The organism is Staphylococcus sp. FSL K6-0223, assembly GCF_038008285.1.
This window is the reverse complement of the sequence record NZ_JBBOYX010000001.1, coordinates 1,499,461-1,557,131: the sequence shown is the minus strand read 5'-3', so window position 1 is coordinate 1,557,131 and position 57,671 is coordinate 1,499,461. Positions and strand designations below refer to the sequence as shown.

General features: G+C 32.1%; 54 protein-coding genes (2 of these 54 only partly in view). 51 read left to right on the top strand and 3 right to left on the bottom strand.

The features are described from left to right. The 25 genes from MHI13_RS07625 to MHI13_RS07505 all read left to right on the top strand — a co-directional run. Positions 1-721, top strand: partial view of a cell division protein FtsQ/DivIB gene (locus MHI13_RS07625; RefSeq protein WP_054105449.1) — the 3' portion only. 425 nt of this gene lie to the left of the window's left edge; 721 of the gene's 1,146 nt are visible here — the last part of the coding sequence; the start codon falls outside the window, past its left edge; its stop codon occupies positions 719-721. A 103-nt stretch (positions 722-824) separates the two neighbouring features. After that, complete coding sequence (gene ftsA / locus MHI13_RS07620) at positions 825-2,258, top strand: cell division protein FtsA (protein WP_017174543.1); 1,434 nt, start codon at positions 825-827, stop codon at positions 2,256-2,258. Between the two features lie 29 nt (positions 2,259-2,287). Further along, a complete protein-coding gene (gene ftsZ, locus MHI13_RS07615; RefSeq protein ID WP_017174544.1) occupies positions 2,288-3,466 on the top strand; it encodes a cell division protein FtsZ in 1,179 nt (392 codons plus the stop codon). A 190-nt stretch (positions 3,467-3,656) separates the two neighbouring features. Then, complete coding sequence (gene pgeF, locus MHI13_RS07610; protein WP_083300243.1) at positions 3,657-4,451, top strand: peptidoglycan editing factor PgeF; 795 nt, start codon at positions 3,657-3,659, stop codon at positions 4,449-4,451. Between the two features lie 62 nt (positions 4,452-4,513). Beyond that, positions 4,514-5,188, top strand: a complete 675-nt coding sequence (locus MHI13_RS07605) for a YggS family pyridoxal phosphate-dependent enzyme (protein ID WP_054105451.1) — start codon at positions 4,514-4,516, stop codon at positions 5,186-5,188. Between the two features lie 5 nt (positions 5,189-5,193). After that, positions 5,194-5,784: a cell division protein SepF gene (locus MHI13_RS07600; RefSeq protein ID WP_017174547.1), complete on the top strand. Its 591-nt coding sequence runs from the start codon at positions 5,194-5,196 to the stop codon at positions 5,782-5,784. Positions 5,785-5,806: 22 nt separating this feature from the next. Next, positions 5,807-6,103, top strand: a complete 297-nt coding sequence (locus MHI13_RS07595) for a YggT family protein (RefSeq protein ID WP_002455457.1) — start codon at positions 5,807-5,809, stop codon at positions 6,101-6,103. A gap of 75 nt (positions 6,104-6,178) precedes the next feature. Further along, on the top strand, positions 6,179-6,952 hold the full coding sequence (locus MHI13_RS07590) for a YlmH family RNA-binding protein (protein ID WP_054105452.1): 774 nt from the start codon (positions 6,179-6,181) through the stop codon (positions 6,950-6,952). A 63-nt stretch (positions 6,953-7,015) separates the two neighbouring features. Next, the gene (locus tag MHI13_RS07585) at positions 7,016-7,696 is read left to right on the top strand and encodes a DivIVA domain-containing protein (RefSeq protein ID WP_049382509.1); all 681 of its coding nucleotides are present in this window, start codon (positions 7,016-7,018) and stop codon (positions 7,694-7,696) included. A gap of 219 nt (positions 7,697-7,915) precedes the next feature. Continuing rightward, entirely contained in the window at positions 7,916-10,666 is a 2,751-nt protein-coding gene (gene ileS / locus MHI13_RS07580) for an isoleucine--tRNA ligase (protein WP_019835563.1), read from the top strand. A 196-nt stretch (positions 10,667-10,862) separates the two neighbouring features. Beyond that, entirely contained in the window at positions 10,863-12,272 is a 1,410-nt protein-coding gene (locus MHI13_RS07575) for an NAD(P)H-binding protein (protein WP_054105492.1), read from the top strand. A gap of 192 nt (positions 12,273-12,464) precedes the next feature. Continuing rightward, complete coding sequence (locus MHI13_RS07570) at positions 12,465-13,259, top strand: VOC family protein (RefSeq protein WP_017174552.1); 795 nt, start codon at positions 12,465-12,467, stop codon at positions 13,257-13,259. A 4-nt stretch (positions 13,260-13,263) separates the two neighbouring features. Beyond that, the gene (locus MHI13_RS07565) at positions 13,264-13,740 is read left to right on the top strand and encodes a CHAP domain-containing protein (protein WP_025987213.1); all 477 of its coding nucleotides are present in this window, start codon (positions 13,264-13,266) and stop codon (positions 13,738-13,740) included. A gap of 84 nt (positions 13,741-13,824) precedes the next feature. Next, the gene (lspA, locus tag MHI13_RS07560) at positions 13,825-14,301 is read left to right on the top strand and encodes a signal peptidase II (RefSeq protein WP_002448847.1); all 477 of its coding nucleotides are present in this window, start codon (positions 13,825-13,827) and stop codon (positions 14,299-14,301) included. Between the two features lie 11 nt (positions 14,302-14,312). Next, on the top strand, positions 14,313-15,230 hold the full coding sequence (locus MHI13_RS07555; protein WP_017174554.1) for an RluA family pseudouridine synthase: 918 nt from the start codon (positions 14,313-14,315) through the stop codon (positions 15,228-15,230). A gap of 267 nt (positions 15,231-15,497) precedes the next feature. Further along, positions 15,498-16,025 (top strand): bifunctional pyr operon transcriptional regulator/uracil phosphoribosyltransferase PyrR, encoded by a 528-nt coding sequence (pyrR, locus tag MHI13_RS07550; protein WP_017174555.1) that lies wholly within the window; start codon positions 15,498-15,500, stop codon positions 16,023-16,025. Positions 16,026-16,249: 224 nt separating this feature from the next. Continuing rightward, positions 16,250-17,563: a uracil-xanthine permease family protein gene (locus MHI13_RS07545; RefSeq protein WP_048680024.1), complete on the top strand. Its 1,314-nt coding sequence runs from the start codon at positions 16,250-16,252 to the stop codon at positions 17,561-17,563. A 25-nt stretch (positions 17,564-17,588) separates the two neighbouring features. Continuing rightward, the gene (locus MHI13_RS07540; RefSeq protein WP_017174557.1) at positions 17,589-18,482 is read left to right on the top strand and encodes an aspartate carbamoyltransferase catalytic subunit; all 894 of its coding nucleotides are present in this window, start codon (positions 17,589-17,591) and stop codon (positions 18,480-18,482) included. Positions 18,483-18,484: 2 nt separating this feature from the next. Further along, positions 18,485-19,759, top strand: a complete 1,275-nt coding sequence (locus MHI13_RS07535; RefSeq protein WP_070548262.1) for a dihydroorotase — start codon at positions 18,485-18,487, stop codon at positions 19,757-19,759. Position 19,760: 1 nt separating this feature from the next. Then, positions 19,761-20,867 (top strand): carbamoyl phosphate synthase small subunit, encoded by a 1,107-nt coding sequence (locus MHI13_RS07530; RefSeq protein ID WP_017174559.1) that lies wholly within the window; start codon positions 19,761-19,763, stop codon positions 20,865-20,867. Then, positions 20,860-24,033 carry a carbamoyl-phosphate synthase large subunit gene (gene carB, locus MHI13_RS07525; RefSeq protein WP_017174560.1) on the top strand — a complete coding sequence of 1,058 codons (3,174 nt, stop codon included), beginning with the start codon at positions 20,860-20,862 and terminating at the stop codon, positions 24,031-24,033. The genes MHI13_RS07530 and carB overlap by 8 nt, the downstream gene beginning before the upstream one ends. 100 nt (positions 24,034-24,133) lie before the next feature. After that, entirely contained in the window at positions 24,134-24,826 is a 693-nt protein-coding gene (pyrF, locus tag MHI13_RS07520; protein WP_017174561.1) for an orotidine-5'-phosphate decarboxylase, read from the top strand. 1 nt (position 24,827) lies between these two features. Beyond that, positions 24,828-25,436 carry an orotate phosphoribosyltransferase gene (gene pyrE, locus MHI13_RS07515; RefSeq protein ID WP_017174562.1) on the top strand — a complete coding sequence of 203 codons (609 nt, stop codon included), beginning with the start codon at positions 24,828-24,830 and terminating at the stop codon, positions 25,434-25,436. 14 nt (positions 25,437-25,450) lie between these two features. Next, entirely contained in the window at positions 25,451-25,675 is a 225-nt protein-coding gene (locus tag MHI13_RS07510) for a hypothetical protein (RefSeq protein WP_231103763.1), read from the top strand. A 319-nt stretch (positions 25,676-25,994) separates the two neighbouring features. After that, positions 25,995-26,399 carry a VOC family protein gene (locus MHI13_RS07505; protein ID WP_017174564.1) on the top strand — a complete coding sequence of 135 codons (405 nt, stop codon included), beginning with the start codon at positions 25,995-25,997 and terminating at the stop codon, positions 26,397-26,399. A gap of 61 nt (positions 26,400-26,460) precedes the next feature. On the opposite strand, the gene MHI13_RS07500 is transcribed toward MHI13_RS07505, so the two are convergent. Then, a complete protein-coding gene (locus tag MHI13_RS07500; protein ID WP_049420307.1) occupies positions 26,461-28,164 on the bottom strand; it encodes an Rqc2 family fibronectin-binding protein in 1,704 nt (567 codons plus the stop codon). 158 nt (positions 28,165-28,322) lie between these two features. Between MHI13_RS07500 and gmk the strand changes: the two genes are divergently transcribed. The 4 genes from gmk to priA all read left to right on the top strand — a co-directional run bounded on the left by gmk (position 28,323) and on the right by priA (position 33,032). After that, positions 28,323-28,946, top strand: a complete 624-nt coding sequence (gene gmk / locus MHI13_RS07495) for a guanylate kinase (RefSeq protein ID WP_002448723.1) — start codon at positions 28,323-28,325, stop codon at positions 28,944-28,946. Further along, positions 28,946-29,158: a DNA-directed RNA polymerase subunit omega gene (gene rpoZ / locus MHI13_RS07490; RefSeq protein WP_002448867.1), complete on the top strand. Its 213-nt coding sequence runs from the start codon at positions 28,946-28,948 to the stop codon at positions 29,156-29,158. The genes gmk and rpoZ overlap by 1 nt, the downstream gene beginning before the upstream one ends. A 257-nt stretch (positions 29,159-29,415) precedes the next feature. Further along, the gene (coaBC, locus tag MHI13_RS07485) at positions 29,416-30,624 is read left to right on the top strand and encodes a bifunctional phosphopantothenoylcysteine decarboxylase/phosphopantothenate--cysteine ligase CoaBC (RefSeq protein WP_017174566.1); all 1,209 of its coding nucleotides are present in this window, start codon (positions 29,416-29,418) and stop codon (positions 30,622-30,624) included. After that, entirely contained in the window at positions 30,624-33,032 is a 2,409-nt protein-coding gene (priA, locus tag MHI13_RS07480) for a primosomal protein N' (protein WP_017174567.1), read from the top strand. The genes coaBC and priA overlap by 1 nt, the downstream gene beginning before the upstream one ends. A 59-nt stretch (positions 33,033-33,091) precedes the next feature. Here the strand turns inward: priA and MHI13_RS07475 are convergent, their stop codons facing one another. Further along, positions 33,092-33,295 (bottom strand): TM2 domain-containing protein, encoded by a 204-nt coding sequence (locus MHI13_RS07475; protein WP_002448731.1) that lies wholly within the window; start codon positions 33,293-33,295, stop codon positions 33,092-33,094. Positions 33,296-33,471: 176 nt separating this feature from the next. Here MHI13_RS07475 and MHI13_RS07470 point away from each other — a divergent pair, with 176 nt between their 5' ends. The 9 genes from MHI13_RS07470 to MHI13_RS07430 all read left to right on the top strand — a co-directional run bounded on the left by MHI13_RS07470 (position 33,472) and on the right by MHI13_RS07430 (position 42,519). Then, the gene (locus MHI13_RS07470; protein ID WP_017174568.1) at positions 33,472-33,960 is read left to right on the top strand and encodes a peptide deformylase; all 489 of its coding nucleotides are present in this window, start codon (positions 33,472-33,474) and stop codon (positions 33,958-33,960) included. After that, positions 33,953-34,885, top strand: a complete 933-nt coding sequence (fmt, locus tag MHI13_RS07465) for a methionyl-tRNA formyltransferase (RefSeq protein ID WP_025987215.1) — start codon at positions 33,953-33,955, stop codon at positions 34,883-34,885. The genes MHI13_RS07470 and fmt overlap by 8 nt, the downstream gene beginning before the upstream one ends. Beyond that, positions 34,882-36,189 (top strand): 16S rRNA (cytosine(967)-C(5))-methyltransferase RsmB, encoded by a 1,308-nt coding sequence (rsmB, locus tag MHI13_RS07460; RefSeq protein ID WP_017174570.1) that lies wholly within the window; start codon positions 34,882-34,884, stop codon positions 36,187-36,189. Before fmt ends, rsmB begins: the two co-directional genes overlap by 4 nt. A 1-nt stretch (position 36,190) precedes the next feature. Continuing rightward, on the top strand, positions 36,191-37,285 hold the full coding sequence (gene rlmN, locus MHI13_RS07455) for a 23S rRNA (adenine(2503)-C(2))-methyltransferase RlmN (RefSeq protein WP_017174571.1): 1,095 nt from the start codon (positions 36,191-36,193) through the stop codon (positions 37,283-37,285). A 5-nt stretch (positions 37,286-37,290) separates the two neighbouring features. Continuing rightward, entirely contained in the window at positions 37,291-38,034 is a 744-nt protein-coding gene (locus MHI13_RS07450; RefSeq protein WP_017174572.1) for a Stp1/IreP family PP2C-type Ser/Thr phosphatase, read from the top strand. Then, positions 38,031-40,055, top strand: coding sequence for a Stk1 family PASTA domain-containing Ser/Thr kinase (gene pknB / locus MHI13_RS07445; RefSeq protein ID WP_070654016.1), 2,025 nt, complete (start codon positions 38,031-38,033; stop codon positions 40,053-40,055). Before MHI13_RS07450 ends, pknB begins: the two co-directional genes overlap by 4 nt. A 298-nt stretch (positions 40,056-40,353) precedes the next feature. Continuing rightward, a complete protein-coding gene (gene rsgA / locus MHI13_RS07440; protein WP_017174574.1) occupies positions 40,354-41,229 on the top strand; it encodes a ribosome small subunit-dependent GTPase A in 876 nt (291 codons plus the stop codon). Continuing rightward, a complete protein-coding gene (gene rpe, locus MHI13_RS07435) occupies positions 41,229-41,873 on the top strand; it encodes a ribulose-phosphate 3-epimerase (protein ID WP_017174575.1) in 645 nt (214 codons plus the stop codon). Before rsgA ends, rpe begins: the two co-directional genes overlap by 1 nt. Positions 41,874-41,877: 4 nt before the next feature. Continuing rightward, positions 41,878-42,519, top strand: a complete 642-nt coding sequence (locus tag MHI13_RS07430; protein WP_017174576.1) for a thiamine diphosphokinase — start codon at positions 41,878-41,880, stop codon at positions 42,517-42,519. A gap of 51 nt (positions 42,520-42,570) precedes the next feature. Here MHI13_RS07430 and rpmB read toward each other — a convergent pair whose 3' ends face one another. Next, entirely contained in the window at positions 42,571-42,759 is a 189-nt protein-coding gene (gene rpmB, locus MHI13_RS07425) for a 50S ribosomal protein L28 (RefSeq protein ID WP_002448748.1), read from the bottom strand. A gap of 269 nt (positions 42,760-43,028) precedes the next feature. Between rpmB and MHI13_RS07420 the strand changes: the two genes are divergently transcribed. From MHI13_RS07420 to ffh, 13 genes are all read left to right on the top strand, one after another. After that, entirely contained in the window at positions 43,029-43,403 is a 375-nt protein-coding gene (locus MHI13_RS07420; RefSeq protein WP_002448841.1) for an Asp23/Gls24 family envelope stress response protein, read from the top strand. A 14-nt stretch (positions 43,404-43,417) separates the two neighbouring features. Then, positions 43,418-45,076: a fatty acid kinase catalytic subunit FakA gene (fakA, locus tag MHI13_RS07415; protein ID WP_017174577.1), complete on the top strand. Its 1,659-nt coding sequence runs from the start codon at positions 43,418-43,420 to the stop codon at positions 45,074-45,076. A gap of 583 nt (positions 45,077-45,659) precedes the next feature. Beyond that, complete coding sequence (gene recG, locus MHI13_RS07410) at positions 45,660-47,711, top strand: ATP-dependent DNA helicase RecG (protein WP_019835645.1); 2,052 nt, start codon at positions 45,660-45,662, stop codon at positions 47,709-47,711. A 138-nt stretch (positions 47,712-47,849) separates the two neighbouring features. Next, positions 47,850-48,419, top strand: coding sequence for a transcription factor FapR (gene fapR, locus MHI13_RS07405; protein ID WP_017174579.1), 570 nt, complete (start codon positions 47,850-47,852; stop codon positions 48,417-48,419). Next, positions 48,412-49,398 carry a phosphate acyltransferase PlsX gene (gene plsX / locus MHI13_RS07400; protein ID WP_017174580.1) on the top strand — a complete coding sequence of 329 codons (987 nt, stop codon included), beginning with the start codon at positions 48,412-48,414 and terminating at the stop codon, positions 49,396-49,398. The genes fapR and plsX overlap by 8 nt, the downstream gene beginning before the upstream one ends. Further along, on the top strand, positions 49,391-50,317 hold the full coding sequence (gene fabD / locus MHI13_RS07395) for an ACP S-malonyltransferase (RefSeq protein ID WP_017174581.1): 927 nt from the start codon (positions 49,391-49,393) through the stop codon (positions 50,315-50,317). The genes plsX and fabD overlap by 8 nt, the downstream gene beginning before the upstream one ends. Further along, a complete protein-coding gene (fabG, locus tag MHI13_RS07390; RefSeq protein ID WP_017174582.1) occupies positions 50,310-51,044 on the top strand; it encodes a 3-oxoacyl-[acyl-carrier-protein] reductase in 735 nt (244 codons plus the stop codon). Before fabD ends, fabG begins: the two co-directional genes overlap by 8 nt. Before the next feature lie 126 nt (positions 51,045-51,170). Next, complete coding sequence (locus tag MHI13_RS07385) at positions 51,171-51,404, top strand: acyl carrier protein (RefSeq protein WP_001830184.1); 234 nt, start codon at positions 51,171-51,173, stop codon at positions 51,402-51,404. 81 nt (positions 51,405-51,485) lie between these two features. Continuing rightward, the gene (gene rnc, locus MHI13_RS07380; RefSeq protein WP_002448736.1) at positions 51,486-52,217 is read left to right on the top strand and encodes a ribonuclease III; all 732 of its coding nucleotides are present in this window, start codon (positions 51,486-51,488) and stop codon (positions 52,215-52,217) included. Positions 52,218-52,286: 69 nt separating this feature from the next. Then, positions 52,287-55,856: a chromosome segregation protein SMC gene (smc, locus tag MHI13_RS07375; protein ID WP_048762379.1), complete on the top strand. Its 3,570-nt coding sequence runs from the start codon at positions 52,287-52,289 to the stop codon at positions 55,854-55,856. Next, positions 55,853-57,082: a signal recognition particle-docking protein FtsY gene (gene ftsY / locus MHI13_RS07370; RefSeq protein ID WP_017174584.1), complete on the top strand. Its 1,230-nt coding sequence runs from the start codon at positions 55,853-55,855 to the stop codon at positions 57,080-57,082. The genes smc and ftsY overlap by 4 nt, the downstream gene beginning before the upstream one ends. Continuing rightward, the gene (locus tag MHI13_RS07365; protein ID WP_017174585.1) at positions 57,069-57,401 is read left to right on the top strand and encodes a putative DNA-binding protein; all 333 of its coding nucleotides are present in this window, start codon (positions 57,069-57,071) and stop codon (positions 57,399-57,401) included. The genes ftsY and MHI13_RS07365 overlap by 14 nt, the downstream gene beginning before the upstream one ends. 20 nt (positions 57,402-57,421) lie before the next feature. Next, positions 57,422-57,671, top strand: the start of a protein-coding gene (ffh, locus tag MHI13_RS07360; protein ID WP_019835642.1) for a signal recognition particle protein. The gene runs 1,121 nt beyond the window's last position; 250 of the gene's 1,371 nt are visible here — the first part of the coding sequence; it begins with the start codon at positions 57,422-57,424; its stop codon lies beyond the right edge, outside the window.

Here is a 57,671-nt window from a genome sequence, read left to right as displayed (position 1 = left end):
TAATATTAGTGGTAATCATAATGTAAGTGATAGCCAAGTTGAAAAAGAATTAAATATCAAAAAAGGATCACGCATTTATACTTTTAGTAAAAGCAAAGCTATCAATAATTTAAAGAAAAATTCATTAATCAAAGATGTTCAGATTAATAAACAGTTGCCTAATACTTTAAATGTTAAAATTATTGAAAATAATTTAGTAGGTATTGTAAAAGATAAAAATAAATATGTGCCAATAATTGAAGGAAATAAAAAATTAGACAATTATAATGGTGATATTGCGAATAGTGCACCTGTATTAGAAGATTTTAAAGGTGACAATTTAAATCGTATCACGAAAGCATTATCTAAAATGTCTAATGAAACGAGAGATATGATTTCAGAAATAAAATATGCACCTTTGCAGAATCAACAAAATCGAGTCCTTTTATATATGAAAGATGGCATGCAAGTAGTAGGAGACATCAATACTCTAGCTAACAAAATCGAGTATTATCCTCAAATGTCTCAATCTCTTGCAAAAGATAGTTCAGGTCAATTAAAAACACAAGGATATATTGATTTATCTGTAGGAGCATCATTTATTCCATATAATGAAAATAGCAGTATTAATTCTAAGTCCGATCAAAATGTTCGTCAAAAAACACAGCAAGAAACAGAAGCAAAAAATGAATTACAAAGTGCATTAAATAAAATAAGCGAACAATCGGATACAAATAATTAAAAAATTTCGATAATAATATGTGTTTATAGTTCACAAGCTAAACGACGTATTGTAAACTAAATATAGTGTATTTTAATAGTATTTTGTCAGGAGGTGCCTATCTATGGAGGAACATTACTATGTAAGCATAGATATTGGTTCATCAAGTGTTAAAACAATAGTAGGCGAAAAATTTCACAATGGTATTAATGTGATAGGTACAGGGCAAACCTACACTAGCGGTATTAAGAATGGATTGATTGATGATTTTGATATTGCGAAACAAGCAATTAAAGATACAATTAAAAAAGCTTCTATCGCATCAGGTGTGGATATAAAAGAAGTTTTCTTAAAATTACCTATCATTGGTACTGAAGTGTACGATGAAGAAAACGAAATTGATTTTTACGAAGATACAGAAATTAGTGGATCACATATTGAAACAGTATTGGAAGGTATACGTCAAAAAAATGATGTACCTGATACAGAAGTTATTGATGTGTTTCCGATTAGATTCATTGTAGATGGAGATAACGAGGTTTCGGATCCTAAAGAACTCATTGCAAGACACTCGTTAAAAGTAGAAGCAGGTGTTATTGCAATTCACAAGTCAATTCTAATTAATATGATTAAATGTGTAGAATCTTGTGGAGTAGATGTATTAGACGTCTATTCAGATGCTTATAACTATGGCTCTATTTTATCTGCAACTGAAAAAGAATTAGGTGCATGTGTAATTGATATTGGTGAAGATCTCACTCAAATCGCCTTTTATGAACGCGGTGAACTTGTAGATGCCGATTCAATTGAATTAGCTGGACGTGATATTACAGATGATATCGCAGAAGAATTAAACACTACATATGAAACAGCTGAAAAAATTAAACATCAATATGGACATGCTTATACACAATCAGCGTCTGATCAAGACGTTTTCAGTGTTGATCAGGTAGATAGTGACGAATTAGTAGAGTATACTCAAAAAGATTTAAGTGCAGTTATTGAAAGAACAGTGCAAGATATCTTTGATGAGGTATTTGATGTGTTGGTAGATTTAGGATTAACTAAAGTAAATGGTGGATTCATTGTTACAGGTGGTTCTTCAAACTTATTGGGCGTTAAAGAATTACTAAGTACAATGGTTAATGAAAAAATAAGAATCCATACACCGTCTCAAATGGGAATTAGAAAACCTGAATTTACTTCAGCGATTTCTACAATATCTAGTAGTATCACATTTGATGAATTATTAGATTATGTTACAATAAATTATCAAGATAATGATGAATTTGAAGAAGAAGTCATTGAAAATGACGAACACAATCATACTTCAAAGTCAGGTGGCTTTGACTGGTTTAAACGTAAATCTAATAAAAACGAAGACACTGACGAAAATCATCAACCGGAAGTACGTGAAAAAGCGGAGAAACATGATGATTATGAAACGTATGACGAAAACAACCATCAAGATGGAACACATCATTATGATGATGAACATGAAAAATCTGATAAAGAAGAAAGCAAATTTAAAAAGCTTATGAAATCTCTATTTGAATAATTGGCCATTAAGACTAGGAGGAAAAATAAATGTTAGAATTTGAACAAGGATTTAATCATTTGGCGACATTAAAAGTCATCGGTGTAGGTGGCGGCGGTAACAACGCTGTTAACCGCATGATTGATCATGGAATGAACAATGTTGAATTTATTGCTATTAACACTGATGGGCAAGCTTTAAACTTATCTAAAGCAGAATCTAAAATACAAATCGGCGAAAAATTAACACGTGGTTTAGGTGCAGGTGCAAATCCAGAAATTGGAAAAAAAGCTGCTGAAGAATCACGCGAACAAATTGAAGATGCTATTCAAGGCGCTGATATGGTATTTGTTACTGCTGGTATGGGTGGCGGTACTGGTACAGGTGCTGCACCAGTAGTTGCTAAAATTGCTAAAGAAATGGGAGCATTAACAGTGGGTGTTGTAACTCGTCCATTTGGCTTCGAAGGACGTAAACGTTCTACACAAGCAGCAGCAGGTGTTGAAGCAATGAAAGCGGCAGTTGATACATTAATCGTTATCCCTAACGATCGTTTATTAGATATTGTTGATAAATCAACTCCTATGATGGAAGCATTTAAAGAAGCAGATAATGTTTTACGTCAAGGTGTTCAAGGTATCTCTGATTTAATCGCTGTATCAGGTGAAGTGAACTTAGACTTTGCTGACGTTAAGACAATTATGTCTAACCAAGGTTCTGCATTAATGGGTATTGGTGTATCTTCAGGCGAAAATAGAGCAGTGGAAGCTGCTAAAAAAGCTATTTCATCTCCATTACTTGAAACATCAATTGTTGGTGCTCAAGGTGTGTTAATGAACATTACAGGTGGAGAATCTTTATCTTTATTCGAAGCCCAAGAAGCAGCTGATATTGTACAAGATGCAGCAGATGAAGATGTAAATATGATTTTTGGTACTGTAATTAATCCAGAATTGCAAGATGAAATTGTTGTAACAGTAATCGCAACTGGATTTGAAGATAAACCAACATCTCAAGGACGTAAAGCGTCAAGTACTGGTTTTGGTTCAAGTGCAACTTCTAGTACATCAACTCAAAGTGCACCAAAAGAAGACTCATTCACACATAGTACATCTAATTCACGTCCTTCTGATGGTCTAAGCGAAAGAAGTCATACTACTAAAGATGATGATATTCCTAGCTTTATTCGTAATAGAGAAGAAAGACGTTCTAGAAGAACTAGACGCTAATATTAAAGTATAAATATAAAGAAAGGAGCAGTGATTTCTGAGGAGAATGCTGCTCTTTTTATTTTGTTTAATTTAAAAAGAAATATGTTATATAATACATTTATCTACATCTTTTAATCGAAATGCTGATAAAATATAAAACAATAGTCTAGGTATGATTATTCTTAAAAGTGAAGGTGGTTTTCACAACGTGGAAAAATTTATAAAACAGCCACATTATTTGAATTATACATCACAATATGATCAGTTAACACTTGGTTTTACTACACGTGAAGGTGGAAAGAGTCCATATCCAAGAGATGCGTTTAATATGGCACGTTATATTGATGATGAACCTAGTCATGTGACGCATCATCAAGAGATATTAGCTAATGCTATCAACTTTCCTACACAACAATGGGTTTTTCCTATTCAAACACACGAAAATAATATCGCTCACATTACTAAAGCACATTGTGGCGCTAATATTAAGGCATTAGGTAATGAATTATATGGAATTGATGGTATGTATACTTATGATTCAGATATATTATTAACGATGTGTTATGCTGATTGTGTACCTGTATATTTTTATAGTGAGAAACATCATTTTATCGCTCTAGCTCATGCGGGGTGGAGAGGAACATATGGTCAAATAGTAGTAGAAATGCTTAAATATGTAGAATTTGACTATCAAGATTTAAATGTAGTCATAGGTCCGGCAACTTCTTCAACCTATGAAATAAATGATGATATTAAAAAGAAATTTGAAACATTACCTATTAATTCTGATAAATATATTGAAACACGTGATACTGATCGACATGGTATTGATTTAAAATTAGCCAACGCTTTATTATTAAAAAATAGTGGTGTACCAGCTGAAAATATTAATATTACAAAATACACTACGTCAGAAGACTTATCGCTTTTTTTCTCTTATCGTGTTGAAAAAGGTAAAACTGGTAGGATGTTAGCATTTATAGGTCAAAAGGGAGAAGTGTAGTGTAATACAGTTATATCACTATAATCCTTTATGTCATTACAAAGTTAAGAGGTTGATATATAATGAAAGTAACAGAAAATTTAGAAAAAATACAAACGGAAATTAATCATCATCTTGAAAAAAGTGTGATTAAGACCGCTCCAAACGTGATTGCAGTAACAAAATATGTTACAATAGACCGAGCAAAAGAAGCGTATGATGCCGGTTTAAGACACTTTGGAGAAAATAGATTAGAAGGTTTTTTAGAAAAAAAACAAGCCTTACCTAAAGATGTTACAATGCATTTTATCGGTTCACTACAGTCTAGAAAAGTAAAAGATGTGATTAATGACATCGATTATTTACATGCACTAGATCGTTTGAGTTTAGCAAAAGAAATTAATAAAAGAGCAACTCACACTATTTCATGCTTTATCCAAGTGAATGTTTCTGGTGAAGAAACTAAACATGGTATTGCGCTTAGTGAAGTTAATGATTTTATTGAACAAATTAAAGCATTCGACAATATTAAAATTGTTGGATTAATGACAATGGCGCCTTATACCGATGATAAGGACTACATACATCAGTTATTTAAACAATTGAGATTAAAACGAGATGAAATTAAAAACCTTAAATTGAATTATGCACCATGTGAATATTTATCTATGGGAATGAGTAATGATTATACTATTGCTGTAGAAGAAGGTGCTACATTTATAAGAATAGGGACTAAACTTGTTGGAGAAGAGGAGTGAGCCCCGTGGCTATCAAGGATTTATTTAATAATTTTTTCCTAATGGAAGATGAAGAAGAAGTCGAAAGCCCTGCTGAAAGACAACAGCGTGTAACACAAAATGAAGAAAATCAAAATCGTAATATGCAACAGCAACCTATTGAAAGAACACAGAATAATCAAAATCACTTAAAAACTGTACCTCAAAAGAAAGTATCAAAAAATTACAATACTGAAGAAAGGAATTATCGTATGGGACATACATCAAATAAGTCTAATTCAAAAAATGTTGTTACTATGAATCAATCAGCTGGTACAGGTTATAGTAATTACGAAAATTCAAAAATGTGCTTATTTGAACCTCGTGTATTTTCAGATACTCAAGACATTGCAGATGAACTTAAAAATCGTCGTGCGACATTAGTTAACTTACAACGTATTGATAAAGTATCAGCGAAACGTATTATTGACTTCTTAAGTGGAACAGTTTATGCCATTGGCGGAGATATACAACGTGTAGGTGCTGATATCTTCCTTTGTACACCTGATAATGTTGAGGTGGCAGGTAGTATTACCGATCACCTTGAACAGATGAATACACAACAACATTACGAATAATTTAAGGAGTAGAATATAATATATGGATGTTGGTATATTAGCTAGTATATTTAACTTTATATTATTACTGGTTCAAATTTATTATTGGGGAATGATTATTTATTTCTTTACTTCATGGGTTCCAACAATTAGAGAATCTAAATTTGGATCATTTTTAAGTAAGATATATGAACCTTTCTTAGAGCCATTTAGAAAGATTATTCCACCCATTGGTATGATTGATATTTCATCAATTGTAGCATTATTTGTACTTGTATTATTTCAATATGGATTGAAAAGTATTTTTGATATGATATTAAATTATTTAATACTAAAATAATTTTATAATAAGTTAGTAGAGCCTGTGATATGCATAATGTCTCAGGCTTTTTAACACTTAAAAAAGGAGGCGTGAATCATCGATATTTATCAGCATTTTAGAAATGAAGAACAACCACTTATTGATCAATTATTAGATAAATGTGAACAAGTTAATCAACAATATGCACCTGTATTGACTTCATTTTTAGATCCTAGAGGACAATATATATTAGAAGTCATCGTCGGTAGTTTTGAAGATATGAAAGTGAGCTATTTCGGTGGTCAATCGGCAGAAAGAAAGAGAGCAATTATTGCGCCTAGTTATTTTGAACCTACTGAAGATGATTTTGAAGAGGTATTAATCCAAATTAATTATCCCGAGAAATTTGTGTCTATTCAACATCAACATGTACTTGGAACTTTAATGTCTTTAGGTATAGAAAGAGAACAAGTAGGAGATATACTTGTTGGTGATACGATTCAGTTTGTTTTGACAAAGCAATTGGAATCATATATTATGATGGAATTAACAAAGATTAAAGGTGCTACAGTTAAACTTGATTCTATTCCATTTAAAGATATGATACAATCAAAAGAGAATTGGAATATTCATCATAGTACAGTCAGTGCTTTAAGATTAGATGTCGTTTTAAAAGAAATGATTCGAAAATCTAGATCAATCGCTAAACAATTAATTGAAAAAAAACGGGTAAAAGTGAATCATACTTTAATCGATTCTCCCGATTTTCAACTTCAAAACAATGATTTGCTCTCTATTCAAGGATTTGGACGTGCTCGAATTGTTGATATAGGTGGCAAAACTAAAAAAGAAAAAGTTCATATAACGTATCAAACACTATTTAAGTAAATGATATTGATTGATAAATAATAAAAACACCTTTATGATGGTTTGTTTTAAGGAGGATAACAGATGGCTTTTACACCTAATGAAATAAGAAATAAGGAATTTACAAGAGTGAAAAATGGTTTGGAGCCTGCTGAAGTTAGCGACTTTTTAACTCAATTAAGTAATGAGATTGAAAGACTTAAAGAAGAAAAAAAACAACTTGAAAAAGTGCTTGAAGAGAGAGATACTAATATTAAATCTTATCAAGATGTTCATCAATCAGTAAGTGATGCGCTTATTCAAGCTCAACAAGCTGGAGAACAAACAAAAATTGCTGCCACAAAAGAATCAGAAGCAATTATCTCTAAAGCAAAAGCGCAAGCTGATGTGATTGTAAATGATGCTATTGAAAAAGCACGTCATTTATCTTTCCAAACTGAAGATATGAAACGTCAATCTAAAATATTTAGATCAAGATTTCGTATGCTTGTAGAAGCACAGCTGGATTTATTGAAAAATGATGATTGGGATTACTTATTAAATTATGATTTTGATGCAGAACAAGTGACACAAGAAAATATACAGCATTTAAATCCACAAGATGTAAATCCAAATGCGAATAATGAAACTCCAACGAGTGAAACAACTGAGACAGTATCAAATGAGGAAAATCAGTCAATCAATTCTAATGAAACAACTAATACAAGTAAGTCTACATCTGAAAATAAGGATGTTTCAAGTAGCGAATCATCATCAAATAAATAGTTAATAAAATGTCAGACACGTAAAAAATAATAAACTTTTCACAGCGAGTTAGGAGACGGTGCAAGCCTAATATAAGTCTATTTTTTATATCACTGACATATTAAAATTTTATAATATTAAGAAGAGAACTCTAAGTTGAGTTAAGAAGGGTGGTACCGCGGATTTCCCGTCCCTATTAATTGAACTTAGAGTTCTTTTTATATTTAAGGAGTGGAAAATATGAATTACAAAGAAACGTTATTAATGCCAAAAACCGACTTTCCAATGCGAGGAGGTTTACCTAATAAAGAGCCAAAAATTCAAGAGCAATGGGAAGCAAATAATCATTATCAAAAAGCTTTAGAGAAAAATGAAGGAAATCAATCATTTATTTTGCATGATGGCCCACCTTATGCAAATGGTAATCTTCACATGGGACATGCATTAAATAAAATTATTAAAGATATTATTGTACGTTATAAAACGATGCAAGGATTTTACTCACCTTACGTTCCAGGATGGGATACACATGGTTTACCAATTGAACAAGCATTGACTAAAAAAGGCGTTGATCGCAAAAAAATGTCAATTGCTGAGTTTAGAGAAAAATGTAAAGAATTTGCTTTAGAACAAGTTGAACTTCAAAAACAAGATTTTAAACGTTTAGGTGTACGTGGGGACTTTAATAATCCTTATATTACTCTTAAACCTGAATATGAAGCAGCTCAAATTCGTTTGTTCGGTGAAATGGCTGATAAAGGATTAATTTATAAAGGTAAAAAACCTGTTTATTGGTCACCATCAAGTGAATCTTCACTTGCTGAAGCTGAAATTGAATATCACGATAAACGTTCAGCATCTATTTATGTAGCCTTTGATGTTAAAGATTCAAAAGGTACTATCGATGAGGATGCTCAATTTATTATCTGGACAACTACACCTTGGACATTACCTTCTAACGTAGCAATTACAGTTCATCCAGATTTGAAATATGGTCAATATAATGTAAATGGTAAGAAATACGTGATTGCTGAAGCTTTAGCTGAAAGTGTTTCTGAAGCATTAGGCTGGGATAAAGATACTATTCAATTGGAAAAAGAATTTACAGGGAAAGAATTAGAGTATGTTGAAGCACAACATCCTTTCTTAGATCGAGTGTCATTAGTCATTAATGGTGGTCATGTAACAACTGATGCTGGTACTGGTTGTGTACACACTGCCCCTGGTCACGGGGAAGATGACTATATTGTAGGTCAAAAATACGATTTACCTGTCATCAGTCCTTTGGATGATAAAGGTGTCTTCACAGAGGAAGGCGGACAATTTGAAGGTATGTTCTATGATAAAGCAAATAAAGCTGTAACAGACCTTTTAACTGATAAAGACGCCTTATTAAAATTAGACTTTATTACACATAGTTATCCACATGATTGGCGTACTAAAAAACCAGTTATTTTCCGTGCAACACCTCAGTGGTTTGCTTCAATTAATAAAGTAAGACAAGATATCTTAGATGCGATTGAAGAGACTGATTTTAAAGTGGATTGGGGTAAAACACGTATTTATAATATGATTCGTGACCGTGGTGAATGGGTAATTTCTCGTCAACGTGTATGGGGTGTACCATTGCCTGTATTTTACGCTGAAAATGGCGATATTATTATGACAAAAGAAACAGTCAATCATGTAGCTGATTTATTTGAAGAATATGGTTCAAATGTTTGGTTTGAAAGAGAAGCTAAAGATTTATTACCAGAAGGATTCACACATCCTGGAAGCCCTAATGGAGAATTTACTAAAGAAACAGATATTATGGATGTTTGGTTTGACTCTGGTTCATCTCATAGAGGCGTGTTAGAAACTCGTCCAGAATTGCGTTTCCCATCCGATTTATATTTTGAAGGTAGTGACCAATATCGTGGTTGGTTTAACTCTTCAATTACTACAGCAGTTGCGACTAGAGGACAAGCACCTTATAAATTCTTATTGTCACATGGTTTCGTAATGGATGGCGAAGGTAAAAAAATGAGTAAATCTTTAGGTAACGTTATCGTTCCTAATCAAGTAGTAAAACAAAAAGGTGCAGATATTGCACGATTATGGGTAAGTAGTACAGACTACTTAGCAGATGTACGTATTTCAGATGAAATTTTAAAACAAACGTCTGATGTTTATAGAAAAATCAGAAATACTTTAAGATTTATGTTAGGTAATATTAATGACTTTAATCCTGAAACAGACAGTGTAGCTGAACATGAATTATTAGAAGTAGATCGTTACTTATTGAATCGCTTACGTGAATTCACTGCTAGTACTATTAATCACTATGATAACTTTGATTACTTAAATATTTATCAAGAAGTTCAAAACTTTATCAATGTTGAATTAAGTAACTTCTATTTAGATTATGGTAAAGATATTCTTTATATTGAACAAAAAGACGCACATAAACGTCGTAGTATGCAAACAGTGTTGTACCAAATTTTAGTAGATATGACTAAATTACTTGCTCCTATTTTAGTACATACTGCCGAAGAAGTATGGTCTCATACACCACATGTTAAAGAAGAAAGTGTTCACTTAGCAGATATGCCAAAAGTTGTTGACGTTGATCAAGAATTATTAGATAAATGGAATCAATTTATGTCATTACGTGATGATGTAAACCGTGCATTAGAAGCAGCACGTAATGAAAAAGTTATCGGTAAATCTCTTGAAGCTAAAGTAGTGATTGGAAACAATGATCACTTTAAAGCTGCAGAATTTTTACAACAATTTAATGACTTACAACAATTATTTATCGTCTCTCAAGTTGAAGTGACTGAAAAAGTAGACAATGGAAATGAATACCAACATGGTGACATTCGTATTGAACATGCTTCAGGTGAAAAATGTGAAAGATGTTGGAATTATAGTGAAACATTAGGATCTGTTGGTGAACTTGATCATTTATGTCCACGTTGTCAAGAAGTCGTAAAAACTTTAGTTTAATTCAATAGAGATAGAACGCTTGTAACCTAATTAAGGGTTACGAGCGTTTTTTTATAAAGTATATAAATATTAAATAATAATAATTTGAAAATATATCTGAATAGAGTTTCAAGTTTAGATAAAAACGGATGAGGTTATATCAAATAATAAGTGATAGAATGTTTCTCGTAAGTAATATAGGAAGAGAGATAAAATGATGGGTAAGATTTTACTAACAGAGGCTTCTGGATATATTGGTAGTCACTTAAAAGATAAATTAAAAGTTAATCATGAGATTATCGCAATATCAAGAAATGCTCAAAATAAAAAAAATGAAAAAAATGTAACTTGGAAATCAGCAGATTTATTTGATTTAGATGCTATAACTGAAGTAATGAAAGGTATAGATACTGCGATTTATCTTGGTCATTCAATGAAGACAAGTGCTAAACTTACACAGGCTAATTTTGAAGATATGGATGCACTACTAGCTGATAATGTTGGGCGCGTAGCGAAAAAACATGGGGTCAAACACATTATATTTATGAGTGGTATTATCACGAATGATAGTCATTTGTCACTTCACTTAAAAAGTCGGTTAGAATGTGAAAAAATATTAAGATATTATGGTGTCCCTGTAAGCACATTACGTGCTGGGTTAATTATAGATTCAAACGGTAGTTCATATCCTATTTTTAAAAGAATGATAGAGCGTTTGTCAGCAATGATTCTACCGAACTGGGCTTACAATATGATTGCGCCAGTATCTATGGATGATGTTATTGATAAATTAGCTATGTTAGTCGAACGTTCTCCTAAAGAAAATGAAGTATTTAATATTACAAGGCCTAAGGTAATGAATTATCAAGAATTATTTGAACGTATAGCGACTATTCTTGATAAACATTTGTTTATATTGCACTTACCAACCATCCTTATTCGGTTAAGTCGATATTGGATTAAAGAGAAAATGAATGGTAAAGAAAATGTGAAAAAAGCACTTAAAGAAAAACAAGATGAACAACAAATAATAACTACAAAACAATCTAAATCAAATCAAAATAAGAGAGATGAAGTTAAAGATGTTAGAGCAATGACGCGTTTTAGAATTCCGGAAAGTTATTCGATACAGGATGTAACAAGAGAATATGCAGAATTTATTAATAATATCACGCTCCATTTAGTAAATGGTACCATTAATGAGCATGAATTTAATATTCAATTACCATTAATAAGGAAATGTATTTTAAAAATGAAAAGAGATAATCATGATTCTATTAATGAAATGATTGTGTATAAAATTGTTGGTGGAGATTTAGCTATGGTTAAAGACAGTAGTAATGCACGATTTGAATTTAGACGTATATTAGATACCAACGAAGGTATTGCAGCGTTGCAAGGATATGAACCAACATTACCATGGGGAGTTTATAAGTTTACTCAAGCCATTGCACATAAGTTTGTGATGGGTGTATTCAAACAGTATATGAATCATTTAGCTAGTTATGAAAAAGATAAACAAGATTCCGTTAATAAAATTTTTACTAATCTTGCTATGACTACTGGTGTAATGTTTGGTGCATGTGTTGGTACAAGAATCTACAATAAAGTTTTAGCTAAAAAATAATGTACTTTATATATATTTAAAAGTTTTCGATGGAAACGCAATGAAGTTCTCTCTATCGAAAGCTTTTTTAGTCTAAATAGTTGAATATTACGCATTAAGACTGATAAAATTTTAAATATTTTATTATAGAATAATCATTAATCATAGCTTTTTTAAATTGAAAGAGAGATTTTAAAATTTAGGAGGTGTCCTATGTTTCATGATAATGATGCACATTTTATTAATGGTATCACTTTAAATGTAAGAGATTTACGTACTTTACAACCGTTCTATGAAGAATTATTAGGGTTTAAAAAAGTGGAAGAGACATTAACCGCTGTCAAATATCAAGTTGGAGACAGTCACCATTATATTACTTTAAGAGAGATAAAGTCTGGACGAAATCCTTTATCTCAAGAAGCTGGTTTATTTTATATAGGAATTCAATTATCCAATAAACAACATCTGGCAGATCTAATCGAAAAGTTAAATGATTATGAGTTACCAATTAATGGTGGAGAACAAAATGTATGTACATTTATTTTTGTCGAAGATCCAGAAGGTCATATGTTTAAATTTTATGTTGATAAAGCGATTTCTGATTGGAAACAAGAAAGTGAATGGATTAGACTCAATATTAAGCCGCTCGATGTTTCTTCATTATTACCATATGCATCCACCATCGGATGGCAAGGTTTACCTAATGATAGTAAAATTGGGAATATTAGTTTAAAAACCATTCGATTAAATGAAGTAAGAGAGTATTATTTAAACCATTTTGGACTAGTACCTTCTGCATATTTAGATGATGAATCGTTTTATTTAGCTTCTGAACAATATTATTGTCATCTTTCAATGAATCAATGGAATTCAAAAATAAAGCGAATAGATAATGAACATACTTATGGTTTATCTATCGTTGACTTTCATTATCCAGAAACACATCATATCAATATAAAAGGTCCAGATGGTATCCAGTTTAGATTTAATTTTATAGAGGTAGAGTGATGAAATGAAAAAATGGATTTTTTTAATGGTGTTTGTGTGCATGATATTTACGGCCGGTGCAGTTTTTGATGGTCTAGACAATCAAGATATGACTGAACCTACAATTCATTTTTGGGAAAAAAATCCTATGAAATATAACACATACGCTAAAGGTCAATGTACTTACTATGTATTTGATCGAGTAAAAGAAGACCATCATTTAATAAGTAACCAATGGGGTGACGCTAAACATTGGGCAAATAAGGCTAAGAAACAAGGGTATACAGTCAATGAAAATCCAACTAAGGGTTCTATTTTACATTATCCAAAAGGAAAACATGGACATGTTGCTTATGTAGAACAAGTCAATAATGATGGCTCTTTAATAGTCTCTGATATGAATTTCAGAAAACCTTACGAAATTACAACACGTTTTGTAGATGTTGATCAAGTCGATCAATTTAATTATATTCATCCTAAAAGTAACACAAATATGACATAGAAGATTGTAGCTTTTTTTATGCTAAGTAGTAGGCTATAATGTAGAGTGTTGTCAAAGAGTTGAGGGCTGAATGGAGGCACATGAATGAAAAAGAAATATTATATTGGTTTATCTTTAATAGTAGCCATCGTGATTTTAATTATAGACCAATTAACTAAAAAAATAATTACAGCAACCATGAACATTGGTGATTCTTATGAAGTGATTCCTCATTTTTTAAATATTACATCACATAGAAATAATGGTGCAGCATGGGGGATTTTAAGTGGTAAAATGGGATTTTTCTATATTATTACTCTTATTATTTTAGCTGTACTTATTATATTTTATATTAAAGAAACTAAATATAATGCGTTTATGCAAGTTGCAATTAGCTTATTATTTGCTGGTGCATTAGGTAACTTTATCGATCGTTTATTCAATGGTGAAGTTGTTGATTTCATTGATACAAATATTTTTGGATATGATTTTCCAATTTTTAATATCGCAGATTCAAGCTTAACAATTGGTGTTATTTTTGTCATTATTGCATTGGTTAAGGATGCAACTAAAAAAGAATAGGAGGGCACGTAGTGGAAACGTATGAATATAAAATAGAAGATGAAGCACTCGTAGGTCAGCGTATTGATAAATTATTATCTGATTTCAATAGTGAGTGGTCTAGAAGTCAACTTCAAGATTGGATTAAAAATGATTTAGTCACTGTTAATGGTAAAATAATCAAATCAAATTATAAAGTTAAATTAAATGATGAGATTCAAGTGACTGAAAAAGAAGTGGTTGAAGCCGATATTTTACCGGAGAACCTCAATTTAGATATTTATTATGAAGATGAAGATGTAGCCATTGTTTATAAACCTAAAGGCATGGTTGTACACCCTTCACCAGGTCATTATACAGGTACATTAGTTAATGGGTTAATGTATCAAATTAAAGATTTATCAGGTATCAATGGAGAGATACGTCCTGGTATTGTTCATCGTATTGATAAAGATACGTCTGGTTTACTTATGGTAGCTAAAAATGATATAGCACATCGTGGTCTAGTAGAACAACTTATGGATAAAACAGTAAAGCGTAAGTATACAGCTTTAGTACATGGTAATATCCCTCATGATTATGGAACAATTGATGCTCCAATAGGCAGAAACAAAAAAGACCGTCAATCTATGGATGTTGTTGATGATGGAAAAGAAGCAGTGACTCATTTTAATGTAATAGAACATTTCAATGACTATACATTAATTGAATGTCAATTAGAAACAGGTCGTACTCATCAAATTCGTGTTCATATGAAATATATTGGGTTCCCACTTGTTGGAGATCCTAAATATGGTCCTAGAAAAACATTAGATATTGGTGGACAAGCTTTACATGCTGGAGTTATTGGTTTTGAACATCCTGTCACTCATGAATATATTGAACGTCATGCTGAGTTACCTCAAGAGTTTCAATCGCTATTAGAAGATATTCGATTAAGAGAATCATAAAATTAGAGAACAAAGTCGTAAATTAAAAGAAAGCATATTGACTTATGAACTAAAAAGATTTAAGCTAATAACAGTTAAAATTAAACAAAACAGTGTCTTTTAAAAAGAGTCCAGAGAGGCTCAAAAGACAGGGTGACTAATGATATAAATATGATTAACTTTAATTGTTCGATTGTTATCAGACGAATCATATAAAATATTTTTATATACATTAAACCTCATGTCTTTGTAAAAGGCATGAGGTTTTTTCTTTTAAGAGGTGTAATCATGTCAGAACGTATTATTATGGACGAAGCAGCTATACAACGTACTGTTACACGTATAGCACATGAAATTCTAGAATATAATAAAGGAACTGAACAACTTGTTCTTTTAGGTATTAAAACAAGAGGCGAATTTTTAGCACGTCGTATTCAAGAAAAAATTAAACAAATTGAACATCATGTAGTTCCAACAGGTACGATTGACATTACTCATTTTAGAGATGATATTGAAAACTCGAAAAAGCCTATCACTAAAGATGCCATTGAAATTGATCAAGATGTTACAGATAAGATAGTGATCATTATTGATGATGTACTTTATACTGGACGAACAGTTAGAGCATCTTTAGATGCAATTTTATTACATTCTCGACCTATAAAAATTGGCCTCGCTGCCCTTGTGGATCGTGGCCATCGTGAACTGCCAATTAGAGCAGACTTTGTTGGAAAGAATATACCTACTGCAAAAGATGAAGCAGTATCTGTTTATCTTGAAGAAATAGATGATAGAAATGCAGTAGTAATTGAATAACTAACCTTTTAAACCAGTACGAGAGACTGAAAAAGGTAAAGTATTTAATGGTGAGCGTGTAATGTATTTATTAATTGGATAGATGATATGTCTCACTTAAATTAAATACTTTTCCTATGTCATGTTATAAAAAACTTAAAGAAGCTTTTTATAATATTTCATTAATTTATTTTAGTCTCTTTACCATAGTGTAAAGAGACTTTTTTAGAAAGGAAGAACATTTCATGGAAAATGAGCAAATGTTTAAACGTACTGTCAAACCAGTACTAGATGTAAAAGATAAACCAAAACCAGCACAATGGGCGTTTTTAAGCTTACAACATCTATTTGCAATGTTTGGTTCAACTGTCCTTGTTCCATTTTTAACAGGGTTACCTATTTCTGCAGCATTATTAGCATCTGGGATAGGAACATTACTATATATATTAATTACTAAAGCAAAGATACCTGCCTATTTAGGTTCAAGCTTTGCATTTATTACTCCAATTATTACGGGGTTAAGTACACACAGTTTAGGAGATATGCTTGTCGCATTATTCGCTAGTGGCGTAATGTATATCGTTATTGGTATCTTCATAAAATTAAGTGGTACCGGTTGGTTGATGCATCTTTTACCACCAGTTGTTGTTGGTCCAGTTATTATGGTCATTGGTTTAAGTCTCGCACCAACAGCAGTAAACATGGCAATGTATGAGAATTCAGGAGATATGAAGGGTTACAATTTAAGCTATTTATTAGTAGCATTAGTAACTTTACTAGTAACTATTATTGTTCAAGGATTCTTTAAAGGCTTCCTTTCTCTTATTCCTGTGTTAATAGGAATTATTGTAGGTTATATTGTGTCAATTTTTGTAGGCATTGTTAATTTCAAACCAATTGCTAAAGCCAGTTGGCTAGATTTTCCAGATATATATTTACCATTTAAAGATTATGTTCCATCGATACATATCGGACTTATTTTAGTCATGTTGCCTATAGTATTTGTAACAGTCAGTGAACATATTGGCCATCAAATGGTAATTAATAAAATTGTAGGACGTAATTTCTTTGAAAATCCAGGTTTACATCGTTCAATTATAGGTGATGGTGTTTCAACAATGTTCGCTAGTATTATTGGAGGACCGCCTAGTACAACTTATGGCGAAAATATTGGTGTACTCGCAATTACAAAAATATATAGTATCTATGTCATTGGTGGCGCAGCAGTGATTGCAATTATCTTATCATTTATAGGTAAGTTCTCAGCATTAATTTCATCAATTCCTACACCAGTTATGGGTGGTGTATCTATCTTATTATTCGGTATTATTGCAGCAAGTGGACTTAGAATGTTGGTAGAAAGTCGTGTTGATTTTGCTAGTAATCGTAATTTAGTTATTGCATCAGTAGTACTAGTAGTTGGTATTGGAAATTTACTTATCAATTTAAAAAGTCTTGGTGTGAACCTACAAATTGAAGGCATGGCTTTAGCAGCATTATCAGGAATCATATTAAATCTTATTTTGCCAAAAGAAAAAGAAGAATCAGACATTAAATAAAAGAGGATCTTTTAGGAGGCAGGTCATGAAAAATTTATTTTCAATGGAATATTTAACAAACGACGATATTTTTAATCTTATTCAAACAGCGAGTCGTTTTAAATCAGGAAAAGAAATTGTCCCTCAGTATGAAGGAAAATATGTATCTAACTTATTCTTTGAAAATTCAACACGTACAAAATGCAGTTTTGAAGTAGCTGAACTTAATCTTGGATTGAAACAAGTTAACTTTGAAACAAGCACTTCTTCAGTACAAAAAGGAGAATCACTTTATGACACTTGTAAAACGTTAGAGAGTATTGGCGTCAATTTATTAGTCATTAGACATCCTCAAAATGCATATTACGAAGAACTAGAAAATTTAAATATTCCGATTGCAAATGCTGGAGATGGTAGTGGTCAGCATCCTACTCAAAGCTTATTGGATATAATGACGATTTATGAAGAATACGAAACGTTTGAAGGATTAAATATTTTAATATGTGGAGATATTAAAAATTCTCGTGTAGCAAGAAGTAATTATACAAGTTTAACCTCACTTGGCGCTAAAGTAATGTTCTCAAGTCCTAATGAATGGGTAGATGAAACATTAGATGCTCCCTATGTAAATATTGATGATGTGATTGATAAAGTTGATATCATTATGCTTTTAAGAGTTCAACATGAAAGACATGGTATTACTGATGAAGCAAACTTTAAAGCTGATCATTATCATGAACAATATGGGTTAACTAAAGAAAGGTATCGTCGTTTAAAAGATGATGCGATAGTGATGCATCCTGCTCCAGTAAATCGTGGCGTAGAAATCGATAGTGAACTAGTTGAAGCACCTAAGTCAAGAATCTTTAAACAAATGGAAAATGGAATGTATTTAAGAATGGCTGTAATAGATAAACTTTTATCAAGAAAAGGAGAATAATTATGAAACTTATAAAAAATGCTAAAATTTTAGACAATAGTGAACTTAAATCAACGTCAATTTTAATTGATGGACAATATATCAAGGAAATGAATGAAAATATTAATATTGATGAAGGTACTGAAGTCATTGATGCAAATGGTCAGTTTGTAGCACCAGGACTAGTAGATGTGCATGTACATTTAAGAGAACCAGGTGGAGAACATAAAGAAACAATTGAAACTGGAACAAAAGCAGCTGCACGTGGCGGGTTTACAACAGTATGTCCTATGCCTAATACACGTCCTGTACCTGATACAGTAGAACACATGGATCAGTTGCAATCATTAATTAAAGAAAATGCACAAGTCCGTGTCTTACCTTATGCATCAATTACAATTCGTCAAGCTGGTAAAGAGCATGTTGATTTTGAAGCACTTTCAAAAGAGGGTGCATTTGCATTTACAGATGATGGTGTAGGTGTTCAGGAGTCAGCAATGATGTATGAAGCGATGCAACAAGCTGCAAAATTAAATAAAGCAGTTGTTGCTCATTGTGAAGATAATAGCTTAATTTATGGTGGTGCAATGCATCAAGGTAAACGTAGTGAAGAATTAGGTATTCCTGGCATTCCAAACATTTGTGAATCTGTACAAATTGCACGAGACGTTTTATTAGCAGAAGCAGCAAATTGTCACTATCATGTGTGCCACGTTTCAACAAAAGAAAGTGTAAGAGCAATTCGTGATGCTAAAGCAGCAGGCATTCATGTTACTGCTGAAGTGACACCACATCATCTGTTATTAACTGAAGATGATGTTCCAGGTGATAATGCCATTTTTAAAATGAATCCACCATTAAGAAGTAAAGAAGATAGAGATGCATTATTAGAAGGATTACTAGATGGTACCATTGATTGTATTGCTACAGATCACGCGCCTCATGCCAAAGAAGAAAAAGCTCAGCCAATGACAAAAGCACCATTTGGTATTGTAGGAAGTGAAACAGCCTTCCCATTATTATATACTCATTTTGTTAAAAATGGAGACTGGTCATTACAACAACTTGTTGATTACTTAACAATTAAACCAGCACAAATATTTGATTTACCTTATGGAAAATTAGAAGAAGGCAGCTATGCAGACTTAACAATCATCAATTTAGATGAAGAAAGAGAAATTCGTGGTGAAGACTTCTTATCTAAAGCAGATAATACACCATTTATAGGATATAAAGTATATGGTAACCCTGTTTTAACAATGGTTGAGGGTGAAGTTAAATTTAAGGAGGACAAGTAAAATGTTTGAACGTAGATATCTCGTATTTGAAGATGGTTCATATTATGAAGGATATAAATTAGGGTCAGATCAATTATCAATCGGTGAAATTGTATTTAATACAGCGATGACTGGATATCAAGAAACGATTTCTGATCCATCATATACTGGTCAAATTGTTACATTTACTTATCCTTTAATTGGAAATTATGGTATTAATAGAGACGATTTTGAATCACTTACGCCTACATTAAATGGGGTAGTGGTTAAGGAAGCAAGTACGCATCCAAGTAATTTTAGAAAACAAAAAACATTACATGAAGTGCTTGTTCAATATCAAATTCCTGGTATTTCAGGGGTAGATACACGCAGTATTACTAGAAAAATTAGAAAATATGGTGTATTAAAAGCAGGATTTACTGACAATAAAGAGGAAATTGAATCACTTGCAGCTAACTTAAAAACTGCAGAATTACCTCGTGATGAGGTAACTACTGTGTCAACAAAAACACCGTATGTATCAACAGGCTCAGATTTAAGCGTCGTGTTATTAGACTTTGGTAAAAAGCAAAATATTGTTAGAGAGCTTAATTCAAGAGGATGTAATGTTACTGTAGTACCTTATGATACTTCAGCAGAGGAAATATTAGCAATGTCACCAGATGGTGTCATGCTTTCAAATGGACCTGGAGATCCAGAAGAAGTTAATGTTGCCTTAGATATGATTAAAGGTGTTTTAGGAAATATACCATTCTTTGGCATTTGTCTTGGTCATCAGTTATTTGCATTATCTCAAGGTGCCAAAGCATTTAAGATGAAGTTCGGACATCGTGGTGCGAATCATCCTGTAAAAGATTTACGCACAGGTAAAGTAGATATCACAAGTCAAAATCACGGTTATGCTATTGATAAAGACTCATTAGAAAATACAGATTTAGAAGTGACACATATTGCTTTAAATGATGGTACGGTTGAAGGATTAAGACATAAAACATTACCAGCCTTTTCAGTGCAATATCATCCAGAGGCAAGACCAGGCCCAAGTGACTCAAATTACTTATTTGATGAGTTCTTAGACATGATGAGAGATTTTAAAGATAATAAAAAGGAGAGTAAAACGAATGCCTAAACGTGACGATATTAAAACGATTTTAGTAATTGGTTCAGGTCCTATTATTATTGGACAAGCTGCAGAATTTGACTATGCTGGAACACAAGCGTGTCTTGCTTTAAAAGAAGAAGGATACCGTGTTATTTTAGTAAACTCAAATCCTGCAACCATTATGACTGATAAAGAAATTGCAGATAAAGTATATATTGAACCTTTAACTCATGACTTTATTGCACGTATCATTCGTAAAGAACAACCTGATGCATTATTACCTACATTAGGTGGACAAACAGGTTTAAATATGGCAATACAATTACATGATAGCGGTGTATTAAAAGCAAATAATGTAGAGTTATTAGGTACAAAATTAGAATCTATACAACAAGCAGAAGATAGAGAATTATTCCGATCATTGATGAATGAATTAGATGTTCCGGTACCTGAAAGTGATATAGTAAATACTGTAGAACAAGCATTTGCATTCAAAGAACAAGTAGGATATCCATTAATTGTACGTCCTGCCTTTACAATGGGGGGTACTGGTGGTGGTATCTGTCATAATGATGAAGAATTAAAAGAAGTTGTAAGTAATGGATTACATTATAGTCCAGCGACTCAATGTTTAATTGAAAAATCAATAGCAGGATATAAAGAAATTGAATATGAAGTGATGCGTGATAAAAATGACAATGCCATTGTAGTATGTAATATGGAAAATATTGACCCAGTAGGTATCCATACTGGAGATTCAGTTGTTGTAGCTCCTAGTCAGACACTATCAGATGTTGAATACCAAATGTTACGTGATGTATCGCTTAAAGTGATTCGTGCTTTAGGTATTGAAGGTGGTTGTAATGTACAGCTGGCTTTAGATCCATATTCATTAAATTATTACATTATTGAAGTTAATCCACGTGTGTCTCGTTCATCTGCACTAGCATCAAAAGCAACAGGCTATCCAATTGCTAAATTAGCGGCTAAAATTGCGGTTGGTTTAACATTAGATGAGATGCTAAATCCTATAACTGGAACATCTTATGCTGCGTTTGAACCAACACTTGATTATGTCATTTCAAAAATTCCACGTTTCCCATTTGATAAATTCGAAAAAGGTGAACGTGAATTAGGAACACAAATGAAGGCTACTGGTGAAGTGATGGCTATTGGTCGTACATATGAAGAATCATTATTAAAAGCGATTCGTTCATTAGAATATGGTGTCCATCATCTTGGTTTACCAAACGGTGAAAGTTATGACTTAGACTACATTAAAGAACGTATTAGTCATCAAGATGATGAGCGTTTATTCTTTATTGGTGAAGCGATTCGACGTGGCACATCATTACAAGAAATTCATGAAATGACTAAAATTGATTATTTCTTCTTAAATAAATTCCTTAATATTATTCATATTGAACATGAACTTAAAGCGCATCCAGGAGACTTAGAATATCTTAAATATGCAAAAGATTATGGTTTCAGTGATAAAGTGATTGCTCATCGCTTTGATATGACTGAAGAAGAAGTATATCAATTACGTCAAGATAATGATATTAAACCTGTGTATAAAATGGTAGACACGTGTGCAGCAGAATTTGAATCATCTACACCATACTATTACGGAACATATGAAACAGAAAATGAATCTATAGTTACAGATAAAGAGAAAATTTTAGTATTAGGTTCTGGACCAATACGTATCGGACAAGGTGTAGAGTTTGATTATGCGACAGTGCATGCAGTTTGGGCAATTCAAAATGCCGGATATGAAGCAATCATTGTTAATAATAATCCAGAGACAGTATCAACAGACTTTTCAATTTCAGATAAATTATATTTTGAACCGCTAACTGAAGAAGATGTAATGAATATCATTAATTTAGAGCAACCTAAAGGTGTAGTAGTTCAATTTGGTGGTCAAACAGCAATCAATTTAGCTGATAAATTAGCTAAACATGGTGTGAAAATCTTAGGAACATCATTAGAAGATTTAAATCGTGCAGAAGATAGAAAAGAATTTGAAGCACTTTTAAGAAAAATTGATGTGCCACAACCTAAAGGTAAAACAGCCACTTCTCCTAAAGAAGCATTAGAAAATGCACGTGAAATTGGTTATCCAGTAGTTGTACGACCTTCTTATGTATTAGGTGGCCGTGCCATGGAAATTGTAAATAGTGATGCAGAATTAGAAGACTATATGGAACAAGCTGTTAAAGCAAGTCCAGAACATCCAGTATTAGTGGATAGATATTTAACAGGTAAAGAAATAGAAGTCGATGCAATTTCTGATGGTGAAACAGTTATTATTCCGGGTATTATGGAGCACATTGAACGTGCAGGTGTTCATAGCGGTGATTCAATTGCAGTGTATCCACCACAAACATTGAGCGATGAAGAAATAAATACACTCGAAGATTATACAATTAAATTAGCTAAAGGATTAAACATTGTGGGTCTCATCAATATTCAATTCGTTATTGCACATGATGGTGTGTATGTATTAGAAGTTAACCCACGTGCAAGTCGTACAGTGCCTTTCTTAAGTAAAATTACTGATATTCAAATGGCACAACTTGCCATGCAAGCGATAATGGGCACAAAACTTAAAGATTTAGGCTATCAACAAGGTATTCAACCATATTCAGAGGGTGTGTTTGTTAAAGCACCGGTATTTAGTTTTAATAAATTAAAAAATGTTGACGTGACACTTGGACCTGAAATGAAATCTACCGGTGAAGTGATGGGTAAAGATTTAACACTTGAAAAAGCTTTATATAAAGGTTTAACAGGTAGTGGTGTAGAAGTAAAAGATCATGGTACCGTATTAATGACAGTAAGTGATAAAGATAAAGAAGAAATCGTTGATATTGCGCACCGTTTAAATGAAGTAGGTTATAAAATCTTAGCTACACAAGGTACTGCACAAAAATTAGAAGCGCACAATATCCCTGTTGAAGTTGTTGGTAAAATCGGTGGAGAAGATGATTTATTAACACGTATCCAAAATGGGGATGTACAAATTGTTATTAACACAATGACAAAAGGTAAAGAAGTTGAAAGAGATGGCTTCCAAATTCGACGTACTACTGTAGAAAACGGAGTGCCATGTTTAACTTCATTAGATACTGCAAGTGCATTAACAAATGTCATTGAAAGTATGACATTTTCAATGAGAAATATGTAATGCCGTAATTATAAGCGACTTATGTGTTAACTTGCTTTATGTTTAAGCACAAGTCGCTTCTTTTTAAAATAAAAGTGAGTTATTTAAAGGAGTTTAATGAATGAGAGATTTACCAATTATAGCTTTAGATTTTGATTCTGAGGATCATGTTCTTGATTTTTTAGATCAATTTGATGAACCACTTTTTGTAAAAGTAGGAATGGAATTATATTATCAAACTGGACCAGCTTTAATTAAGAAAATAAAAGAACGTGGACATGATATATTTTTAGACCTTAAGTTACACGATATTCCTAATACAGTTCAAAAAGCTATGGAGGGTTTAGGTAAGTTAAATGTTGATTTAGTTAACGTGCATGCTGCTGGTGGAACTGAAATGATGAAACATGCTGTAAAAGGGTTACGTAAATATAATGAAACTACTAAAATAATAGCAGTGACTCAATTAACATCAACGACTGAAGAAATGCTACATCAAGAACAAAATATCCAAACGTCTATTGAAGAAGCAGTGTTGAATTATGCAAAATTAGCGCAGGAGTCAGGATTAGATGGCGTAGTATGTTCACCATTAGAAGCTAAATTACTGACAAAGTCTCTAGGTTCTGACTTTTTAAAGGTGACGCCTGGTATCAGACCTAAAGGTGCAGCGGTGAATGATCAAAAACGTATTACAACTCCAGAAGACGCGAAACAATTAGGTTCAACTCACATTGTAGTGGGTCGTCCAATAACTCAAAGTGAGCATCCACAAGAGAGTTATACAAAAATAAAGGAAAGTTGGTTAAGTTAATATGTCAAAACACATAGCAAAATCATTATTAGATATTGAAGCAGTAAGTTTATCACCCAATGACTTATTCACATGGAGTTCAGGCATAAAATCACCTATCTATTGTGATAATCGTATTACATTAGGTTACCCTAAAGTACGTCAAGACATTCGTGATGGATTAAGTGAACTTATTACAGAACATTTTGATAATGTAGAGGTTATTTCAGGAACAGCAACTGCTGGTATTCCACATGCTGCTTATATTTCTGAAAAACTAAACTTACCAATGAACTATGTACGATCTAAAAGTAAAAGTCATGGTAAACAAAATCAAATTGAAGGCGCACAAAGTAAAAATAAAAAAGTCGTTGTCGTGGAAGATTTAATTTCAACAGGGGGATCGTCAATTACTGCAGTGGAAGCTTTAAGAGAAGCAGGGGCTGAAGTCGTAGGTGTAGTTGCAATCTTTACTTATGGTCTAGCTAAAGCAGACGACATGTTCAAACAAGCGAATCTACCATTCTATACGCTAAGTAATTATAATGAACTGATTGAAGTAGCTAAAGAAGAAGGCAAAATTTCAGAAAATGATATTCAAACATTAGTGGATTGGCGCGATAATCTCTAAGTTTCGCTTAAAGGGTGATAAAGTTGTCTAAAGACAAAGATAATAATGCATTTTATAATCAGTTAAAACATGTGAATCAATTTTTATACAGTGAAAAAGAATTTAAACAAACAGCACATGTGTTAACTATTAAAGAAAGTATTAAACATATGCATCACGCACAAATGGAATCTTTTGAGCATACAAGTGACTTCTTTAAAAAAGCCAAAGCACGTTTACGTCAAAAAGATAAAATCTAAATATAGAAAGAAAGATACATATAAATATGAATCAACATATTTATATGTATCTTTTTATATCAATCTATAATTAACTTAACGTATAAAGATTTTAATTAACACCCATCCGATTAATAAAACGATGACCATTGCTAATAGTGGTAGAATATAATGCATCATATTAAATGCCTCCTATTATACTTTTATTTAATTTTAACTGTTTATGGAAAGTTTTCAAAATTAAAGCTACTTTTAATTCAAAGTTCTTAATAGCTAACTTTTTATTATTTTTAAAAATAGTTTAAAATAGACATTAATTATAAATTATAGGAGGATTACAATGGAAATACCTAAAGTAACACCATTTTTAATGTTTAATAATCAAGCTGAAGAAGCAGTCAATTTATATACAAGCTTATTTAAAAACAGTGAGATTTTAACAATGGTAAAATACGGAGAAGATGGTCCTGGAGAACCTGGGACAGTTCAACATTCTATTTTCACATTAAATGGTCAAGTATTCATGGCGATAGATGCCGATAATGGTGAAGAATTACCAATGAATCCTTCCATCTCTTTATATATCACTGTTGAAGATGCTATGGAAATGGAACGTTTATTTAATGGTCTAAAAAAAGAAGGTGCTATACTGATGCCTAAAACTTCTATGCCACCATTTCGTGAGTTTGCATGGGTGCAAGATAAATTTGGAGTAAGTTTCCAACTTGCATTACCAGAAAAATAGACACTATGATATATAAAATCCGTAGATGACTTAAAAAAAGCATCTACGGATTTTTATTTTTTTAATTTTTATCCTGCTTCATACGCTGGATTTGGTCATAATCAGGTGTTGCATATAACGTTTTTTGATTATCATATGTGACAAATCCTGGTTTAGCGCCAGAAGGTTTATGGACATTTTTGATTTCTGTATAGTCTACCGGTATCTGACCAGAATTTCCAGCTTTAGAGAAATATCCCGCAAGCATTGCTGCCTCTTTTATCGTAGTCTCACTCGGTGCATCATTTAAAATGACAACATGCGAACCTGGAATATCTTTAGTATGGAACCATATATGTGATTTTTGAGCTTTACGATTTGTTAAATAATCATTTTGCTTGTTATTTTTACCTACTAAAATCGTGTCTCCATCTGAAGATATATATGTTTGTAAATGGATTTTATCTTGTTTTTTCTTTTTAGTATTTTTACGTTGTTTCATAAATCCTTGTTCTGCCAATTCATCACGAATGTCATCAATTTCATCAACTGTAATATGTTCTAATTGCTGTTCAATATTGGCAAAATAGTCAATATTTTCACGTGTAAGAGCAATTTGAAGATTGAGTTCTTTTTCTCGTGTCTTCATTCGATTATATTGCTTATAGTAGTATTGAGCATTCACGGATGGTGATTTAGTAGGGTCTAATGGAATCGTTACTTCTTCATTAGTATAATAATTTAGAACGTTTATAGACGTGTCACCTTGTTGAATACGATAAATATTAGCAGTAATGAGTTCACCGTATAATTGTTGTGTGTCTTTATCTTTAGCACTCTCGTATTCGTCTATAAGTTTACTTAACTTGTGTTGATATTTTTGTAATTGTTGTTGTACGAAGCGTACTAGATCATTCGCACGTTGTTTTACACGTTCTCGCTCACCTCTAGCATCATAATAACGATCTAACAAATCATGTAATGAATCATAGATAACAATATCATCCGAGAATTGTTTTAATTTCATAAAATAGAAATCTTCTTTACCTGTTTCATGATTTTTATGAAATACTGGTACGGGTACTTTTAATGTTTGGTCAATCACTTCTTCAAAAGCTTGAGGTAGAGTATCTTGATTCATAAATTGGTAACGATTTGTAATTTCATTTGTAATTAGAGGACTAAAGCCTTCAAACGCATTGAGTAATTGTTTAGCAATTTTTCCGGCATTAAAGTCAACGAATTTGAGCACTTCATCACTTGAAATATCATATGGATTTCGTTTGTTTTGAGTAGGAGGAGCTTCATATTTGAAACCAGGCATCACTGTACGATACTGATTTGTATTTGGCGTCAAGTGTTTAAAGCCTTCTATAATTTTATATTGATCATCTACTAGTATTAAATTACTATGTTTACCCATGATTTCCAATATCACTGTTCGATATATCGTATCGCCAATTTCATCTTTACTTTCAATGTCAATTTCTACTCTACGATCATTACCGATTTGTCGTATTGATTTAACAATACCTCCCTCTAAATGCTTACGAAAGACACGTGCAAACATTGGTGGGTCAAAGGGATTGTCGTACTTTTTATTGGTGAGATGCATTCTTGAAAAATTGGGATGAATAGATAACAATAGATGATGGTTTTTACGATTTTGACGAATAATCATAATGATTGTGTCATTTTCTGGTTGATTAATTTTGTGAATTCTACCTGTTACTAAAAATTGTAGTGATTCTATTATCTTTTTTGTAAATAAGCCATCATAAGCCATAATTTTTTCCACCTTCAGTTTTGTCATTCATTATATTGTAACATGGTAACAATAGAGCGTCATGAGTTAAGTTTATCCTAGTACACTCTATACAACGTAAACAACAATGTGATATCATATTTAAATAATAGAAGAATAGCTTAGAGAGGTCGTAAGGCATGGATAATGAAAAAGGATTACTAATTGTTCTTTCAGGTCCTTCAGGAGTAGGTAAAGGAACTGTTCGTAAAGAGATATTTGACGATCCAACTACATCATATAAATACTCAATCTCGATGACTACGCGTCAAATGCGAGAAGGAGAAGTTAACGGTGTAGATTACTTTTTTAAAACGAAAGAAGAATTTGAAGCATTAATTCAAGAAGATCAATTTATTGAATATGCCGAATATGTAGGAAATTACTATGGGACACCCGTACAATATGTTAAAGATACAATGGCTGAAGGTCATGATGTGTTTTTAGAAATTGAAGTTGAAGGTGCGAAACAAGTAAGAAAAAAATTTCCTGACGCATTATTTATCTTTCTTGCACCGCCAAGCTTAGATCATTTGAAAGAACGTCTTATTGGTCGCGGTACAGAAACAGATGAAAAGATTCAAAGTAGGGTAAATGAAGCACGTAAAGAAGTAGAAATGATGAATCTTTATGATTATGTCGTTGTTAATGATGAAGTTCATTTGGCTAAAGAAAGAATTCAATCAATTGTAGAAGCCGAGCACTTAAAAAGAGAACGCGTTGAAGCGATATATAGAAAAATGTTATTGGAGGCAAAGAAATAATGTTAAACCCACCGTTAAATCAATTACAATCACAAATTAATTCAAAATATTTAATTGCAACAACAGCTGCTAAACGTGCACGTGAATTAGACGAAAAGCCTGAAACTGCATTACTAAATGGTTATCATTCAGCAAAACCTGTAGGTGAAGCACTAGAAGAGATCGCAAGCGGAAAAATTTCACCTGTTGTACCTGAAGAGTTTCAAGCATAAATAAAATTATTTCGTTATCAGTTAAGTTGTTGTTCTGAAATATAAGTTACCATGTATTTCAGACTTTTAAACATTTTTGCAATCTCTGATTCAATTGAAAATGTACTTATATAAGCGTTTTTAGAATCAGTTAATCTTGCGGGAGTAGAACAGTGAATTAAAAATCTGTTCTACTCCCGTGTTTTTAGTTTTTCATCTTAGTTGTGTATAATAAATTTAAAAGTGAAGACTATAAATATAACTAAAGGAGTCGAATCATGAAGAACATTCTATTAGCTGTTACAGGAGGCATTGCTGCTTATAAAGCAATTGATTTAACTAGTAAACTTACGCAAGCGAATTATGATGTAAGAGTAATGCTCACTGATCATGCACAAGAATTTGTTACACCTTTAGCCTTTCAAGCCATTAGTAGAAACCCTGTATATACCAATACATTTATTGAAGAAAATCCTGAAGACATTCAACATATAGCATTAGGTGATTGGGCAGACTGTATCGTTGTTGCACCTGCTACTGCTAATACTATTGCCAAATTAAGTGTAGGTATTGCTGATGATATCGTCACATCAACGCTACTTGCTACAGAAACCCCTAAATTTATTGCTCCAGCTATGAATGTTCATATGTATGAAAATAAACGTACGCAACATAATATTTCTGTATTAAAAGACGATGAATATCATTTTATTGAACCTGGAGATGGTTTTTTAGCATGTGGGTACATTGCAAAGGGACGTATGGAGGAACCTCTTCAAATTGTCAAAATCATAAATGATTATTTTAAAGATAAGAATGAACTATCACACATATCTTATACTTCTTTTGAAGGGAAACATGCTTTAGTTACTGCTGGTCCTACAATTGAAGTAATTGATCCAGTAAGGTTTGTATCTAATCGTTCCTCTGGAAAAATGGGATATGCAATTGCAGAAGCTTTAGCTAAAAGAGGTGCAAAGGTGACGCTTGTGGCAGGACCAACGCAACTTGATAATCCAGAGAATGTAGAAGTCATTCATGTAGAAAGTGCAGAAGAAATGTTTAATGCAGTTACAAGTCGATATGAAGAACAAGATATTGTTGTTAAAGCAGCAGCCGTCTCAGATTATACGCCGGCTGATGTATTGAATCATAAAATGAAAAAACAAGATGGCAATCTTTCTGTCACTTTTAAGCGAACAAAGGACATTTTGAAATATTTAGGTGAACATAAAACACATCAATACTTGGTCGGATTTGCAGCTGAAACCCAAAATATTAATGCTTATGCACAAGATAAATTAAAACGTAAAAATGCGGATGTCATTATTTCGAATAATGTAGGAGATCAGACCATTGGATTTCAATCTGATGATAATGAACTCACTATGCATTTTAAAGATGGACAACGTATTAATATAAAAAAAGGAAAGAAAGTGCAACTTGCACAACAAATTTTAGATGAACTGGAAACTAGGTGGCAATAATGATTGCGAAGGTCATTGTAGATATTCCTTCTAAGAGTGTTGATTTTAAATTCGATTATCTCGTACCTGACCATTTAAAAGATTTTATAAAAGTGGGTGTAAGAGTTGTTGTACCGTTTGGTCCGCGTACCATTCAAGGATATGTTATGGATATACAACAACAACCAAGTGAAGATGTCAATATAGATAAATTGAAACCAATTAAAGAAATTAGAGATATTCGACCAGAATTAACACCTGAACTTATCCAATTAAGTGAATGGTTGAGTCATTATCATATTTCAAAACGCATTTCTGTGTTAGAGGCAATGCTTCCAAGCGCGATTAAAGCAAAATACACTAAAGTATTTAAAATAGTCCGTCACAATGATATTGAAGAAGATATATTAAAATACTTTGATAACAACGGATATTATAAGTATAAAGATGCGCAAAAAAATAATCATTTAAATATATTAAATCGTTTACTTGAACAACATTTAATAGAAGAAGAAACCATATTATCTCAACATACAAAAAGAAAAACACAGCGTGCAGTACGAGTTGTTGAAGGATACAATCCAGATGATATATTAGCTTTACTAGAAAAGAAATTAAAACAATATGATGTGTATGCTTATCTTTTAGAAGAACATCATAGAAATGTATTTTTAAAAGAACTTGAAGAAATGGGATTTTCTAAATCAAGTATAGAGGGTCTCGTCAAAAAAGGTTTCCTTGAAAAATATGATGCTGAAATTGAACGAGATCCTTTTGCAAATCGTATCTTTGAAAAAGAAGAAAAACGAATGTTAACCCCTGATCAAAATAACGCATTTCAACAAATTAAAGAAAAAATAGATCACAACGCACAACGTACATTTTTATTACACGGCGTCACAGGTTCAGGTAAAACTGAAGTCTACTTGCAAGCCATTGAAGAAGTATTAAAAAAAGATAAACAAGCTATGATGCTTGTTCCAGAAATTGCGCTGACACCACAAATGGTTTTACGCTTTAAGCGACGTTTTGGTGATGATGTAGCTGTCTTACATTCAGGTTTGTCAAATGGTGAACGATATGATGAATGGCAAAAAATTAGAGATGGAAGAGCACGTGTAAGCGTAGGTGCGAGATCAAGTATCTTTGCACCATTTAAAAACTTAGGCATTATTATTATTGATGAAGAACATGAATCAACATATAAGCAAGAAGATTATCCACGTTATCATGCTAGAGACATAGCAGAATGGAGAAGTCAATTTCATCAATGTCCATTAGTATTAGGAAGTGCGACACCAAGTCTTGAATCTTATGCACGGGCAGAAAAAAATGTATATCAATTACTTACTTTACCTGAAAGAGTTAATCAACAAGCTTTACCTTCAATAGATATCATTGATATGAGAGCAGAACTAAGTTCAGGTAATCGTTCCATGTTCTCAGAAGAATTAAGACAAGCGATTCAAGATAGACTGAATAAAAATGAACAAATCGTTTTATTTTTAAATCGACGGGGTTATGCTTCGTTTATGTTATGTCGAGATTGTGGATATGTTCCACAATGTCCACATTGCGATATTTCGTTAACTTATCATAAGACGACAGACCAACTAAAATGCCACTATTGCGGCTATCAAGACTTGCCTCCTAACTTGTGTCCTAATTGTGAAAGCCCACATATCAGACAGGTTGGTACAGGTACACAAAGGGTAGAAGAAATTTTACAACAAGAATTTGAAGAGGCACGTATTATTCGTATGGATGTAGATACGACGTCAAGAAAAGGTGCACATGAAAAGCTATTGACTGATTTTGAAAAGGGAAAAGGCGATATTTTATTAGGCACACAAATGATTGCAAAAGGTTTAGATTATCCAAATATAACATTAGTTGGTGTGCTTAATGCTGACACAATGTTGAATTTGCCCGACTTTAGGGCGAGTGAAAGAACGTATCAGTTACTTACACAAGTTTCAGGTCGTGCTGGTCGTCATGAAAAACCTGGTAAAGTTATTATTCAAACATATAATCCAACTCATTATGCAATAGAAGATGTTCAAAAAAATGATTATTTAACGTTTTATCATAAAGAAATGCAATTTAGAAAATTAGGTAAATATCCACCTTATTATTATTTAATTAATTTTACTATTGCGCATAAAAATATGAAAAAAGTAATGGAAGCTGCTAAACATGTACATCAAATTTTACTGCAACATCTTTCTGAAAGAGCACTCGTACTTGGACCTTCTCCAGCGGCAATTGCTAGAATTAATAACGAACATCGTTTTCAAATATTGGTTAAATACAAGAGTGAGCCAGAATTAATTCATGCATTACAGTACTTAGATGATTATTATCATGAAGCATATATTAAAGATAAATTATCGTTAAGGATTGATATCAATCCTCAAATATTAATGTAAAAAAAGAGTTGCACCGTTTGCGTTTAACTGCGTGGTGTAACTCTTTTTGTATTTACATGTTACATTGTTACGTTTCCATTTTCATCTGCTGGTCTTAGTAATGTCAGAATCGCACTGATGATTGCAATAATATGAGGAATTCCTGTCCAACAGAATAATAAATGAAGAAGACCAGACATCATTTTACCAGCATAAAATTTGTGTACGCCAAAGCCACCTAAAAAGACAGCTAGGATAATGTAAATCACTTTATTGACTTCCATTCTTTATACCTCCTTAGTCTATTTAATATATTAATTGTCTTCATAATTATTTTAGATATGAAAAAAATTAAAAGCAATTAAAGTTATCTGAGAAGAGTGAAGATAAGACTAAGGTCGCATTTTAAATTGAATTACGTTATAATAATATGATGAATTTTTTTCGGGAGGCGTTCTAAGTGGCAATAAAGAAATTAGTTCCATCGACTCATCCTGTTTTATCTAAAAAAGCAAAAAAGATAACAACTTTTGATGAAAATTTAAAACGTTTATTATTAGATATTGAAGACACTTTATATTCTGAAGAAGCATCAGCTTTATCAGCGCCACAAATTGGTGTAAGTCAACGTGTTGCTATAATTGACATGGAAGCGGAAGGACTCTTGCAATTAATCAATCCTAAAATCAAAACAGAATCTAATGAGAAAATCATTGATTTAGAAGGTTCGGTTAATCTTCCTAATGTATTTGGGGAGGTAGAACGTAGTAAAATGATAACTGTAGAAGCAAATGATTTAGAAGGTCACGAGATTGAATTAACTGCTTATGATGATGTGGCTAGAATGATACTGCACATCATTGATCAATTAGATGGTATTCCATTTACCGAACGTGCTACAAAAATATTGACTGAAAAAGAAGTGGAGGCATATTTTGACAATGAGTAAGATAATTTTTATGGGAACACCAGATTTTTCAACAAAAGTACTAGAGATGTTAATCGCTGAACATGAAGTCATCGCAGTAGTTACTCAGCCAGATAGACCAGTAGGACGTAAGCGTGTATTAACCCCTCCTCCTGTAAAGAAAGTGGCAGAAACATACCATATTCCAGTATATCAACCTGAAAAGTTAAAAGATTCTAATGAGTTAAATGAACTTATGGATTTAAATCCTGATTTAATTGTAACGGCAGCATTTGGACAATTATTACCTGACAGTCTATTAAATCTTCCTAAGTTAGGTGCTGTAAATGTACATGCCTCATTATTGCCAAAATATCGCGGTGGAGCACCTATTCACCAAGCCATTATAGATGGTGAAGCACAAACGGGTATTACAATCATGTATATGGTGAAAAAGTTAGATGCAGGTAATATTATTTCTCAAAAGGCCATCGACATTGAAGATGATGATAATGTAGGATCAATGCACGATAAATTAAGCTTTTTAGGTGCAGATTTATTAAAAGAAACATTACCTTCTATTATAGATGGTTCAAATGAAAGTATTCCACAAGATGATTCAAAAGCAACGTTTGCGTCTAATATTAGCAGAGAAGACGAACGTATCGATTGGACTAAAAGCGCTAAAGAGATACACAATCATATTCGCGGATTATCACCATGGCCAGTGGCTTATACAACTATGAATGATAAAAATTTAAAACTATATCAAGCTCATATTGAAAAAGGAAAAAACGGAGAACCAGGTGAAATTATAGAAATCACTAAGACTGCAATTATTGTAGGAACTGGCTCTTTGGATGCTATTGCATTAACAGATATTCAATTATCTGGGAAAAAACGAATGCTTGCTGCTCAATATTTAAGCGGTGTACAAGATTCATTAGTGGGGACTAAATTAGTATGACACAATCAGTAAGAGACCTTGCATTTCATACCATTCAAGATATTTTAAACGATAATGCTTATAGCAATTTAAAAATTAACGAAGTCATTAACCAATATAATATTGCAACTGTCGATAAAGCATTGTTTACAGAATTAGTTTATGGAACAATAAAGCGTAAAATGACTTTAGATTTTTATTTAAAACCCTTTGTTAAGACTAGAATTAAAGGTTGGGTACGTCAATTATTATGGATGAGTTTATATCAATATGTCTTCCTAGATAAAATACCTAATCACGCAATTATAAATGAAGCAGTTAATATTGCTAAACGTCGAGGTGGCCAGCACAATGGGAACATTGTTAATGCTATACTTCGTCACATATTTAAAAGTGACTTACCGACATTGGAAACAATTAAGAATGAAAAGCAACGTATGACGATTGAGTATAGTATACCAAGATGGATTATTGAGCATTGGATTACACATTACGGAATAGAAACGACACATAAGATTGCAAAATCATTTCTAGTACAATCTGCAAGTACAGTAAGAGTGAATACAAGTCGTACGGATGTTGAAACAATAAGTAAGGAGCTTTTACAAGAAGGTTATCATGTGGATATTGATCAACTCATTCCATATTGTTTACACCTTACAGGTAAACCAGTGATTGAATCTCGAGCTTTTAAAGATGGACTTATTTCCATCCAAGATAAAAGTTCAATGTTAGTAGGGTATTTAATGGATGTTCAAAAAGGCGATACCATATTAGATGCATGCAGTGCTCCTGGCGGTAAGGCTTGTCATATGGCAGAATTACTAGCATCCACAGGCCATGTAGATGCTACAGATATTCATAAGCATAAAATTGGTTTAATTAAAGAAAATATCAAAAAGTTAAAATTAAAGAATGTGTCCACTTTCGACCATGATGCAACACAACCATATTCAGAACTATATGACAAAATTTTAGTAGATGCACCTTGTAGTGGATTAGGTGTATTAAGACATAAGCCTGAAATTAAATATGTACAATCTAAGGATAGTATTAATGATCTTGTAGAAATTCAATTAAGTATATTAGATAATGTTAAACATAACTTGAAACCAGGCGGTTCACTTATTTATTCAACTTGCACAATTGAACAAATGGAAAATGAAAATGTAATTTATACATTTTTAAAAGAAAATAAAGATTTTGAATTTGAATTGATGACGCATCCTGTTACTGGTGAAAAAGTAAAAACACTACAAATTTTGCCACAAGACTTTAATTCAGATGGCTTTTTCATTACTAAAATAAAAAGAAAGGAAAGTTAAGATGATAACTGCTGAAAAAAAGAAAAAAAATAAATTCTTACCAAATTTTGAAAAACAATCAATATATTCGTTAAGATATGATGAAATGCAAAATTGGTTAATTGAGCACGGACAACAAAAATTTAGAGCTAAACAAATTTTTGAATGGTTATATCAAAAGCGTGTAGACACTATTGATGAGATGACTAATTTATCTAAAGACTTAAGACAATTGTTAAAAGATAACTTTGTTATGACAACGTTAACTACCGTAGTTAAACAAGAAAGTAAAGATGGAACAATTAAGTTTTTATTTGAATTACAAGATGGTTATACCATTGAAACGGTATTAATGAGACACGATTACGGTAATTCTGTATGTGTAACGACTCAAGTAGGCTGTCGAATTGGTTGTACATTTTGTGCTTCAACTTTAGGTGGTTTAAAGCGTAACTTAGAGGCTGGCGAGATTGTATCTCAAGTACTCACAGTTCAAAAAGCACTTGATGCTACTAATGAACGTGTATCACAAATTGTTATTATGGGAATTGGTGAACCCTTCGAAAATTATGATGAAATGATGGACTTTTTAAAAATAGTCAATGATGATAATAGTTTAAACATTGGGGCGCGACATATTACAGTATCAACGTCAGGAATTATCCCACGTATTTATGACTTTGCTGATGAACAAATTCAAATTAATTTTGCAGTAAGTTTACATGCTGCTAAAGATGAAATTCGTTCAAAATTAATGCCAATTAATAGAGCGTATAATGTTGAAAAATTAATGGAAGCAATCAAATATTATCAAGAAAAAACGAATCGTCGAATTACATTTGAATATGGATTATTTGGAGGCGTAAATGATCAACTTGAACATGCAAGAGATTTAGCACATTTAATTAAAGATTTAAACTGTCATGTAAATCTTATACCAGTCAATCATGTTCCTGAACGTAATTATGTTAAAACACCAAAAGATGATATTTTTAAATTTGAAAAAGAATTGAAACGTTTAGGCATCAATGCAACAATTAGAAGAGAACAAGGCTCAGATATAGATGCAGCATGTGGACAATTAAGAGCTAAGGAACGACAAGTAGAAACGAGGTAATCATCATGCTTAACGCACAGTTTTTCACAGATACTGGACAACATCGAGAAAAGAACGAAGACGCGGGAGGTATATTTTATAACCAAACACATCAACAATTGTTAGTGTTGTGTGATGGAATGGGTGGTCATAAAGCAGGTGAAGTTGCAAGTCAATTTGTTACTAATCAATTACGAGACTATTTTGAAACAGAAAACTTTATTGAATTAGACCAAGCTGAATCATGGTTAAGTAAAACATTAAAAGATATTAATCTCGAATTATTTGAATATGCTACAACGAATGAAGAATATCGTGGTATGGGCACAACGTGTGTATGTGCCCTCATATTTGATAATAAAATTGTAGTAGCAAATATTGGTGATTCTAGAGCATACGTGATTAATTCAAGAGAAATTGAACAGATTACATATGATCATTCATTTGTTAATCATTTGCTTATGACCGGACAAATTACTGAAGAAGAAGCGTTTAATCATCCTCAACGTAATATAATCACTAAAGTAATGGGTACTGATCGCCGAGTAAGTCCTGATATTTTTACAAAGCGCATCAGTTACTATAATTATTTATTACTTAATTCTGATGGACTGTCAGATTATGTAAGAAATCATGAAATAGAAACGTTAATGAATCAGTCTACATCATTAAATGAACTTGGAGAAGCACTAATACAAGCTGCCTTAGATCATCAATCTAAAGATAATGTGAGTGTACTATTAGCTGAAATTGAGGGTAATAATGTATGAATGGCAAGCTAATTAATGATCGCTATCAACTCTTAGATAAACTTGGTGGCGGAGGAATGAGTATTGTTTATCTTGCTGAAGACACTATACTTGAACGTAAAGTGGCTATTAAAGCAATTTCTATTTCACAAAACGAAAAAGATGAAACTATGAAACGTTTCTACAGAGAGGTAAATAGTGCTACACAAATTGTTCATGAAAATATTGTGGAAGTATATGATGTTGAAGAAGATGATGATAATTTCTATCTTATTATGGAATATATTGATGGACCGACACTATCTGAGTATATACATAGCCATGGTCCATTGAATATAGAAACAGCTATTGATTTTATTAAGCAAATTTTAAATGGGGTAAAACAAGCACATGAGCAACGTATTATACATAGAGATATTAAACCTCAAAATGTACTAATTAATAAAGATAAAATTTTAAAAATTTTTGATTTCGGCATCGCAAAAGCGTTAAGTGAGACATCAATGACTCAAACAAATCATGTGCTTGGAACGGTTCAATATTTATCTCCTGAACAAGCTAAAGGAGATAAAACGAATGAAACAACCGATATCTATTCAATTGGTATAGTATTGTATGAAATGTTAGTTGGTGAACCTCCTTTTAGGGGAGAGACAGCTGTAAGTATTGCTATTAAACATATTCAAGAAACAGTTCCTAATATTACTGAAAAACATCCAAATATTCCACAATCTTTAAGTAATGTGGTACTTAAGGCGACTGAAAAAAACCCTAAAGATCGTTATCAAACGATAGAAGAAATGTATAATGATTTGAGTAGTGTGCTTGTTACAAGCAGATTAAATGAAGAAAAGCATACGCGTATAAGTGATACCACCCAAACAGTACCCATTGATAAAAAAGAAATAAAAAACAAACTTGATGAAGAAAATCATAAAAAAGATATAGCGCAAACGATGCAAATTCCTATTATCAATCATCATAAATTTCAAGCAAGTGAAAATAATGTGTACACACCTAAACGTAAAAAACGTTCTAAAAAGAAAAAGGTCGCTATTATTTTTATTCTAGCGCTTTTATTATTAAGCTTGATTGGGTTTATCGCTTGGGGCATGCTTGGTGATAAATATGCAGAAATGCCTGATTTAACGGGTAAAACTGAAAAAGAAGCAGAAAAAGTATTAAAAGCTTCGCATTTAGAAATAGGACATATATCTAGAGAATATAATGATGACTATCCCGAAAATAAAATTATTAACTCCAATCCTAAAGCAGGAGAACGTGTTAACCAACAAGAAAAAGTAGATGTTGTATTATCAAAAGGTTCAGAAAAGATAAATATGCCTAATGTGATAGGGATTAAAAAAGAAGATGCTATAAAAAAACTTAAAGATCATAAATTAAATCATGTGACAATTAATCAAGAATATAATAGTCAAATGCCAAAAGGATATATTTTCAAGCAAAATATTAACCCTAATGAATCGGTGAAAATTAACGATCATCATATTGTACTGACTGAATCGTTAGGTGTAAAAAAAGTTTACGTCAAAGACTATGAAAATAAAAACTATCAAAATGCTAAAAAAGAATTAGAGTCGAGGGGTCTAAAAGTACAAGTTAAGACGACTAATAGTGATACTAAAGATAAGGATATCATTATTTCACAATCTCCAAAACAGATTGAAGTAAATGAAGGAAGTACAGTAGAACTTATGGTTTCTAAGGGGAAAGATAAAAAAAAAGATTCAAAAGAGGACTCGGATTCTTCTGATGATAAGAAAGATAATCATACGACAAGCGTAAAAAATTATACGGAAACTTATCATATTCCGTATACTGGAAATGATGGAGAAAGCCAAAAGGTAAAGATTTATATTAGAGATAAAAATAATAGTGGTACACAGGTAAGTCAAACATACAATATTCACAAGGATAAAATCATTACTATTCCATTAAAAATTGAACAAGGTGATTCTGCTGGATATACGATTGAAGTAGATGACAATGTTATTGCAGATAAAGATATTGACTACGAATAAATTTCAAATATCAGAATAAGAGTAAGATAGTAATGATAAGTTATTCATCGTTTACTGTTTATACATTAACGTGTATTTTATCATATAAATGATGTTAATTTTAAAAGACAATTTCTATTGAAATAATATAGAAATTGTCTTTTTAACAACTATAATTTTATTATGTAAAGTTAATTTTTTAAGTGATTTCAATGTCTTTCTATCCTTATCTTTATGATGAGGGTATAGAATATATATATTATTAATTCTATGTTTGCTATAATAACGTAAACATAAATACTTAATTTGAGGTGTTAATTTGGAAACAGGACGTATTGTTAAACTAATTAGTGGAGTATATCAAGTAGATGTAGGTGGAAAAAAATATAATACTAAACCTCGTGGTCTTTTTAGAAAGAAAAAATTTTCTCCTGTAGTAGGAGATATCGTTGACTTTGACATTCAAAATGAAGATGAAGGTTATATTCACCACGTGCATGAACGCCACAATGCATTAAAGCGTCCTCCAGTAAGTAATATTGATGGTCTGATTATTGTAATGAGTGCGGTTGAACCTAAATTTTCAACACAATTGTTAGACAGATTTTTAGTGATTGCACATTCTTACAACTTATCTCCTAGTATATTAGTCACTAAAAAAGATATTGCTAGTGAAACGCAAATCAATCATATCGAAACAATACTAAATACATATAAGGAAATAGGATATTCTGTTCAATTTGTAGGTAAAAAAACTGATAAAGTTGATATTGTGAATACTTGGCCCAATGGTCTAATTGTGCTAAGTGGACAATCTGGTGTTGGAAAATCAACATTTATAAATACGTTTAAACCAGAACTAAATCTTGAAACCAATGATATCTCTAAATCACTTAATCGAGGCAAACATACGACAAGACATGTAGAGCTATTTGAAAGAGAAAATGGTTTTATAGCAGATACACCTGGTTTTAGTGCACTTGATTTTGATCATATTGAAAAAGATGATGTAAAGTATTACTTTAAAGAAATTAATACTTTTGGAAATGATTGTAAATTTAGAAATTGTAATCATATTAAAGAACCTAAATGCAATGTTAAACATCAATTAGAAAACAATAATTTAGCACAATTTCGTTATGAACACTATTTACAATTAGTTAATGAAATTTCGAATAGAAAGGTTAGATATTAATGAGACACATTTTTCCTTCTTTATTATCAGTCGATTTTTTGAATTTAAAACATGAAATACAATTATTAGAAGAAGCGGGCGTTGACGGTCTACATTTTGATGTTATGGATGGTCAATTTGTACCTAATATATCAATTGGATTACCCATATTAGATGCAGTAAGATCAACTACACAATTACCAATTGATGTACACCTCATGATTGAGAATCCTGAAAACTATATTGAGACATTTGCAAAACATGGTGCAGACATGATTTCAGTCCATATTGAATCAACCCCTCATATTCATCGTGCTATTCAACTTATCAAAAGTCTAGATAAAAAAGCAGGTGTAGTAATTAATCCTGGCACCCCTGTAGATAGGGTCGTACCTGTTCTTTCCATGGTGGATTATGTTTTAGTAATGACGGTTAATCCTGGTTTCGGTGGACAAACATTTATCGACATGTGTGCTTCAAAAATTAAGTTATTAAATGATTTGAAGTCATCTTTTAATTTAAATTTTAATATTGAAGTCGATGGCGGTATAAATGATAAAACGATAGATATTTGTGCAAAACATGGGGCTAACCTTTTTGTTACAGGTTCATACTTTTTTAACCATGATGATTATAAAACAGTGACTAAAATATTGAGAGGTTGAGATAATGAAAATTAATTTACTATGTGGAGATCGTCATTTACCACCTCATATTTTTTCAAAATTATCAACTGAACCTTGGGGTGGAATAGATCGTGGGACTTTAATTCTTTCTGAACACAGTATTGTACCTGTTTTTTCAGTGGGCGATTTTGACTCCGTCAATGATGAAGAAAGAGAAATTTTAAAAAAAACATTAAATATTCATCCAGTTAAAGCTGAAAAAGATGACACTGATTTAGCATTAGGCGTAGAACAAGCTATTCAAAAGGGATATACAGAAATAGATATCTACGGAGCAACGGGTGGAAGATTAGATCATTTTATGGGAACATTACAAATTCTTTTCAAGTCAGACTATATAAAAAAAGAAATTATAATTAAAGTAATAGATAAGCAAAATGAAATCATGCTACTTAATACCGGAACACATCAACTTCATAAATCTGATAAATATCAATATGTTTCATTTATTCCAGTAAATGGAGAAGTGATATTATCTTTATCTGGGTTTAAATATAATTTAAATCATCAGCACTTAGAAATAGGCTCTACACTGACAATTTCTAATGAAGTCAATCGATCAATGGCAATTATCGAAGTTGAAAAAGGTCAAGTACTGCAAATGAGAAGTAGAGATTTAGAGTAATAAAAAAATGCCTTCACCACATATGAAGGCATTTTTAGTGCATTATATTTATTAAACTCTAGTAACTTTACCAGATTTTAAAGCACGAGCAGAAACCCAAACTTTTTTAGGTTTACCGTCAACTAAAATTCTAACTTTTTGAAGGTTAGCGTTAAATCTGCGTTTGTTCGCATTTAAAGCGTGTGAACGATTATTACCAGTCGTAGCTTTACGACCTGTTACGTAACATTGTTTACCCATCAAAGTACCTCCTTTAATAAATATAAATACACTTAACTACTTATATACTTAAATAAGATACCATATATCAATATTTAAAGCAATAAAATCATATGTAATTTATGTTAATTGTTTTGAAAATGTAAATCTATGGTATAATTAACTATTGTGGAGTTATTATAATATATTTTTATGTAGATTGGCTTATTTATAAAATAGTTATCTTTATCATATATGTATACATCATTTATTAAATATGATTTTAACCATAATTCAGGAGGATAATGAAGATGACATTAGAAATCTTAAATGACTATGGCAAAATTGATATCTCAAATGAGGTCATTGCTTCTGTTGTAGGAAGTAAAGCTGTAGAAAGTTATGGCATTGTTGGCATGGCATCTAGACAACAAGTAAGAGACGGTATTGCTGAAATATTAGGACATGAGAATTATGCTAAAGGCATTGTTGTTAAAGAAGATAATGGTGTGATTGATATAGATATGTACATCATTGTAAGTTATGGTGTCAAAATTTCTGAAGTAGCTAACAATGTACAATCATCAGTAAAATATACACTCGAAAGTTCACTTAATATTAAAGTGAATTCTATTAATATTTTTGTACAAGGTGTAAGACTTAATAACAAGGGCAAGAAGGTATAGGAGGACAAAGCACGATGATTAGCAAAATTAATGGTAAATTATTTGCCGATATGATTATACAAGGGGCACACAATTTATCTAATAATGCAGATTTAGTTGATTCCCTTAATGTATACCCGGTACCTGATGGTGATACAGGAACAAATATGAATTTAACAATTACCTCAGGTCGCGAAGAAGTTGAAAATAATTTATCTCAAAGTATTGGTGAATTAGGTAAAACTTTTTCTAAAGGACTTTTAATGGGAGCACGTGGTAACTCTGGTGTTATTTTATCTCAATTATTTAGAGGATTTTGCAAAAATATTGAAGATGAAAAGGAGATTAATGCTCAACAATTTGCTAGTAGTTTTCAAGCAGGTGTAGATACAGCTTATAAAGCAGTCATGAAACCAGTTGAGGGAACTATTTTGACTGTTGCCAAAGATGCAGCAAGTGCAGCTATGACTAAAGCAGAAGAAACAGATGACTGCATCGAAGTAATGGAATATACAATCGAAAAAGCTGAGCAATCTTTAAATAATACGCCAAATTTATTAGCAGTTTTAAAAGAAGTAGGCGTAGTGGATAGTGGCGGTAAAGGTTTATTATGTGTCTACGAAGGCTTTTTAAAAGGACTAAAAGGCGAAAAAGTTGAAGCTAACAAACAAAAATTAGACACAGAAGATTTGGTTCATGAAGAACATGATTTTCATGGGGTTATTAATACAGAAGATATTAAGTACGGTTATTGTACTGAAATGATGGTACGCTTTGGAAAAGATAAAAAAGAATTTAATGAACAAACATTCAGAAATGATATGAGCGAATTTGGTGATTCATTATTAGTTATTAATGATGATGAAATAGTTAAAGTCCATGTACATACAGAAACACCAGGTGAAGTGTTCAATTATGGACAACAATATGGTGAACTTATTAAATTAAAAGTAGAAAATATGCGTGAACAACATCGTGAAGTAATTAGAAAAGAACAAAGTCATCAACAAGCAACAGCTTCGCAACAACCTAAAACAGTTGAAACAGCAGTAATTGCCATTTCAATGGGTGAAGGTATCTCTGAGTTGTTCACTTCAATGGGTGCGACACACATTATTAGTGGTGGGCAAACAATGAATCCTTCTACAGAGGATATTGTTAAGGTGATTGAACAGTCTGAATGCCAGCGTGCAATTATCTTACCAAATAACAAAAATATTAGAATGTCTAGTGATCAAGCAGCACAACTTGTTAAAGCTGACACAGTAGTCATTCCAACTACATCTATTCCTCAAGGTATTGCAGCACTTTTCCAATATGATGTTGCATCTACGTTAGAAGAAAATGCGTCTCATATGAATACAGCGTTAGAAACAGTTAAATCTGGATCAATTACATTTGCTGTCAGAGATACTAAGATTGATGGTGTAGATATTAAAAAAGATGAATTTATGGGATTAGCTGAAAGTAAAATTGTGACTAGTAATGCAGATGAATTTAAAACTATTACTGGCTTATTAAGTACATTGTTAAATGAAGAAAGTGAAATATTAACAGTGATAACTGGTGAAGATGCACAATCTGATATGACAACTCAATTAGAAGAATGGATAGAAAATGAATATCCAGATGTTGAAATAGAAATCCATAAAGGTGATCAACCAATTTATCCATATTTATTTGCTGTAGAATAAAGTGAGATTTAATAGTGGGAGTGATAACGATGAAATAATTGTCGTTGTCACTCCCCATTTTATATTTAAGAAAAGTATTGAAAAATATGACAATGGAGAGCTTAATTTAATAGATTTTTCAAGACATAATGACCAATCAATATATAGTAAAATAGAAAGATATGCTATCAGTAATGAACTGTAAAATAGAGGAAGATATAACAATTAAGAAGATATCTAATACTCAAAGAGTGATTAAAAATATCATATAATTCAGCAGTAATAATAACTGGGAATATATGTATAAATCGTTCTTGATTTGGACCTTGATGAAATATAAAATATTTCGTACTTCTAAAATTTAAATAAGATGAAGAGCTAATGCAAAATCAATTAAAATAGATTGAAACATTGTAGGATCTCTTTTTATTGGTTAAGTATGATAATTGATATTAGTGTTAAAAGTGAATGTTGTACGTTTATACGTTTAAATGAAGCGAGTGATATTCATTTGTCGAGTGAGCTATAGTAAGATGGTATCACTAAATATTTATAATAAACGTGATAAAATATAAATAAGATTAAAAATATTAGGTGAGAAATAATGTCGAAAGTTAGTTTAATTGAAAGTCCATATCCGCTTCAATCTATAAAAGGACTTGGACCAAAGAGAATTGCTTTACTACATGAATTAAACATTCACACAATAGAAGATTTAGTGTTATATTTACCAACACGTTATGAAGATAATACTGTCGTAGATTTAAACTTAGCTGAAGATCAATCTACTGTGACAGTAGCAGGAGAAATTTATTCTGTACCCACGGTAGCCTTTTTTGGCCGGAATAAATCAAAATTAACTGTCCATTTAATGATTGATAATATCGCAGTTAAATGTGTATTTTTTAATCAACCGTATTTAAAAAAGAAAATTGAGTTAAATCAAATAGTAACAATAAAAGGTAAATGGAATCGTGCTAAACAAGAAATTAATGGCAATCGTATTTTTTTTAATGACACTCATACCTCTACTGAAGAAGTGAGATTAGAACCGGTATATCGACTTAAAGAAGGTATTAAACAAAAACAGATGCGTGATATGATTCATCAATCTCTTAATGATGTCACTATACATGAATGGATTACAGAGGAATTAAGACAAAAGTACAAATTGGAATTACTAGATTATACTATTAAAACGTTACATCTACCTAAAGATAAACAAGCGCTTATGCGTGCGAGACGTACATATGCTTTTACTGAATTATTTATGTTTGAACTACGTATGCAATGGTTAAATCGCTTAGAAAAAGCTTCAGATGAAGCCATTGAAATTAATTATGATATTAATAAAGTAAAGTCATTTATCCAGTCGTTACCTTTTGAATTAACAGATGCACAGAAATCGAGCGTTAATGAAATATTTAGAGATTTGAAAGCGCCAATACGCATGCATCGTTTATTACAAGGTGATGTTGGGTCAGGGAAAACAGTTGTAGCAGCAATTTGTATGTATGCACTCAAAACTGCTGGTTATCAATCTGCACTGATGGTACCTACAGAAATTTTGGCTGAACAACATGCAAACAGTTTAACAGAACTTTTCGGTGACCATATGAATGTGGCTTTATTAACTGGATCGGTAAAAGGAAAAAAAAGACGTGTATTGCTAGAACAATTAGAGAATGGAACGATCGATTGTTTAATTGGTACACATGCATTGATTCAAGATGATGTACAATTTAAAAATGTAGGGTTAGTGATTACTGATGAACAGCATCGTTTTGGTGTGAATCAACGTCAATTACTAAGAGAAAAAGGTGCTATGACCAACGTATTGTTTATGACTGCGACGCCTATACCGAGAACGTTAGCCATTTCAGTATTTGGAGAAATGGATGTGTCCTCAATTAAACAACTACCTAAAGGTCGAAAGCCAATTATTACACATTGGGCGAAACATGAACAGTATGACCAAGTGTTAGCTCAAATGACAAGCGAACTAAAAAAAGGACGCCAAGCCTATGTGATTTGTCCACTAATTGAAAGTTCTGAACATCTAGAAGATGTACAAAATGTTGTTGAACTTTTTGAGTCACTACAAGAATTTTATGGTAAAACACATGTAGGTTTATTACATGGGAAAATGTCAGCAGACGAAAAAGATGATGTAATGGCACGTTTTAGTCATCATGATATTGATATCTTAGTGTCGACAACCGTAGTTGAAGTAGGCGTTAATGTTCCTAATGCTACATTCATGATGATTTATGATGCTGATCGCTTTGGATTATCTACATTACATCAACTTAGAGGTCGTGTTGGACGTAGTGAACATCAAAGTTATTGTGTATTAATTGCATCACCTAAAACAGAAACTGGCATAGAAAGAATGACCATTATGACACAAACTACAGATGGATTTGAATTAAGTGAACGTGACTTAGAAATGAGAGGCCCTGGTGATTTCTTTGGAGTTAAACAAAGCGGGTTACCAGATTTTATGGTTGCTAATATAGTAGAAGATTATCGTATGCTAGAAGTAGCTCGTGATGAGGCTGCAGAACTCATTCAATCCGGGGAGTTCTTTACTGAGAAATATGAACGTTTAAGAGCATTTATCAACGACCATTTACTTAACATAAGTTTTGATTAACATCAGTAAACTGATATTTAATTCAAATTATTTATTATATGAACATGTAATATTTGTTGAGGATAATAAATAGAAAGTGTTATGATATGTGAGGAATGATTAAGACTTGGTACTAAAATATTTAAAGGGGAGGAAAGTATGAAATTAAAAAAAACAGAACGTCGTCATGAGATTAAGAAGGCGATTAATGAAAACCCCTTTATTACGGATAGTGAATTGTGTGAATTATTCAACGTAAGTATTCAAACTATCCGTCTGGATCGCACACAACTTAATATTCCTGAATTACGTAAACGTATTAAATCTGTAGCTAAACAAAATTATGAATATATCAAAGGATTGGAAGCTAATGAAGTGATTGGGGATCTTATTCAAGTTAAACCTAATTATTCTGCCCAATCTATTATAGAAATTACAGAAGAGTATGTGTTTCAAAAAACACGTATTGCACGGGGGCATATTTTATTTGCTCAAGCTAATTCATTATGTGTAGCCCTAATACATAACTCTACTGTGTTAACTCAAGAAAGTAATTTGAAATTTATTGAAAAAGTAAAGTTGCATGATAATGTTAGAGCAGAAGCAACCGTAATCAATAGAACAAATCGACATTATGATATAAAAGTGGAATCTTTTGTAAAAGATACACGCGTTTTTACAGGCATATTTAAAATGTTTTATATAAGTGAGGATGAAAACCATGGTTAAAATTGCTGTAGATATGATGGGTGGCGACAATGCACCAGGAATCGTATTAGAAGCTGTAGAAAAAGCAATCAATGATTTTAAAGATTTAGAAATTATTTTATTTGGTGATGAAAAACAATATACATTAAATCATGAGCGTATAGAGTTTAGACATTGTTCAGAAAAAATTGAGATGGAAGATGAGCCTGTACGTGCCATTAAAAGAAAAAAAGACAGTTCAATGGTACGCATGGCAGAAGCGGTTAAATCTGGTGAGGCAGATGGCTGTGTATCTGCTGGTAATACAGGTGCTTTAATGTCAGCAGGGCTATTTATCGTCGGACGTATTAAAGGCGTAGCTAGACCAGCACTTGTTGTCACATTACCTACTATCGATGGTAAAGGATTTGTCTTTTTAGATGTTGGAGCCAATGCAGATGCAAAACCTGAACACTTATTGCAATATGCACAGCTAGGTAATATTTATGCTCAAAAAATTAGAGGTATTCAACAACCTAAAATATCATTGTTGAATATCGGAACTGAACCAGCAAAAGGAAATGCTTTGACTAAAAAAACATATCAATTATTAAAAGATGAAGCGACTATTCGATTTAATGGAAATATTGAGGCTAAAACATTGATGGAGGGTGACACAGATGTAGTTGTCACTGATGGTTATACTGGAAATATGGTACTAAAAAACATCGAAGGTACTGCTAAATCAATTGGAAAAATGTTAAAAGGTACACTATTAGCTAATTTAAAAAATAAGCTTGCTGCGGCGATATTGAAAAAAGATATCAGTAAGTTTGCGAAAAAATTAGATTATGCAGAATATGGTGGATCTGTTCTTTTAGGGTTAGATGGTACTGTAGTAAAAGCACATGGCAGTTCAAATGCACGTGCATTCTATTCTGCAATTCGACAAGCTAAAATTGCTGGTGATGAACAAATAGTAAAAATTATGAGAGAAACGGTAGGTAGTGACAATGAGTAAAACTGCAATTGTTTTTCCTGGACAAGGTGCACAAAAAGTCGGAATGGCTAAAGATTTATATCAAGTTAATAAAGATGCGACTTCTATTTTAGAATTAGCGCAAACAACGGTTGATTTTGATTTATTAGAAACGATGTTTACAGATAAAGAGGAAAAATTAGGAGAAACTGAGAATACTCAACCTGCATTGTTAACACATAGTATTGCATTACTAAAAGCACTAAACCATATAGATGCTGACTATACAATGGGGCATAGTCTAGGTGAATATTCAAGTTTAGTGGCTGCTGGTGTACTAAAATTTGAAGATGCAGTGAAAATTGTGCGTAAGCGTGGCGAATTAATGACTCAAGCTTTTCCAAATGGTGTAGGAAGTATGGCTGCTGTTTTAGGGCTAAGTTATGAAGAGGTAAATGAAATTTGTAAAGAAATTTCATTTGGAGATCAATTAATTGAACCTGCCAATATTAATGCACCAGGTCAAATCGTTGTATCTGGGCATAAAGCGCTGATTGATAAATTAACTAAAGAAGGAAAATCTTTAGGTGCGAAGCGTGTGATTCCTTTAGCAGTATCAGGCCCCTTCCATTCTTCAATGATGCAAGTAATTGAAGAGAATTTCGCTTCATTTATTGATCAATTCACTTGGAATGATGCTCAATTTCCTATCGTTCAAAATTACAATGCTCATGGAGAAACAAAAGCAGAAACGATTAAACAAAATATGGTGAAACAACTCTATTCACCAGTACAATTTATTAAATCGACAGAATGGTTAATAGACCAAGGTGTGGATCATTTTATTGAAATTGGACCTGGTAAAGTATTATCTGGTTTAATTAAAAAAATTAATCGAGATGTTAAAATTACATCGATTCAAACATTAGAAGATGTGAAAGGATGGAATGAAAATGACTAAAAGTGCATTAGTAACTGGTGCTTCTAGAGGAATTGGACGTAGTATTGCATTGCAATTAGCAGAAGATGGATTCAATGTAGCAGTTAATTACGCGGGTAATAAAGAAAAAGCAGAAGCAGTGGTTAAAGAAATTAAAGAAAAAGGCGTAGAAAGTTTTGCAATACAAGCAAATGTTGCTGAAGGTGATCAAGTCAAAGTTATGATTAAAGAAGTTGTAAATCAATTTGGCTCTTTAGATGTTCTTGTAAACAACGCAGGTATTACAAAAGACAATTTATTAATGCGAATGAAAGAGCAAGAATGGGATGACGTTATTAATACTAACTTAAAAGGGACATTTAATTGTATTCAAAAAGCTACGCCACAAATGTTACGTCAACGTAGCGGTGCTATTATCAATTTATCTAGTATTGTAGCGGCTATGGGTAATCCTGGACAAGCTAATTATGTTGCGACAAAAGCAGGTATTGAAGGACTGACAAAATCAAGTGCACGTGAACTTGCTTCACGTGGTATTACTGTTAATGCAGTTGCGCCTGGGTTTATCGTCTCAGATATGACAAATGCATTAAATGAAGATCTTAAATCACAAATGTTGGAGCAAATTCCATTATCACGTTTTGGAGAAGATAAAGATATTGCCTATGCAGTGTCATTTTTAGCATCTGATCGTGCAAAATATATTACAGGTCAAACGTTATCAGTTAATGGTGGCATGTATATGTAATATATACGTCATGTATTTAAAAGGATAAATAGTCATTATCCTTTTAATAAATACTTGTGTTTTAGCCCTTAAAATGGGAAAATATAATAGTCTATGGATAGACACTTTTAAAGGAGGTGAATCGACGTGGAAAACTTCGATAAAGTAAAAGATATCATCGTTGACCGTTTAGGTGTAGACGCTGATAAAGTAACAGAAGATGCATCTTTCAAAGATGATTTAGGCGCTGACTCACTTGATATCGCTGAATTAGTGATGGAATTAGAAGACGAATTTGGTACTGAAATTCCTGATGAAGAAGCTGAAAAAATCAACACTGTTGGTGATGCAGTTAAATACATCAATAGTCTTGAAAAATAAAAACTTACATCTGAGTCGTCGTCATGATGGCTCAGATTTTTTTCATAGGACATCAATAACATGAACGGAGGTTTATCAATCATGCACCCGAAACAATCAGAAATGATTAAAGATTTTCAATATCAATTTGATAAAAAAATGAAGATGCTTGGTCTTAGTTATACTCATTTAGATGTGTACCAACAAGCGTTTTCGCACTCTAGCTTTATTAATGATTTTAATATGGATCGATTAGCTCATAACGAGCGTTTAGAATTTTTAGGAGATGCGGTATTAGAATTGACGGTTTCACGTTACCTTTTTGACAAATATCCTAATTTACCAGAAGGAAATTTAACTAAAATGAGAGCGACAATCGTATGTGAACCCTCACTTGTAATATTTGCAAATAAAATTGAATTAAATCAACTCATTTTACTTGGAAAAGGTGAAGAAAAAACAGGTGGTAGAACAAGACCTTCATTAGTATCAGATGCTTTTGAAGCGTTTATTGGGGCTTTATACTTAGACCAAGGCTTAGAAGTAGTCTGGAAGTTTGCTCAAAAAGTCATTTTTCCATATGTAGAACATAATGAATTAATTGGCGTGGTCGATTTTAAAACACAATTCCAAGAATATATTCATAGTCAAAGTAAAGGTGATGTGACGTATCATTTGATTAAAGAAGAAGGTCCAGCACACCATCGCTTATTTACATCTGAAGTGATTTTAGAAAATAAAGCAATCGCAAAAGGACAAGGCAGAACAAAAAAAGAATCTGAACAAAAAGCAGCTGAAAGTGCTTATCATAAGTTAAGAGATGAGAACAAATAATAATGAACGCATTTCATATATTATCTTCTTTTCAACAAGAATGAGTATGAATGAATTAAGGAGAAGAGTATGGTTTATTTGAAATCTATAGATACCGTTGGCTTTAAGTCATTTGCAGATCGTACGAATGTACAGTTCGATAAAGGCGTGACAGCAATTGTTGGTCCAAATGGTAGTGGGAAAAGTAATATTACTGATGCGATTAAATGGGTTTTAGGAGAACAATCTGCTAAGTCGCTTCGTGGCTCTAAAATGGAAGATATTATTTTCTCAGGGGCAGAACATCGTCAAGCACAAAATTATGCAGAAGTACAATTAAAATTAGATAATTCTACAAGAGAATTGCAGATTGAGGCTGATGATGTGATTGTAACACGTCGTCTTTATCGTAGTGGAGAAAGCGAATATTATTTAAATAATGATAGGGCACGTCTACGCGATATTACAGAGTTATTTTTAGATTCTGGTCTAGGAAAAGAAGCGTTTAGTATTATTTCACAAGGTAGAGTAGATGAAATTTTAAATGCTAAACCTGTTGACCGACGTCAAATCATAGAAGAATCAGCGGGTGTTTTAAAGTATAAAAAAAGAAAAACGGAATCTTTACAAAAGCTTGGTCATACAGAAGATAATCTATCTCGAGTAGAGGATATTTTATATGATTTAGAAGGGCGTGTTGAACCCCTAAAAGCAGAAGCATCTATTGCTAAAGAATACTTACAATTATCAAAAGAGATGGAGCATAGTGATGTTGTTGTAACTGTACACGATATTAATCAATATGATGAAGAGAATCGTCAACTCGATGAACGATTGAATCATCTAAAAAGCCAACAAGCTGAAAAAGAAGGTCAACAAGCTCAATTAAATCAATATTTACAAAAACAAAAAACGCAACGTCAAAAACTTGAAAGAGATACCGACCACACTAATATAGATTTAATTACTACAACTGAGGAATATGAAAAATTTATTGGAAAATTAAATGTACTTGAAGAGCGAAAAAGAAATCAATCAGAAACGAATGCACGATTTGAAGAAGAATTAGATAATTTACAGTATGAATTAAAGAATGTTCAAGATGAAAGAGAACTTTCTGTAGAACAAGTATCTAAACTTAAAAAACAGCATCAATCGCTTAATAAAGAGATTAAACAGTTAGAATCAAAACTTAATCTTACAGATGCACAACATGATGAAAAATTAGAAACTATTAAAAATGAATATTATGAATTAATGTCTGAGCAATCTGAAGTGAATAATGATATTCGTTTTTTAGAACGTACTATTCAAGAAAATGAAACTAAAAAAACACGTCTCGATGCAAGATTAATAGAAGTATTTGATCAACTTAAACATATTCAAAATGACATACATCAAACAGAACAAGCGCATACTACTACATCACAAAAAATGAACATAACAGAGAAAGACATGCGTGACGTTGAAGATCGTTTATCTGAAGCAAAACGTATAGAAGCGACATATGAAGATAAGTTATATCAAGCTTATCGATATACTGATAAAATGCGCGTGCGTATGGAAAGTTTAGAAACACAAGCAGAAGACTATTCCTACTTTTTTAATGGAGTAAAACATATATTAAAAGCAAAAGAGAATACTTTAAGTGGTATTCATGGTGCAGTAGCTGAAGTCATCAAGGTACCATCAAAATTGACACAAGCGATTGAAACAGCGTTAGGAGCCTCATTACAACACATTATTGTAAATAATGAAAAAGATGGTCGCCAAGCGATAAAATTTTTAAAACAACGAGGATTAGGAAGAGCAACATTTTTACCACTAAATGTAATTAGAGCAAGAAGTTTATCTCATCATATTCAAAATGTAGCTCGAAATTTTGATGGTTTTATTAATATTGCATCGGAAGCGGTTGAAGTTAATCAAACGTATCAAGCTGTGATAGATAATTTGATGGGTACTACAATTATAGTGGAGAATCTTAAAATTGCGAATGAACTTGCAAGAGCGATTCAATATAAAGCGCGAATCGTTACCTTAGAAGGAGATATCGTTAATCCAGGAGGAGCAATGACAGGTGGCGGAATGCGTCAATCAAAAAGTATTTTAGCTCAAAAAGATGAATTGGCAACAATGAAAACACAATTAAACGACTACGAAGAGAAAACAAAAGAATTCGAACAACAATTGCAAAAGCAAAAAGAGAAAGTTGAGACATTAAGTAATAAGTATGTAGATTTAAGCCAACAATATCATCAATTAAAAGATACCGCTCACGAAGAAACATTGACTTTAGATCGATTGAAAAAACAAGAAACACATATAAAAAGTGAACATGAAGAATTTGAATTTGAGAAAAATGATGGCTATCAAAGTGAAAAAAGTCGTCATACATTAAAGCAACAACAATTGCGTTTATCTGAAATTCAAGAGCAACTAAAACAACTTGAAAATGACATAGAGGTATATTCAAAACTCTCTAAAGAAGGTAAAGAAAATGTATCGCAAGTTGAAAAAGAATTAAATCAAAAACGTTCTGATGTTGCAGTCGTTAAAGAAAAAATAAGTCATCAAACTATGTCATTGGAAAGAATAGATAAGCAACTTGCACAAATTAACCAACAAATCATTGCAACTAAAGAGAAAATAGAATTATTTAATTCTGACGATATGATGGGCGAAAAAGCATTTCAACAACTTCAATCAAGTATCCAAGATAAAGCGTCTCAACGTGATAAATTAAAACAAAAACTTGATACTTTAAAAGAACAGAAAGATTCTATAAATGAAGATATTGAAATTCATGAGTACAAACTCGAACAATGCCATCAAGATTTATTATCTATTGAAAGTTTTTATCAAGATATTAAGGCCCAACAGTCTAAATTAGATGTTCTTATTAATCACGCAATGAATCATTTAAATGAAACGTATCATCTTACACTTGAACGTGCGAGAGAAACTTATCAATCAGATGTTCCAATAGAAACATTAAGAAAAAAAGTAAAATTAACTAAGATGTCAATTGAAGAATTAGGTTCAGTTAATGTTAATGCTATTGAACAATTTGAAGAATTAAATGAACGTTATACATTTTTGAATGAACAGAGAAATGATTTAAGAGAAGCAAAACAGACTTTAGAACAAATCATTGATGAAATGGATCAAGAAGTAAAAGATCGTTTCAAAGCTACATTTTTTGAAGTACAAGATTATTTCACAACTGTCTTTCAATCACTTTTTGGTGGTGGTCATGCCAAGTTAGAGCTTACGGATGATGATTACTTGTCTGCGGGAGTAGATATTATTGTTCAACCACCAGGTAAAAAATTACAAAATCTTTCTTTATTAAGTGGTGGCGAACGCGCATTAAGTGCTATTGCATTACTGTTTGCTATTTTAAAAGTAAGATCAGCACCATTTGTTATACTAGACGAAGTGGAAGCAGCTTTGGATGAAGCTAATGTTATTCGTTACGCACAATTTTTAAATGATTTATCGGAAAAAACACAGTTTATTGTCATTACGCATAGAAAAGGTACCATGGAGTATTCGGATCGTTTATATGGTGTTACAATGCAAGAGTCAGGCGTTTCAAAATTAGTAAGTGTAAATTTAAATACAATAGATGAGGTTATGAAGGAGGAAAATGCATGAGTTTTTTCAAACGACTAAAAGATAAATTTTCTACAAAGTCGACTGAAGATATTGAAAAGGAATTAACGGAAGATGAGGAATTAGATCAACCATCAACAAAAGACAATGAACAAGAAAATGAAGAACCTGCACCAAAAAAGAAAAAACCACGTAAATTAAGCGAAGCTGACTTTGACGAAGATGGGTTAATTTCAATTGAAGATTTTGAAGAAATTGAAGCTCAAAAAATGGGAGCGAAATTTAAAGCAGGTTTAGAAAAATCAAGAGAAAACTTCCAGGAGCAATTAAATAACTTGATTGCACGTTATAGAACTGTAGATGAAGATTTCTTCGAAGCTTTAGAAGAAATGTTGATTACTGCGGATGTAGGTTTTAATACGGTTATGCAATTAACGGATGAATTACGTACAGAAGCACAACGTCGTAATATCAAAGAAACTGAAGGTTTAAGAGAAGTTATCGTTGAAAAAATTGTAGAAATTTATCACCAAGAAGATGATCATTCAGAAGCAATGAATATCGAAGATGGCCGATTAAATGTCATTTTAATGGTTGGGGTCAATGGTGTAGGTAAAACTACAACGATTGGTAAATTGGCACATCGTTATAAAATGGAAGGTAAAAAAGTTATGTTGGCTGCTGGTGATACTTTCAGAGCAGGTGCAATTGAACAATTACAAGTTTGGGGCGATCGTGTAGGCGTAGAGGTAATCAGACAAAGCGAAGGTTCTGATCCTGCAGCAGTGGTTTATGATGCAATCAATGCGGCTAAGAATAAAGATGTAGATATATTAATTTGTGATACAGCAGGTCGTTTACAAAATAAATCAAACTTAATGCAAGAATTGGACAAAATGAAACGAGTCATTAGTCGTGCTGTTCCAGATGCACCACATGAAGCATTATTATGTTTAGACGCAACCACTGGTCAAAATGCACTATCACAAGCACGTTCATTCAAAGAAGTAACCAACGTTTCAGGGATTGTGCTCACTAAATTAGATGGCACAGCAAAAGGTGGTATTGTACTTGCTATTCGAAACGAATTGCATATTCCAGTAAAATACGTTGGTTTAGGTGAAAAACTAGATGATTTACAACCATTTAATCCTGAAAGTTATGTATATGGATTGTTTGCTGATATGATTGAGCAAAATGATAATATCCCTGATGAAATGCAAAGCTTAACAGATAATAATGAGGAACACCAAAATGGGGAAAAATGATTTAGTTAAAACGTTAAGAATGAATTATCTATTTGATTTTTACCATTCTTTGCTTACTGAAAAACAAAAGAATTATCTTGAGTTATTTTATCTAAATGATTACTCATTAAGTGAAATTGCTGAAACGTTTAAAGTGAGTAGACAAGCGGTTTATGATAATATAAGAAGAACTGGCGATTTAGTAGAAGACTATGAAACTAAATTAAAGTTATATGAGAAATTTGAACAACGTCAAATGATTTATAACGAAATGAAACAATCTATTCATGATACTAAAAAACTGGAACATTTAATCCAAAAATTAGAAGAACTAGAATAATTTATAAGGAGGTTGTTAATATGGCATTTGAAGGATTATCCGATCGTTTACAAGCCACGATGCAAAAAATTCGCGGTAAAGGTAAAGTAACAGAAGCGGATATTAAAACAATGATGCGTGAAGTTAGATTAGCATTGTTAGAAGCCGATGTTAACTTCAAGGTAGTCAAAGACTTCGTTAAAACAGTTTCCGAACGTGCTTTGGGATCAGACGTTATGCAGTCTTTAACACCTGGACAACAAGTTATAAAAATAGTACAAGATGAATTAA

Bases quoted from the DNA above. Each gene is read 5' to 3' on its own strand.
- fabD (WP_017174581.1), top strand. From the start codon at position 49,391: ATGAGTAAAACTGCAATTGTTTTTCCTGGACAAGGTGCACAAAAAGTC.
- MHI13_RS07430 (WP_017174576.1), top strand. From the start codon at position 41,878: ATGAAAATTAATTTACTATGTGGAGATCGTCATTTACCACCTCATATT.
- ftsZ (WP_017174544.1), top strand. From the start codon at position 2,288: ATGTTAGAATTTGAACAAGGATTTAATCATTTGGCGACATTAAAAGTC.
- MHI13_RS07595 (WP_002455457.1), top strand. From the start codon at position 5,807: ATGGATGTTGGTATATTAGCTAGTATATTTAACTTTATATTATTACTG.
- MHI13_RS07535 (WP_070548262.1), top strand. From the start codon at position 18,485: ATGAAACTTATAAAAAATGCTAAAATTTTAGACAATAGTGAACTTAAA.
- smc (WP_048762379.1), top strand. From the start codon at position 52,287: ATGGTTTATTTGAAATCTATAGATACCGTTGGCTTTAAGTCATTTGCA.
- MHI13_RS07545 (WP_048680024.1), top strand. From the start codon at position 16,250: ATGGAAAATGAGCAAATGTTTAAACGTACTGTCAAACCAGTACTAGAT.
- MHI13_RS07565 (WP_025987213.1), top strand. From the start codon at position 13,264: ATGAAAAAATGGATTTTTTTAATGGTGTTTGTGTGCATGATATTTACG.
- priA (WP_017174567.1), top strand. From the start codon at position 30,624: ATGATTGCGAAGGTCATTGTAGATATTCCTTCTAAGAGTGTTGATTTT.
- rsmB (WP_017174570.1), top strand. From the start codon at position 34,882: ATGACACAATCAGTAAGAGACCTTGCATTTCATACCATTCAAGATATT.
- pyrR (WP_017174555.1), top strand. From the start codon at position 15,498: ATGTCAGAACGTATTATTATGGACGAAGCAGCTATACAACGTACTGTT.
- coaBC (WP_017174566.1), top strand. From the start codon at position 29,416: ATGAAGAACATTCTATTAGCTGTTACAGGAGGCATTGCTGCTTATAAA.
- MHI13_RS07605 (WP_054105451.1), top strand. From the start codon at position 4,514: ATGAAAGTAACAGAAAATTTAGAAAAAATACAAACGGAAATTAATCAT.
- MHI13_RS07450 (WP_017174572.1), top strand. From the start codon at position 37,291: ATGCTTAACGCACAGTTTTTCACAGATACTGGACAACATCGAGAAAAG.
- MHI13_RS07530 (WP_017174559.1), top strand. From the start codon at position 19,761: ATGTTTGAACGTAGATATCTCGTATTTGAAGATGGTTCATATTATGAA.
- fapR (WP_017174579.1), top strand. From the start codon at position 47,850: ATGAAATTAAAAAAAACAGAACGTCGTCATGAGATTAAGAAGGCGATT.
- MHI13_RS07575 (WP_054105492.1), top strand. From the start codon at position 10,863: ATGGGTAAGATTTTACTAACAGAGGCTTCTGGATATATTGGTAGTCAC.
- MHI13_RS07475 (WP_002448731.1), bottom strand. From the start codon at position 33,295: ATGGAAGTCAATAAAGTGATTTACATTATCCTAGCTGTCTTTTTAGGT.
- rnc (WP_002448736.1), top strand. From the start codon at position 51,486: ATGCACCCGAAACAATCAGAAATGATTAAAGATTTTCAATATCAATTT.
- MHI13_RS07540 (WP_017174557.1), top strand. From the start codon at position 17,589: ATGAAAAATTTATTTTCAATGGAATATTTAACAAACGACGATATTTTT.
- MHI13_RS07420 (WP_002448841.1), top strand. From the start codon at position 43,029: ATGACATTAGAAATCTTAAATGACTATGGCAAAATTGATATCTCAAAT.
- fmt (WP_025987215.1), top strand. From the start codon at position 33,953: ATGAGTAAGATAATTTTTATGGGAACACCAGATTTTTCAACAAAAGTA.
- MHI13_RS07585 (WP_049382509.1), top strand. From the start codon at position 7,016: ATGGCTTTTACACCTAATGAAATAAGAAATAAGGAATTTACAAGAGTG.
- MHI13_RS07500 (WP_049420307.1), bottom strand. From the start codon at position 28,164: ATGGCTTATGATGGCTTATTTACAAAAAAGATAATAGAATCACTACAA.
- lspA (WP_002448847.1), top strand. From the start codon at position 13,825: ATGAAAAAGAAATATTATATTGGTTTATCTTTAATAGTAGCCATCGTG.
- plsX (WP_017174580.1), top strand. From the start codon at position 48,412: ATGGTTAAAATTGCTGTAGATATGATGGGTGGCGACAATGCACCAGGA.
- ftsA (WP_017174543.1), top strand. From the start codon at position 825: ATGGAGGAACATTACTATGTAAGCATAGATATTGGTTCATCAAGTGTT.
- pknB (WP_070654016.1), top strand. From the start codon at position 38,031: ATGAATGGCAAGCTAATTAATGATCGCTATCAACTCTTAGATAAACTT.
- rpe (WP_017174575.1), top strand. From the start codon at position 41,229: ATGAGACACATTTTTCCTTCTTTATTATCAGTCGATTTTTTGAATTTA.
- rpmB (WP_002448748.1), bottom strand. From the start codon at position 42,759: ATGGGTAAACAATGTTACGTAACAGGTCGTAAAGCTACGACTGGTAAT.
- rpoZ (WP_002448867.1), top strand. From the start codon at position 28,946: ATGTTAAACCCACCGTTAAATCAATTACAATCACAAATTAATTCAAAA.
- pyrF (WP_017174561.1), top strand. From the start codon at position 24,134: ATGAGAGATTTACCAATTATAGCTTTAGATTTTGATTCTGAGGATCAT.
- rlmN (WP_017174571.1), top strand. From the start codon at position 36,191: ATGATAACTGCTGAAAAAAAGAAAAAAAATAAATTCTTACCAAATTTT.
- fabG (WP_017174582.1), top strand. From the start codon at position 50,310: ATGACTAAAAGTGCATTAGTAACTGGTGCTTCTAGAGGAATTGGACGT.
- MHI13_RS07365 (WP_017174585.1), top strand. From the start codon at position 57,069: ATGGGGAAAAATGATTTAGTTAAAACGTTAAGAATGAATTATCTATTT.
- MHI13_RS07570 (WP_017174552.1), top strand. From the start codon at position 12,465: ATGTTTCATGATAATGATGCACATTTTATTAATGGTATCACTTTAAAT.
- ftsY (WP_017174584.1), top strand. From the start codon at position 55,853: ATGAGTTTTTTCAAACGACTAAAAGATAAATTTTCTACAAAGTCGACT.
- gmk (WP_002448723.1), top strand. From the start codon at position 28,323: ATGGATAATGAAAAAGGATTACTAATTGTTCTTTCAGGTCCTTCAGGA.
- fakA (WP_017174577.1), top strand. From the start codon at position 43,418: ATGATTAGCAAAATTAATGGTAAATTATTTGCCGATATGATTATACAA.
- ileS (WP_019835563.1), top strand. From the start codon at position 7,916: ATGAATTACAAAGAAACGTTATTAATGCCAAAAACCGACTTTCCAATG.
- MHI13_RS07505 (WP_017174564.1), top strand. From the start codon at position 25,995: ATGGAAATACCTAAAGTAACACCATTTTTAATGTTTAATAATCAAGCT.
- recG (WP_019835645.1), top strand. From the start codon at position 45,660: ATGTCGAAAGTTAGTTTAATTGAAAGTCCATATCCGCTTCAATCTATA.
- pyrE (WP_017174562.1), top strand. From the start codon at position 24,828: ATGTCAAAACACATAGCAAAATCATTATTAGATATTGAAGCAGTAAGT.
- carB (WP_017174560.1), top strand. From the start codon at position 20,860: ATGCCTAAACGTGACGATATTAAAACGATTTTAGTAATTGGTTCAGGT.